At 75.0% G+C, this 44,722-nt stretch carries 45 protein-coding genes and 1 pseudogene; 30 read left to right on the forward strand and 16 right to left on the reverse strand.

All coding sequences use genetic code 11. The features are described from left to right. The first annotated feature begins 94 nt into the window (after nucleotides 1–94). A complete protein-coding gene (locus amrb99_RS40970) occupies nucleotides 95–238 on the forward strand; it encodes a hypothetical protein (RefSeq protein WP_190866751.1) in 144 nt (47 codons plus the stop codon). Here the strand turns inward: amrb99_RS40970 and amrb99_RS40975 are convergent. Then, nucleotides 235–636, reverse strand: a complete 402-nt coding sequence (locus tag amrb99_RS40975) for a BlaI/MecI/CopY family transcriptional regulator (protein ID WP_190866753.1) — start codon at nucleotides 634–636, stop codon at nucleotides 235–237. The genes amrb99_RS40970 and amrb99_RS40975 overlap by 4 nt on opposite strands. A 100-nt stretch (nucleotides 637–736) precedes the next feature. After that, on the reverse strand, nucleotides 737–2,149 hold the full coding sequence (locus amrb99_RS40980) for a PLP-dependent aminotransferase family protein (RefSeq protein ID WP_190866755.1): 1,413 nt from the start codon (nucleotides 2,147–2,149) through the stop codon (nucleotides 737–739). A gap of 47 nt (nucleotides 2,150–2,196) precedes the next feature. On the opposite strand from amrb99_RS40980, the gene amrb99_RS40985 reads away from it, so the two are divergent. Both amrb99_RS40985 and amrb99_RS40990 read left to right on the forward strand, forming a co-directional pair. After that, nucleotides 2,197–3,381 carry an MFS transporter gene (locus amrb99_RS40985; protein ID WP_190866757.1) on the forward strand — a complete coding sequence of 395 codons (1,185 nt, stop codon included), beginning with the start codon at nucleotides 2,197–2,199 and terminating at the stop codon, nucleotides 3,379–3,381. Between the two features lie 128 nt (nucleotides 3,382–3,509). After that, nucleotides 3,510–4,274 carry an enoyl-CoA hydratase/isomerase family protein gene (locus amrb99_RS40990; protein ID WP_190866759.1) on the forward strand — a complete coding sequence of 255 codons (765 nt, stop codon included), beginning with the start codon at nucleotides 3,510–3,512 and terminating at the stop codon, nucleotides 4,272–4,274. A 37-nt stretch (nucleotides 4,275–4,311) separates the two neighbouring features. Here amrb99_RS40990 and amrb99_RS40995 read toward each other — a convergent pair whose 3' ends face one another. Further along, nucleotides 4,312–5,130, reverse strand: a complete 819-nt coding sequence (locus amrb99_RS40995) for an SDR family oxidoreductase (RefSeq protein WP_190866761.1) — start codon at nucleotides 5,128–5,130, stop codon at nucleotides 4,312–4,314. A 12-nt stretch (nucleotides 5,131–5,142) separates the two neighbouring features. Beyond that, on the reverse strand, nucleotides 5,143–5,904 hold the full coding sequence (locus amrb99_RS41000) for an SDR family oxidoreductase (RefSeq protein ID WP_190866763.1): 762 nt from the start codon (nucleotides 5,902–5,904) through the stop codon (nucleotides 5,143–5,145). Nucleotides 5,905–5,930: 26 nt separating this feature from the next. Between amrb99_RS41000 and amrb99_RS41005 the strand changes: the two genes are divergently transcribed. The 5 genes from amrb99_RS41005 (at nucleotide 5,931) to amrb99_RS53515 (ending at nucleotide 10,505) form a co-directional block, all read left to right on the forward strand. After that, complete coding sequence (locus amrb99_RS41005) at nucleotides 5,931–6,848, forward strand: SDR family NAD(P)-dependent oxidoreductase (protein ID WP_190866765.1); 918 nt, start codon at nucleotides 5,931–5,933, stop codon at nucleotides 6,846–6,848. Further along, the gene (locus amrb99_RS41010; RefSeq protein ID WP_347257068.1) at nucleotides 6,845–7,336 is read left to right on the forward strand and encodes a nitroreductase family deazaflavin-dependent oxidoreductase; all 492 of its coding nucleotides are present in this window, start codon (nucleotides 6,845–6,847) and stop codon (nucleotides 7,334–7,336) included. The genes amrb99_RS41005 and amrb99_RS41010 overlap by 4 nt, the downstream gene beginning before the upstream one ends. Before the next feature lie 105 nt (nucleotides 7,337–7,441). Next, entirely contained in the window at nucleotides 7,442–7,975 is a 534-nt protein-coding gene (locus amrb99_RS41015; protein ID WP_190866766.1) for a PadR family transcriptional regulator, read from the forward strand. Continuing rightward, nucleotides 7,972–8,712, forward strand: coding sequence for an ABC transporter ATP-binding protein (locus amrb99_RS41020; RefSeq protein WP_190866767.1), 741 nt, complete (start codon nucleotides 7,972–7,974; stop codon nucleotides 8,710–8,712). The genes amrb99_RS41015 and amrb99_RS41020 overlap by 4 nt, the downstream gene beginning before the upstream one ends. 5 nt (nucleotides 8,713–8,717) lie before the next feature. Then, nucleotides 8,718–10,505: an FtsX-like permease family protein gene (locus amrb99_RS53515; RefSeq protein WP_347257069.1), complete on the forward strand. Its 1,788-nt coding sequence runs from the start codon at nucleotides 8,718–8,720 to the stop codon at nucleotides 10,503–10,505. A gap of 9 nt (nucleotides 10,506–10,514) precedes the next feature. Here the strand turns inward: amrb99_RS53515 and amrb99_RS41030 are convergent, their stop codons facing one another. Genes amrb99_RS41030 through amrb99_RS41040 form a run of 3 tightly spaced genes read right to left on the reverse strand, consistent with a single transcriptional unit; the run spans nucleotide 10,515 to nucleotide 13,826 of the window. Continuing rightward, nucleotides 10,515–11,549 (reverse strand): phosphotransferase, encoded by a 1,035-nt coding sequence (locus tag amrb99_RS41030; protein ID WP_190866768.1) that lies wholly within the window; start codon nucleotides 11,547–11,549, stop codon nucleotides 10,515–10,517. A 5-nt stretch (nucleotides 11,550–11,554) separates the two neighbouring features. Next, a complete protein-coding gene (locus amrb99_RS41035) occupies nucleotides 11,555–12,634 on the reverse strand; it encodes a TIGR03857 family LLM class F420-dependent oxidoreductase (protein ID WP_190866769.1) in 1,080 nt (359 codons plus the stop codon). A 1-nt stretch (nucleotide 12,635) separates the two neighbouring features. Beyond that, the gene (locus tag amrb99_RS41040; protein WP_190866771.1) at nucleotides 12,636–13,826 is read right to left on the reverse strand and encodes a cytochrome P450; all 1,191 of its coding nucleotides are present in this window, start codon (nucleotides 13,824–13,826) and stop codon (nucleotides 12,636–12,638) included. Between the two features lie 157 nt (nucleotides 13,827–13,983). Between amrb99_RS41040 and amrb99_RS41045 the strand changes: the two genes are divergently transcribed. The 3 genes from amrb99_RS41045 (at nucleotide 13,984) to amrb99_RS53520 (ending at nucleotide 17,396) form a co-directional block, all read left to right on the forward strand. Continuing rightward, the gene (locus amrb99_RS41045) at nucleotides 13,984–15,711 is read left to right on the forward strand and encodes a class I adenylate-forming enzyme family protein (RefSeq protein WP_190866772.1); all 1,728 of its coding nucleotides are present in this window, start codon (nucleotides 13,984–13,986) and stop codon (nucleotides 15,709–15,711) included. Nucleotides 15,712–15,863: 152 nt separating this feature from the next. Then, entirely contained in the window at nucleotides 15,864–16,622 is a 759-nt protein-coding gene (locus amrb99_RS41050; protein ID WP_347257070.1) for a GntR family transcriptional regulator, read from the forward strand. A gap of 105 nt (nucleotides 16,623–16,727) precedes the next feature. Next, nucleotides 16,728–17,396 (forward strand): PaaI family thioesterase, encoded by a 669-nt coding sequence (locus amrb99_RS53520; protein ID WP_190866774.1) that lies wholly within the window; start codon nucleotides 16,728–16,730, stop codon nucleotides 17,394–17,396. 19 nt (nucleotides 17,397–17,415) lie between these two features. On the opposite strand, the gene amrb99_RS41060 is transcribed toward amrb99_RS53520, so the two are convergent. After that, on the reverse strand, nucleotides 17,416–18,819 hold the full coding sequence (locus amrb99_RS41060) for an alpha/beta hydrolase domain-containing protein (RefSeq protein ID WP_190866776.1): 1,404 nt from the start codon (nucleotides 18,817–18,819) through the stop codon (nucleotides 17,416–17,418). An 87-nt stretch (nucleotides 18,820–18,906) separates the two neighbouring features. Continuing rightward, the gene (locus amrb99_RS41065; protein WP_190866778.1) at nucleotides 18,907–19,362 is read right to left on the reverse strand and encodes a MarR family winged helix-turn-helix transcriptional regulator; all 456 of its coding nucleotides are present in this window, start codon (nucleotides 19,360–19,362) and stop codon (nucleotides 18,907–18,909) included. 108 nt (nucleotides 19,363–19,470) lie between these two features. Between amrb99_RS41065 and amrb99_RS41070 the strand changes: the two genes are divergently transcribed. Further along, on the forward strand, nucleotides 19,471–20,991 hold the full coding sequence (locus tag amrb99_RS41070; protein ID WP_347257071.1) for an MFS transporter: 1,521 nt from the start codon (nucleotides 19,471–19,473) through the stop codon (nucleotides 20,989–20,991). Nucleotides 20,992–21,080: 89 nt separating this feature from the next. Here amrb99_RS41070 and ctaD read toward each other — a convergent pair whose 3' ends face one another. Next, complete coding sequence (gene ctaD / locus amrb99_RS41075; RefSeq protein WP_190866781.1) at nucleotides 21,081–22,769, reverse strand: cytochrome c oxidase subunit I; 1,689 nt, start codon at nucleotides 22,767–22,769, stop codon at nucleotides 21,081–21,083. 215 nt (nucleotides 22,770–22,984) lie between these two features. Here ctaD and amrb99_RS41080 point away from each other — a divergent pair, with 215 nt between their 5' ends. Both amrb99_RS41080 and amrb99_RS41085 read left to right on the forward strand, forming a co-directional pair. Next, nucleotides 22,985–23,845: a TIGR03620 family F420-dependent LLM class oxidoreductase gene (locus amrb99_RS41080; protein ID WP_190866783.1), complete on the forward strand. Its 861-nt coding sequence runs from the start codon at nucleotides 22,985–22,987 to the stop codon at nucleotides 23,843–23,845. Between the two features lie 52 nt (nucleotides 23,846–23,897). Further along, the gene (locus tag amrb99_RS41085) at nucleotides 23,898–25,028 is read left to right on the forward strand and encodes an FAD-dependent oxidoreductase (protein ID WP_190866785.1); all 1,131 of its coding nucleotides are present in this window, start codon (nucleotides 23,898–23,900) and stop codon (nucleotides 25,026–25,028) included. Between the two features lie 30 nt (nucleotides 25,029–25,058). Here the strand turns inward: amrb99_RS41085 and amrb99_RS41090 are convergent, their stop codons facing one another. From amrb99_RS41090 to pdhA, 3 genes are read right to left on the reverse strand one after another with little or no spacing between them, the layout of a single operon-like run. Further along, nucleotides 25,059–26,420, reverse strand: coding sequence for a 2-oxo acid dehydrogenase subunit E2 (locus tag amrb99_RS41090; protein ID WP_190866787.1), 1,362 nt, complete (start codon nucleotides 26,418–26,420; stop codon nucleotides 25,059–25,061). Beyond that, nucleotides 26,417–27,505: an alpha-ketoacid dehydrogenase subunit beta gene (locus tag amrb99_RS41095; protein ID WP_206700302.1), complete on the reverse strand. Its 1,089-nt coding sequence runs from the start codon at nucleotides 27,503–27,505 to the stop codon at nucleotides 26,417–26,419. Before amrb99_RS41095 ends, amrb99_RS41090 begins: the two co-directional genes overlap by 4 nt. A 1-nt stretch (nucleotide 27,506) precedes the next feature. Further along, nucleotides 27,507–28,775, reverse strand: a complete 1,269-nt coding sequence (pdhA, locus tag amrb99_RS41100; RefSeq protein WP_241756419.1) for a pyruvate dehydrogenase (acetyl-transferring) E1 component subunit alpha — start codon at nucleotides 28,773–28,775, stop codon at nucleotides 27,507–27,509. A 120-nt stretch (nucleotides 28,776–28,895) separates the two neighbouring features. Here pdhA and amrb99_RS41105 point away from each other — a divergent pair, with 120 nt between their 5' ends. Next, complete coding sequence (locus tag amrb99_RS41105) at nucleotides 28,896–29,408, forward strand: Lrp/AsnC family transcriptional regulator (RefSeq protein ID WP_190866790.1); 513 nt, start codon at nucleotides 28,896–28,898, stop codon at nucleotides 29,406–29,408. A gap of 55 nt (nucleotides 29,409–29,463) precedes the next feature. On the opposite strand, the gene amrb99_RS41110 is transcribed toward amrb99_RS41105, so the two are convergent. Next, nucleotides 29,464–29,769 (reverse strand): EthD family reductase, encoded by a 306-nt coding sequence (locus tag amrb99_RS41110; RefSeq protein ID WP_190866792.1) that lies wholly within the window; start codon nucleotides 29,767–29,769, stop codon nucleotides 29,464–29,466. Between the two features lie 203 nt (nucleotides 29,770–29,972). Between amrb99_RS41110 and paaA the strand changes: the two genes are divergently transcribed. The 5 genes from paaA to paaE are packed head-to-tail and all read left to right on the forward strand — an operon-like array spanning nucleotide 29,973 to nucleotide 33,790. After that, entirely contained in the window at nucleotides 29,973–30,944 is a 972-nt protein-coding gene (gene paaA, locus amrb99_RS41115; protein WP_190866794.1) for a 1,2-phenylacetyl-CoA epoxidase subunit PaaA, read from the forward strand. Next, nucleotides 30,934–31,224, forward strand: a complete 291-nt coding sequence (gene paaB / locus amrb99_RS41120; protein WP_151543025.1) for a 1,2-phenylacetyl-CoA epoxidase subunit PaaB — start codon at nucleotides 30,934–30,936, stop codon at nucleotides 31,222–31,224. The genes paaA and paaB overlap by 11 nt, the downstream gene beginning before the upstream one ends. 13 nt (nucleotides 31,225–31,237) lie before the next feature. After that, entirely contained in the window at nucleotides 31,238–32,170 is a 933-nt protein-coding gene (gene paaC, locus amrb99_RS41125; RefSeq protein WP_190866796.1) for a 1,2-phenylacetyl-CoA epoxidase subunit PaaC, read from the forward strand. Next, entirely contained in the window at nucleotides 32,164–32,703 is a 540-nt protein-coding gene (gene paaD, locus amrb99_RS41130; protein WP_190866798.1) for a 1,2-phenylacetyl-CoA epoxidase subunit PaaD, read from the forward strand. Before paaC ends, paaD begins: the two co-directional genes overlap by 7 nt. A 1-nt stretch (nucleotide 32,704) precedes the next feature. Next, nucleotides 32,705–33,790, forward strand: coding sequence for a 1,2-phenylacetyl-CoA epoxidase subunit PaaE (paaE, locus tag amrb99_RS41135; protein WP_190866800.1), 1,086 nt, complete (start codon nucleotides 32,705–32,707; stop codon nucleotides 33,788–33,790). Here the strand turns inward: paaE and amrb99_RS41140 are convergent. Beyond that, the gene (locus tag amrb99_RS41140; RefSeq protein ID WP_190866802.1) at nucleotides 33,778–34,434 is read right to left on the reverse strand and encodes a TetR family transcriptional regulator; all 657 of its coding nucleotides are present in this window, start codon (nucleotides 34,432–34,434) and stop codon (nucleotides 33,778–33,780) included. The two genes, paaE and amrb99_RS41140, sit on opposite strands and share 13 nt — an antisense overlap. Before the next feature lie 451 nt (nucleotides 34,435–34,885). Here amrb99_RS41140 and amrb99_RS41145 point away from each other — a divergent pair, with 451 nt between their 5' ends. From amrb99_RS41145 to amrb99_RS41180, 8 genes and pseudogenes are all read left to right on the forward strand, one after another. Then, nucleotides 34,886–35,734 (forward strand): ABC transporter permease, encoded by an 849-nt coding sequence (locus tag amrb99_RS41145; RefSeq protein ID WP_347257072.1) that lies wholly within the window; start codon nucleotides 34,886–34,888, stop codon nucleotides 35,732–35,734. Next, nucleotides 35,731–36,462: an ABC transporter ATP-binding protein gene (locus amrb99_RS41150; protein WP_190866804.1), complete on the forward strand. Its 732-nt coding sequence runs from the start codon at nucleotides 35,731–35,733 to the stop codon at nucleotides 36,460–36,462. The genes amrb99_RS41145 and amrb99_RS41150 overlap by 4 nt, the downstream gene beginning before the upstream one ends. Beyond that, entirely contained in the window at nucleotides 36,459–38,033 is a 1,575-nt protein-coding gene (locus amrb99_RS41155) for an FAD-binding protein (protein ID WP_190866806.1), read from the forward strand. The genes amrb99_RS41150 and amrb99_RS41155 overlap by 4 nt, the downstream gene beginning before the upstream one ends. Then, entirely contained in the window at nucleotides 38,030–38,374 is a 345-nt protein-coding gene (locus amrb99_RS41160) for a 4Fe-4S binding protein (RefSeq protein ID WP_190866808.1), read from the forward strand. The genes amrb99_RS41155 and amrb99_RS41160 overlap by 4 nt, the downstream gene beginning before the upstream one ends. Before the next feature lie 69 nt (nucleotides 38,375–38,443). Beyond that, a complete protein-coding gene (locus amrb99_RS41165; protein ID WP_190866810.1) occupies nucleotides 38,444–39,400 on the forward strand; it encodes an ABC transporter substrate-binding protein in 957 nt (318 codons plus the stop codon). Further along, complete coding sequence (locus amrb99_RS41170) at nucleotides 39,397–40,947, forward strand: FAD-dependent oxidoreductase (RefSeq protein WP_190866812.1); 1,551 nt, start codon at nucleotides 39,397–39,399, stop codon at nucleotides 40,945–40,947. The genes amrb99_RS41165 and amrb99_RS41170 overlap by 4 nt, the downstream gene beginning before the upstream one ends. A 41-nt stretch (nucleotides 40,948–40,988) precedes the next feature. Further along, nucleotides 40,989–41,297, forward strand: a pseudogene (locus tag amrb99_RS41175) (4Fe-4S ferredoxin); the annotation flags it as partial. A 118-nt stretch (nucleotides 41,298–41,415) separates the two neighbouring features. Next, nucleotides 41,416–42,018 (forward strand): DUF6518 family protein, encoded by a 603-nt coding sequence (locus amrb99_RS41180; RefSeq protein WP_190866814.1) that lies wholly within the window; start codon nucleotides 41,416–41,418, stop codon nucleotides 42,016–42,018. 50 nt (nucleotides 42,019–42,068) lie between these two features. Here amrb99_RS41180 and amrb99_RS41185 read toward each other — a convergent pair whose 3' ends face one another. After that, nucleotides 42,069–42,665 carry a heme-binding protein gene (locus amrb99_RS41185; protein ID WP_190866816.1) on the reverse strand — a complete coding sequence of 199 codons (597 nt, stop codon included), beginning with the start codon at nucleotides 42,663–42,665 and terminating at the stop codon, nucleotides 42,069–42,071. Between the two features lie 201 nt (nucleotides 42,666–42,866). On the opposite strand from amrb99_RS41185, the gene amrb99_RS41190 reads away from it, so the two are divergent. Then, nucleotides 42,867–44,033: a sensor histidine kinase gene (locus tag amrb99_RS41190; RefSeq protein WP_347257073.1), complete on the forward strand. Its 1,167-nt coding sequence runs from the start codon at nucleotides 42,867–42,869 to the stop codon at nucleotides 44,031–44,033. Further along, on the forward strand, nucleotides 44,030–44,665 hold the full coding sequence (locus amrb99_RS41195) for a response regulator transcription factor (RefSeq protein ID WP_190866818.1): 636 nt from the start codon (nucleotides 44,030–44,032) through the stop codon (nucleotides 44,663–44,665). The genes amrb99_RS41190 and amrb99_RS41195 overlap by 4 nt, the downstream gene beginning before the upstream one ends. Nucleotides 44,666–44,722: the final 57 nt, after the last annotated feature.

Genomic DNA, 44,722 nt, shown 5'->3' on the forward strand with positions numbered 1-44,722 from the left:
CCGAGAACGACGAGCGGCTCCTGCGCGACCTGCTGGAACGCCCCCGGACGTCCGAGGCGTCCGAGCCGCCCGGGGCGCCCTAGCGGGTCTGCGCGTGCTCGATCTGCTGGCGCCCCCGCCGCCGCGCCGCCGGTGGCTCGTCGTGGCCACGGCGGCGCTGGTCGTCCTGTCGGTGTGGGCCGCCAACGACGGCGCGATCGACCTGCACCAGCTGATCGAGCACGCGCAGACCCGCTAGGGCGCCCCGGGCGGCTCGGACGCCTCGGACGTCCGGGGGCGTTCCAGCAGGTCGCGCAGGAGCCGCTCGTCGTTCTCGGTCAGCTCGGAGACGAACCGGGCCAGCACGCCGGGCCGCTCGGCGCCGCTGCGGTCGAGCTCGGTGCGCATGCGGCGGGCGGTGAGCGCCGCGGTGTCCTCCACGGCGGCGCTGTAGGCGTAGGTGCGCCCGGCGCGGACCCGGAGCAGCAGCCCCTTGGCGTGCAGCCGGGCGAGGATCGTGGCGATCGTCGTGCGGGCCAGGCCGTCGCCGAGGGCGACGCGGACGTCCCGCGCGGTCAGCGGCCGCTCGGCGGCCCAGATCGTCTCGAGCACCGCCGATTCCAGCTCTCCCGAGGGGCGGCGCGCTGCAGAGGTCACGGGCCCGAGTGTGCCACACGGCCGGCGGCGAACCCATGGACGGAAGATGGACGGCACGCGTCGGCACGGAGCGGCACGAGTCGGCGCGGGCCGGCGCGGGTCAGCGCGGTGCGAGCAGGTCGCCGACGGCGGCGATGCCCGCCCGGACGGCCCGCTCTCCGGTGTTGCCGAACCCGAGCACGAGCTGCACCGGGGTGTCCCCGCCGTCGGCGCGGCACATGCTCATCCCGTGCAGGCCGACCCCCCGCGCGTGGGCCGCCTCGACCAGCGCCGCCTCGCCGCCGGGGGCGTCGAGGTGCGCGACGGCGTGGAATCCGGCGTCCAGGCCCGTCACCCGGACGCCGGGCGCGTGCTCGGCGAGCGCCGCGAGCAGCGCGGCGCGGCGCGCGGCGTACACCGGCCGCATCCGGCGCAGGTGCCGGTCGTAGCGGCCGGACTCGATGAGCCGGGCGAGCGCGAGCTGGTCGAGCGCCGGGGAGCCGCGGTCGTTGAGCAGCTTGTGCTCCAGGACCGCCGCGCCCAGCGAGGGCGGGGCGAGCATCCAGCCGAGGCGCAGCGCGGGCGCCAGCGACTTGCTCACCGTGCCGATCGAGACGACCCGGTCGGCGGCGAGGCCCTGCAGCGCGCCGACCGGCTCGCGGTCGTAGCGGAACTCGGCGTCGTAGTCGTCCTCGATGATCATGGCGTCCCGGTCCGCCGCCCACGCGATCAGCTCCAGGCGCCGGCGCGGGGCCATGACCACGCCGGTCGGCCACTGGTGCGCGGGGGTGACGACCACCGCGCGGGCGCCGGTGGCGGCGAGCGCCCGCACGTCGACGCCGTCTCCGTCGACCGGCACCGGCACCGCGTCCAGCCCCGCCCACGCGGCCGCGGCCTCGGTGGAGCGGGGGCCGCCGGGGTCCTCGTAGGCGACCGTCCGCACGCCCGCCCGGGCCAGCGCGCTGAACGCCAGCACCAGCCCTTGGGCGTGGCCGGAGCAGACGACGATCCGGTCCGGCTCCGCCGCCGCGGCCCGGACGCGCCGCAGGTACCCGGCCAGGACCTCGCGCAGGGCCGTGGCGCCCGCCGGGTCGCCGTAGTCGAGCGCGGCGGTCGGGATCGCCCGCCCCGCCTCGCGGACCGCCCACAGCCAGTCGGCCATCGGAAAGGACCCGAGGTCGGGCACCCCGGGACGGAAGTCGGCGATCAGCCGGGCGGGCGGGGGAGCGGGCCGCGCGGGCGCCGCCGGGACCGGGGGCGCCGCCCCGGCCGCGACGCGGGTGGCCGAGCCGCCCCGCGTGGCGAGGTAGCCCTCCGCCCGCAGCTGGGCGTAGCACTCCTGGATCAGCCCGCGCGAGATCCCCAGCGTCCGGGCCAGCTCCCGGGAGGACGGCAGCCGCTCCCCGACCCGCAGCCGCCCGCCCCGGATCGCGTCCCTGACCTGGCGTTCCAGCTGGCAGCGCAGCGGCTCGGCGGACGCCCGGTCCAGCGCCAGCAACAGTTCGGGGGACGAACCGGACCACTCCAGCGGCATGGAAGTGGAGCTTATCGGCGGTCCGCCCGGTCCGTAGCGTGATCGGCATGACGACGACGCACTGCCCCGAGGCCCCCGCCCCCCCGGCGCGACCGGCCCTCGTGACCCGCCCGCTGCTGCTGCGGTTCGTGTCCATGCTCGGCGCGGCGATCAGCTTCTACCTGCTGCTGTCGGTGGCGCCGCTCTACGCCCAGGGTGCGGGCGGGGGCGGCGGTGCGGCGGGCCTGGCGACCGGCGCGCTGATGTTCGCGACCGTGTGCGGCGAGTTCGGCACCCCGTGGCTCATGAACCGGTACGGGTACCGGGCCGCGCTCGGTGCCGGGCTGGTGCTGCTCGGCGCGCCCGCCCTCGTGCTGACGGCGTCGTCGAGCATGGCGTGGATCGTCCTGGTCTGCCTGCTGCGCGGCCTCGGGTTCGCGGTGACGGTGGTCGCCGGCGGCGCGCTGACCGCCTCGCTGATCCCGGACGAGCGGCGCGGCGAGGGGCTGGCGCTCGTCGGCATCGTCGCGGGCGCCCCGGCGCTCGGCGCGCTGCCGCTCGGCGTGTGGTCGGCGCGGCACTTCGGGTTCACGCCCGTCGCCGTCGCCGCGGGGCTCGCCGCCCTCGTCGCGGTCGCCTCCGTGCCCGGGCTGCCGGACGGCGAGCGCGGCGGCGGGCGGGCCGCCGGGATGCTCGCCGGGCTGCGCACGCCGGCGCTGTCGCGTCCCGCGTTCGTGTTCGGCGCGTCCGCGCTGGTCGCCGGCATCATCGTCACGTTCCTGCCGCTCGCCGTCGCGTCCGCGTCCGCCGGGGTCGTCGCGGCGGCGCTGTTCCTGCAGCCGCTCGCCTCGACCGTCGCCCGCGTCGCGGCGGGCCGGATCGGCGACCGGCGCGGGGCGGCCGGGCTGGTCCCGCCCGGCCTGCTCCTGTCGGCGGCCGGCGTCCTGCTCACCGCGCTCACCCGGCACGATCTCGCCGTGATCGCCGGGGTGACGGTGTTCGGCGTCGGGTTCGGGCTGCTGCAGAACGCGACGCTGGCCCTGATGTACGAGCGGGTGCAGCGGTCCGGGTACGGGACGGTCAGCGCGCTGTGGAACGTCGCCTACGACGCGGGGATGGGCGTGGGCGCGCTCGGTTTCGGGCTCGTCGCCGGGTGGACCGGCTACCCGTGGGCGTTCGTCCTCACCGCGGCGCTGCTGGTGGCGGCGCTGCCGGTCGCGCTGCGCGACGTCCGGGCCGTCCGCGAGGGGTGACCGTCCGCGAGGGGTGACCGTCCGCGACCGGTGGGCGGGCGTCCCGCTCACCGGGCCCGGTGCCCGCGCCGGAGCGGCAAATATTGTATCAAGTATCTCCAGGTAGAGATCTTGAGGAGGAGCGGGCGATGACGGAGACGCTGCGGATCGAGGACGACGGCGCGGTGCGGACGCTGGTCTTCGCCCGCCCCGAGGCGGCCAACGCCTTCAACGAGGAGCTGTACCATGCCGCCGCGCGGGCGCTGCGGGACGCCGCGTCCGACGACGCCGTCTCGGTCGTGCTGCTGACGGGGGAGGGCCGCGCCTTCACCGCCGGGACCGACATCAAGGAGATGGCCGAGATCGCCCGCGACCACGCCGCCGGGCGCTCGGACCAGGAGATGGGCAGCGGGTTCATCGCGCTCGTGGACGCGCTCGCCGAGTTCCCCAAGCCGCTGATGGCGGCGGTGAACGGCTCCGGCGTCGGCCTCGGCATCACCATGCTGGGCCACTGCGACGTGGTGCTCATCGCCGAGCACGCGCGGCTGATGGCGCCGTTCGCCGCGATGGGCGTCGTCCCCGAGGCGGCGGGCAGCTACCTGCTGCCCGCGCGCATGGGCCACCAGCACGCCGCGCTCGCGCTGTTCACCGGGAACTGGATCACCGCCGAGGAGGCCGTGCGCTGCGGCCTCGCGCTGCGCGCCTGCCCGGCGGAGACGCTGCTGGAGACCGCGCGCGGCATCGCCCGCGAGATCGCGGCCAAGCCGCTGGCGTCGCTGGTGGCCACCAAGGAGCTGATCCTCGCGCCGCGGCGCGCGGAGGTGCGGCGCGCCCGCGAGCGCGAGGACGCCGCGTTCGCCCGCCTGCTGGGGGAGGCGGGCGCCGACGGCCGCATCGCCGCGCGGCTCGGCTGACCCGCCGGACGCGCCCCTTCCGCCGATCGGGCCCGGGTCACTCCTCCGCGGGCAGGCCGCGCAGCGCCGCCTCGCCGAACAGCGGCTCGAAGACCGAGGAGTAGTCGGGGCCCCGGCGCAGGTGGTGGCCGCCGTCCACGTTGAGGATCTGCCCGGTGATCCACGACGCGTCCGGGCCCGCCAGGAACCCGACGGCCGCGGCGATGTCCTCCGGCTCCCCGACCCGGGCGAGCGGCATGCAGGCCAGGTAGTCCTCCAGCACGGGGCCGGTGTCGGCGATGCCCGCCACGAGCTCGGTGCGGGTCAGCCCGGGGCGGATCCCGTTCACCCGGATCCCCGCGCCGCCGAGCTCGTCGGCCGCCAGCCGGACGAGGTGGTCCACGGCCGCCTTCGACACCCCGTACGCGCCGAACCAGCGGTGGGTGTTCGACGAGGCGATGGACGAGATCGCGATGATCGAGCCGCCGCCCGCGCCCGCCATCGCCCGGGAGGCGTGCCGGATCGTCAGCATGGTGCCGGTGGCGTTCAGCTCCATCGTCGCGCGCCAGGCGTCGAGATCGAGGTGCCCGATCGGCCCGATCGAGCTGGACCCGCCCGCGCACGCCACGGCCGTCCGCAGCGGCCCGCGCTCCGCCGCCGTCCGGACGGCGTTCGCGACCTGCGCGTCGTCGGTGACGTCCGCGACGACGTACCCGATGCCCCTGCCCGCCTTCGCGGCGGCCTCTCGCAGCCGGTCCTCGGTGCGCCCGCAGATGGTGACCGCGGCGCCCTGCTCGGCGAGCCGGACGGCGCATCCCAGCCCGATCCCGCTGCCGCCGCCCGTGACCAGCGCCGCCGTTCCGTCCAGGTTTCCCATGTCGTCTCCTCTTCAGCGGTCGACGGCGGTGGTGCCGCCGTCGACCGTCAGGTGCGTGCCGGTGATGAAGGACGCCTCGTCGCTCATGAGGAACCGGACCGCCGCGGCGACCTCCTCCGGTCGGCCGAGCCGGCCGACCGGAGCCTTGGCCTCGAAGAGGGGGCGCATCTCGGCCGGCACGTCCGTGCTGAGCATCGGGGTGTCGATGTAGCCGGGGCAGACGGCGTTGACGCGGACGCCGTCGCCGGCGAGCAGGTGCGCCATCGAGCGGGTGAGGCCGAGCATCCCCGCCTTGGACGCGCAGTACGACGGGATGAACAGGCTCCCGACGAACGCCTCGATCGAGGCGATCCCGACGATCGCCGAGCCCTCCTGCGCGCGCAGGTCGTCCAGCAGCGCCTGGGAGAGCAGCGCGTGCGCCCGCAGGTTGACGTGCTGGACCGCGTCCCAGCGGGCCTCGTCGAGGTCGCCGACCGCGGCCGGTCCGGAGATCCCGGCGGCGTGGACGAGTCCGCCGATCGGGCCGAGCGCGGCGCGGCTGCGCTCGATCGCGTCCGGGAACGCGGCGGCGTCGGTCACGTCGATGCCGACGGCGAGGGTCGCCGTCCCGGTGTCGGCGGTCACGGCCGCGGCGACGCCGGCGGGGTCGGTGCGGTCCCACAGGGCGACCGGGCGGCCCACCTCGGCGAGGGCGCGGGCGCAGGCGGCCCCGATGCCCGAGGCGCCGCCGGTGACGACGACCGCGGTGCCGGGGGACGCGCTGCGGACCGCCATGGCGACTCCTTGATACTTGATACTTGATGCAAGTTCGGATCGAGATTAGCGTGCTCGCGACCCCGCCGACAGGGGCGGGACGGTGGACGCTGGAGGGTGCCGTGCGGGACCTGCGCGGAAGGGCGGCGGCCGTGACCGGCGCCGGAAGCGGTATCGGACGCGCGCTCGCGGTCCGGCTGGCGCGCGAGGGGGTGCGCCTGGCCCTCGCCGACATCGACGAGGAGGCCCTCGCGGAGACCGAACGCGCCTTGAGCCCCGGCACCACGGTCGTCACGCAGGTCACCGACGTCGGCGACGAGGAGTCCGTGCGGACGTTCGCCGACCGCGCGTTCGCCGCGTTCGGCGAGGTGCGCCTGCTGTTCAACAACGCGGGCGTCTACATGGGCGGGCGCATGTGGACGCGTCCCGCCGCCGACTTCGAATGGACGCTGCGGGTCAACCTCTGGGGCGTCCTGCACGGCGTCCGCGCCTTCGTGCCCCGGATGATCGAGCAGGGCGGCGAGGGGCACATCGTCAACACCTGCTCGGTCGCCGGGCTGTTCGCCGGTCCCGGCGCCGCGCCCTACACCGTCTCCAAGTGGGCGGCTTTCGCGGCGACGCTCAGCCTGGCCCAGGAACTGGCGCTGGAGAACTCGCCGCTGGGGGTCTCGGCGCTGTGCCCGGGCGGCGTGCGGACGCGCATCCACGAGTCGGAGCGGGGGCGTCCCGCCGGGCTGGCGACCGAGCCGGGCGAGGACTCCGCTTTCATGGAGGAGGTGATCGCCGCCACCGTGGCCGGCGGCATCTCCGTAGAGGACGCGGTGGAGGCGACGCTGAGCGCCGTCCGCGAGGGCCGCTTCCTCGTCCTCACCCACCCCGAGTACGAACCGGGCCTCGCCGAGCAGGCCGAGGCGCTCGCCGCCGGGCGGCTGCCGCGCCTGCCCGACTACGAAGGAAAGGGATGACGATGCCGCCGAAGGGGACCGCCGCGCCCAAGGGCCTGGACTCGCCGATCGTGCCGAAGATCCTCAAGGTCATGTCGCGCGTCAACATCGCGGCCTACCGCGCGACCGGCGGGCGCGTCGGCGGGACGTGGCGGCTCGGCAGCGCCTTCCGCAAGGGCGTGCCGATCTGCCTGCTCACCACCAAGGGGCGCAAGACCGGCCGCCCGCGCACGCAGCCGCTGCTCTACATGCCGGACGGCGACCGCGTCGTCATCGTGGCGTCCCAGGGCGGGCTGCCCAAGGATCCCCTCTGGTACCTCAACCTGCGCGCCGACCCGCGCGTGACCGTCCAGGTGCGGCGCGACGTCCGCCGCATGCGCGCCCGCACCGCCTCGCCGGAAGAGCGGGCGGCGCTGTGGCCCCGCCTGGTCGCCGTCTACGCCGACTTCGACAAGTACCAGTCCTGGACGGACCGCGAGATCCCCGTCGTCATCTGCGAACCCGCCTGACACCGGCCGCGGCGGCGGCGGCGAGGCGGGCGCTCGCCGGGCGGCCTCCGGTTGACGCCCCTGTTGGCTAACCGCTATTCATTAGCTAGCCGTTAGGGGTGGTGCATGCAGGACGCGGTGCTGGCGATGCTCGCGAAGGAACCGTCGCACGGTTACCGCCTGCGCGAGCGGCTCCGGCGGGCCCTCGGGCCGCTCGGGGAGTCGATGAACGCGGGCCAGGTCTACGTGACCCTGGCCCGGCTGGAGAAGCAGGGGCTCGTCGCGTCCGAACACGCCGACGGCCTGCCCGACCGGCCGGACCGCAAGGTGTACGCGCTGACACCGGCCGGGCAGCGGCGGGTCGCCGCCTGGCTGAGCGAGGTGAACTGGCCGAAGCCGAACCTGGCGGAGTTCCACCTGAAGCTCGCCGCCGCGGCCGCGGGCCGGCTCGCCGATCCGGTGGAGCTGGTGGACGCGCAGCGCCGCGAGCTGCTGCGCCGCCTGAACGAGGTGCAGCGCGCCGTGCTGGCCGAGCCGGACGGGTCGACCGCCGGCCTGCTGCTGGAGGGCGTCGCGCTGCGGCTGCAAGCGGACCTGCGGTGGCTGGAGTCCTGTGAGCGCGTCTGGTCGACGCTTCGAGACGGAACCGGGGACGCATGAACGAGGCGGGCGCCGTGCTGCAGAGCCGCGGCCTGTGCAAGGAGCACGGCCAGGGGCAGGGGCTGGTCCGGGCGGTCGACGAGGTCGACCTGGACGTCCCGGCGGGGCAGATGCTGGCGGTGACCGGCCCCAGCGGGTGCGGGAAGTCCACGCTCCTGCACCTGCTGGGCGGCCTGGAAAGGCCCAGCCGCGGGGAGGTGCGGCTGGCCGGCCGGCGCATCGACACGCTGAGCGAGCGGGCCCTGGCCCGGTTGCGGCGCCGGTCGGTCGGGTTCGTCTTCCAGGCGTTCCACCTCGTGGAGGAGCTGTCGGCGAGGGAGAACGTGGAGCTGCCCGTGCTGCTGGCCGGCCGTTCGCCGCGCGCGGCCAGGCGCCGGGCGGCCCTGCTGCTCGAGCGGGTCGGGCTCGCCGACCGCGCCCGGCACCTGCCGTGGGAGCTGTCGGGCGGGCAGCGGCAGCGGGTGGCCATCGCCCGCGCCATGGCCAACGAGCCGCTGGTGCTGCTGGCGGACGAGCCGACCGGGAACCTCGACACCGCGGCGACGCTCGACGTGCTGCGGCTCTTCGAGGGGCTGCGCGCCGCCGGGCAGACCCTCGTCATCGTCACGCACGACGAGCGGGTCGCGGCGACCGCGGACCGGGTGGTCTCGATGCGCGACGGGACGTTCGTCGACGACACCCGGCTGGCGGGCCGGGCCGCCGGGGGGCTCGGGGACATGCTCGGGCTGGGAGAGTGAGCCCCGTGGGCCGCGTCCTCGTGGTGCTCCGCCTCGTCGTGGCGGACGTGCGCCGCCATCCCGCCCAGGCCGCGATGATGCTGCTGGCGATCACCGCGGCCACCGCCACCCTGTCCCTGGGCATGTCGCTGCGCGGTGCGACCGACGCGCTCTACCTGCACACCCGCGCCGCCACGGCCGGGCCGGACGTGGTCGCGCTCGCCCCCGGCGGCGACCGGGCCACGTCCTCGGCCCTGGCGTCGCTGGCACGGGAGCCCGGAGTCGTCGCTCATGGCGGGCCGTACCGCCAGTACTACACGACCGCGACGGCGCACGGCGCGACCTCGGCCGCGGTGGTGCAGGGCGCCGGCGCGGCTCCTGGGCCGGTCGATCGCCCGCTGGTCACCTCGGGCACCTGGGTGCGTCCCGGCGGTGCGGTGGTCGAGCGCGGCTTCGCGTCCGCCCTGGGAGTCGGGGTCGGCGACCGCGTGACCGTCGCCGGCCGATCGCTTCCCGTCACCGGGATCGCCGTGACGACGGCGCACCCCATCTACCCCGGGGCGCAGATGATGGGCCCCGGCGGCGGCCCGAGCGACTACAGCGGCCTGGTCTGGATGACCGTGGCGGACACCCGGGCGCTCGCCGCCGCCGACCTCCCGGCGACCTCCCTGCTCTACCTGAGACTGCGGGACCCCGCCGCCGCTCAGGACTTCGTCGCCGCTCGCCGTCACGTCAGGGAAGAGCACCCGACGAACTTCTTCACCTGGCAGTTCATGGCGGAGCAGGACGCGGACATGCTCCGCCAGAGCCGGTCGGTGCTGGTCATCGGAAGCTGGCTGCTCGCCCTCCTGGCCGTCGGCGGGGTGGCCACGCTGGCGGCGGGACGCGCCACCGGTCAGACCCGGCGGGTCGGGCTGCTCAAGGCCGTCGGCGCCGCCCCCGGGTTCATCGCCGCCGTCCTGCTCGCCGAGTACCTCGCGCTGGCGCTAGTCGCCGACGTGCTGGGGCTGGTGATCGCCCGGCTGGCCGCGCCCGGCCTCGCCAACCCCACCGCGAGCCTGCTGCCCGCCGCCGCGGGCCCGACCGGTGACACCATCGCCGCCACGACCGTCCTCGCCCTGGCCGCGGCGGTCCTCACCACCCTCGGCCCGGCGCGGCGCGCCCTGCGCACCGAGACCGTCACCGCGCTGGCCGACGGCGCCCGCCGGCCCGCCCACCGGGCCCGGCTGAACGGGCTGTCGGCGCTCCTGCCGACCCCGCTGCTGCTCGGGCTCCGCCTGATCGCCCGCCGGCCCGGCCGCGCCGTCCTGCACGCGTGGAGCATCGCGGTCATGATGATCGGCGCCACGGCCCTGCTGATGGCCCGCGTCCAGCCCGACTACGACTACGGCCTGGGCTCCTCCGCCCTGGGCAACGTGCAGGCAGAGCAGGGCCACCGCGTGATGCTGGCCGTCACCGTCGCCCTGGCCGTGCTCGCCGCGGTGAACATCGTCACGATCACCTGGACGACCGCGCTGGAGGCCAGACCCGTCATGGCGATCGCGCGGACGCTCGGCGCGACCCCCGGGCAGATCACGGCCGGGCTGTCCGCCGCGCAGCTCCTCCCGACCCTGCCCGGCGCCCTCGCCGGCGTCCCCTTGGGGATGTTCCTGGTGCTGCTCTTCTCTCCTCCGAACGTCGCCGTTCCTCCCGTGTGGTCGCTGTTCCTGCCGGCGCTCGCCGCCCCCCTGGCGACGGCGGCGCTGACCGCCGTGCCCGCGCGCCTCGCGGCCCGCCGGTCCGTCGCGCGGACCCTCGGCACCGAGGCGGCCTGAGCGGCGGGGTCAGACCAGGCCGAGCGAGCCCAGGTCCCGGATCGCGGCGCAGGACCGGGTCGCCATGGCGAGGAACATCCGGTCGCCGCGCTCGGTCCGCGTACCGTACGCGCAGCCGAGCACCGTGATCAGCGGGCCCTGGAGGGCGGCGAACCGGTAGTCGTCGAAGCACTCGTCCAGGCCGTAGCCCTCCACCCCGTACCCGGTGAGCGCCGCGTGGTAGGCCGCCACCAGGGACCGCTCGTGCTCCGCGCGGGCGCCGGGGTCGAGGCTCGTGCCCAGGAAGAAGGCGAGGTCGCGCAGGGGGTGGCCGATGCTGAGCGTCTGCCAGTCCACCGCCGTCGCGCCGCGCTCCGGCGCCGGCGGGAAGAGCAGGTTGTCGAGCCGGTAGTCGCCGTGGACGAGGCCGAAGCGCTCGGGACGCGCCGTCACCCACGCGGCGACCGCGCCGGCGGTCTCGCGCAGCGTCCGGACGTCCCCGTCGCCGAGGTCGGCGGCGAACCGGTCCGCGAAGGTCTCGACGGCGGGCGCGAACACCTCGGCCAGCGTCGCGGCGTCGTCCGCGCCGACCGCGCTCAGCCACGGCAGGTCCGCGAGCGTCGGATCGCACCAGCGGGGCCCGTGCAGGCCCGCGAGGTTCGTCACGGCGTCGGCGGCCTGCTCCGGCGTGCAGCCGGCGAGCTGGTCGCCCTGCGCTGCCGGATGCAGGTCGTCGAGCAGCAGGACGAACGCCGTGCCGTCCTCGGACAGGGCGCTGTAGTGGCAGCGCGGTGTCCGCACGTCGACGGTGGGGGCGATGTCCTGGTAGAAGGACACCTCGGCGCGGTAGGCGGGGCCGAGGAACGCGCGGGTCGCCTCGTCCTCCGCCGCCATCTTCGCGACCAGGCGGCGCGGCACGCCGGCGGCGCCCTCCAGCCGGAGGCGGTAGCACGCGCCGATCTGCCCGGAGCCGACCTTCTCCCAGGCGACGGAGGTCACCGGGGCCTCGAAGATCTCGCTGAGCGCGGCGGGCGTCAGCCCGGACGGGCCGTCGATGACGGGCACGGGGGTCAGCTCCGTCCGGGGTTGTGCCGGGCCGTGCGCGCGGGGCCCTCCGGCCTGACGTCCCGGTAGGCGGCCACGACCGGTTCGGCCTCGGACGGCGTCACCCCGTGCAGGATCACGCCGTCGGCGCCGGCGCCGAACTGGTCGAGGACGCGCCGCGCGCACGCCTCGGCGGTGCCGGTCGCGGAGGCGGCGAGCCACTCGTCCGGGATGAGCGTCGCGACGTGCTCCAGCTGCTCCGCCGTGCCGACCGCGTCGAACGCGCCGGGGAAGCCGCTCACGAGGTCGTCCGCGCGGAACCGGGCGAGCGGCGCCGGGTCCCAGCCGTTCACGCGGACGAGCAGGTCGCCGTACCCCTGGAGGTAGGTGGCGAACCGGCCGACGAGCTTGCGCAGCCGCTGCTCCTCGTCCAGGTGGTCGCCCACGGTGGCGAGGACCGACCAGACGCGGACGCTCGCGGGGTCGCGCCCGGCGCGCTCGGCGCCGCGCCGCACGGCCCGCACCGAGCGGTCCAGCGTCTCGTCGGTGAAGAAGGTGTGCAGGACGACCCCGTCCGCGACCCGCCCGGCGAATTCGAGCGTCCTCTCGCCCATCGCGGTGAGCAGGATCGGGATGTCCTCGTCGAAGGCGGCGTCCTGGTTCAGGTACGGGAAGTCGCCGGCGGGCCCGTGGTGGCCGACGACCGCCTCGCCGCGCCACAGCCGCCGCATGATCCCGATGAAGTCCTCGAGCTGCGCGGACGTCACCCGCGGCAGGCCCATCACGTCGAACAGCAGGTCGAACCCGCGGCCGAGGCCGAGCGCGAAGCGCCCGCCGGTGAGCCGGTGCATCGTCGCGGCGAACGTCGCGGTGACGAGCGGGTGCCGGGTGTTGTGGTTGGTGGCCGCGGTGGCGATGCCGAGCCGCTCGCTCACCGCGCCCGCCGCGCCCGACAGGGTCGCGGCGTCCTTGGTGGCGAAGCGCTCGGACAGGAACACCGAGCCGAGGCCGAGCCGCTCGCCGTCGCGCACCTGGCCGAGCAGGTCGCGGGGCGAGGACGCGTGCCCGGCCAGCCCGTAGAAGCCGAGTTCCGGCAGGTCGTCCACGTCAGGCGCCCAGCGGCGCGGACGGGGTGAACCTGACCTTGAACGACTCGTAGCCGGAGACGAAGTTCGCGGCCCGGTGGGCGGGCTCGCCGTCCTCGATCGGCTCGATGTCGGGCAGCCGGGCGAGCAGCCGCTCGAACATCACCTTCAGCTCCAGCCGGGCGAGGCTGTTGCCGAGGCAGAAGTGCGGGCCGTTGCCGAACGCGATGTGGTCGTTGGGGGTGCGCTCCACGTCGAAGCGGAACGGGTCGTCGAACACGTCCGCGTCCCGGTTGGCCGACGGGTACAGCAGCAGCACCTTGTCGCCCTCGCGGATCGTCCGCCCGCCGAGCTCGACGTCGCGGGTCGCGGTCCGGTTCATGTTCTTGATGGGGGAGACCCAGCGCAGCATCTCCTCGACCGCCGTCGGGATCTTCCCGGGGTCGTCGATGAGCGTGCGGCGCTGGCCGGGGTGGAGGCACAGCTGGTACATGCCGCCGGAGATGACGTGCCGGGTGGTCTCGTCGCCGCCGATGAGGATCAGCAGCGACTCCTGGAGCAGCGAGTCGTGGTCGAGGTGGTCGCCGTCGATCTCGGCGTGCACCAGGATGCTGAGCAGGTCGTCGCGCGGTTCGGCGCGGCGCAGCTCGACGGCCCGGGTGGCGTACTCGTTGAACCCGTTGAACGCCTCGCCGGCCTTGACCATCAGCTCCAGGTCGTCGCCGCCGGTCAGGGCGCGGAGCATGTCGTCCGACCATTCCAGCAGCTTCTGCCGGTCCTCGGGGGCGAAGCCGAGCGCGTCGCCGATCACGATCAGCGGGAGCTGGGCGGCGATGTCGTGGACGAAGTCGCACTCGCCCTGCTCGCAGACGCCGTCGAGGATCTCGTCGCAGATGCGGCGCAGGTAGGCCTCCTGCGCGGCGACCCGGCGCGGGGTGAAGCCGGCGCTGACCAGCTTGCGGCGCAGCTTGTGCTCCGGGTCGTCCATGTCGATCATCATCGGCATCGCGGCGTTGTCGGGCCGGATGCCGTGCGCGCTGGAGAACGCCTCCGGGTTCCGGGACACCGCCTTGACGTCGGCGTGCTTGGAGATCCCCCAGACGCCGCCGTTCTCGTCCCGGTACACCGGCTCGTTCTCGCGGATCCAGCGCAGTTCCTCGTGCGGGTCGCGGCCCCAGAACTCGCCGCTGACCAGGTTGATCGACTCGTGCATCGTGCCATCTCCACCAGTAGCGGGGGCCGGTCGGCCCGGCCCGGCGTGTGCGGTTCGCGCCCGACGGATCGAAATGAGACTGCCGTCTCATCCTTTCGTAGACTTGATGTTATATACAAGAGGTGACTCGACCCGGCGGCCCGACGGGAAGTGATCGATGCCCACCCCCCTCACCCTGGCGTGGCGCGGCGACGAGCTGCTCGACGACGGCATGCGCGAGCTGCTGTGCGGGCCCGGCGCGATGTTCGAGCGCCGCGTCGAGGACGTGCTCGGCGTCCCGACCGAGGTGTTCGCCCAGCGGGCGCCGCACGTCCCCGCCATGCTCGCCGGCGCCGCGTCCGGCACCCCCGGCCTGACCTACCTGGCCTTCGCCGGCGCGCCGGACCGCGCCGTGACGTTCGCCGAGGCGCACCGGCTGGCCGCCGCGTACGCCCGGGTGCTGTCGGCCCGGTACGGGATCGGCAAGGGCGACCGGGTGGCGGTGGCGGCGCCGAACGGGCTGGAGCACATCCTGCTGTGGTGGGGGACGCTGTCGCTCGGCGCGATCATGGTCGGGCTGAACGGCTGGTGGACGCCGCGCGAGCTCGACCACGGCATCGGCCTCGCCGGGCCGTCCGTGCTGTTCGGCGCGGGGAAGCCGCTGGTGCGCCTCACCGAGACCCGCGCCGCCGCCGACGGTGTTCCGGTCGCGTCCCTCGACGAACTGCACGCCGCCGCACTCGCGCTGGAGGATCCGCCGGCCGCGCTACCCGACGCCGGGATCCGCGAGGACGACCCCGCGGCGATCATGTTCACCAGCGGGACGACCGGACGCCCGAAGGGCGCGACCATGTCGCACCGCAACTTCGTGCACTTCGGGCTGTTCGGCGGGCTCGGCGGCGCCGTCGCCGCCCTCACCGGCCCGCCCGGCCGGAGGCAGGTGCCGGACGGCGTCCAGCGCGCCTCGGTGTTCGCCAACCCGCTGTTCCACGTCTCCGGCGCCTGCCTCGCGCTGGCGAACGCGCCGCTGTTCGGGCTCAAGCTCGTGCTCCCGCCGCCCGGCCGCTGGGACGCGGAGGCCGCGCTGAAGCTCACCCACGACCACGGGCTGACGCAGTGGACCGGCGTCCCGACCCACTTCTGGCAGATGCTGACCCATCCGCGGTTCGCCGAGTACGACACCTCGCGGGTCACGACGATCGGCAGCGGCGGCGCCACCTTCGCGCCCGAGCTGGTGCGGCTGTTCGAGGAGAAGCTGCCCGGCGCCGGCATCACCAACGGCTACGGGGCGACCGAGACGACCGGGACCGGCACCTTCCTCAACGGCAGGGAGCTGGACGGGCACCCCGCCTCGGTCGGCGCCGCCGCCCCCACCATCCGCGTGCAGGTCCGCGACGAGGGCGGGAACCCGCTGCCCGAGGGCGAGGTCGGGCGCGTCCACATCGGCGGCGCGGGCGTGTTCCTCGGCTACTGGGGCGACGAGGAGGCGACGGCGGAGGCGCTCACGCCGGACCGCTGGTACCGCTCCAGCGACTTCGGCCGGATCGTCGACGGTGTGCTCTACCTGGAGAGCCGGATGCGCGACCTCATCATCCGGGGCGGCGAGAACGTCTATCCGATCGAGATCGAGTACCGGCTCGTCGAGCACCCCGGCATCGCCGACGCCTGCGTGATCGGCGTCCCGCACACCGTCCTCGGCCAGGAGGTCAAGGCCGTCGTCGTCCCCCGGGAGGGAGCCCGCCTCACCGAGCGGGAGGTGCGGGACTGGGTGGCCGCGGCGCTCGCGCCCTTCAAGGTGCCCGCGCACGTGGAGTTCCGCGACGCGCTGCCCTACAACGAGACCGGCAAGGTCATGAAGCGGCTCCTGGAAGAGGCGCCGGCCCCCGTGCGCGACCATGCGATCTGATAACGGCTACAATATATTCTTTGTGCGCCGGGCGCGGGGGTGCGCGGCCCCGGCGGACGCGCCGGACCCGCGGGCCGCCGGACGCGGGGAGTGCGCGCTGCTAGCTTTGCGTTGCGTGCCGGGCGGTGTCGGACCGCCCACCGGACCTAGGGGTGAGGACGATCCCGCGGAGCCAGGAACCCGAGCTGCGGGGCGCCGGCATGACGGACGGGGCCGACGTGCTGCCGGGCCAGAACCTGTCCCGGCTGACGAGCGGCGAGCAGGTCCGGCTCTACCTGCGCCGGCTGATCTTCGACGGCGTGCTGCGGCAGGGCCAGCGGGTCCCGCAGGACGCGGTCGCCCGCGCGCTCGGGGTGTCGCGGATCCCCGTCCGCGAGGCGCTGATCGCGCTGGAGCGGGAGGGCTGGATCACGATCATCGCCCACCGCGGGGCGTTCGTGAACGCGCTCGACGAGCCGTCGGTCCGCGACCACTACGAGCTGTACGGGCTGTTCTACGGCTTCGGGGCCCGGCGCGCGGTGGAGCGGCAGGGCGCCGAGCTGGGCGAGCGGCTCGCGCCGCTGCAGAAGGAGATCGCCGCGTCCGGCGACGCCGAGGTCCTGCAGGACCTCACGGCGCGCTTCCACGGCCTCGTCGTGGAGGCCGCGCAGTCGCCCCGGCTGCGCAACATGCTCAAGCAGATGACCGGCATCGTCCCCGGCAACGTCTTCGAGCTGGTGCCCGGCGTGGCGGCCGCGGAGAAGCGCGGCACCGCCGCGATCGTCCGCGCGATGAAGAAGGCCGACGCGCAGGCCGCGGAGCGGGAGTACGTCGAGATGCTGCGCGCCCAGGGCGACCTGGTCGTCCGGCTGTTCCGCGGCCGGGGCATGTTCGACCGGCCGGACGACGGCGCGGCGCCCGCCTCGCCCTGAGAACGTCCCGGCCTCAGAACGTCCCGGCGCCTCCCGCCGGGAGGGCCGGCCCGTGCCGGGCGCGGCCCGGCCGCCTGCCCGGCGGCCCGAGCGACGATGGTTGAGGTGCCTGTGACGAACACGTCCGAATCCCCGCATCCCGCGCTGGAGGGCCGCGAAGACGAGTCCGCGGCGCTCATGGCCGCCGTCCGGCGCCTCATCGCGGCCGCCACGGCGACGACCGCGCCCGCGGACGCGACGCTGGCGGCGGCGCGCGAGCTGGAGTCCGTCGCGGACGCCCTGGAGCGGCACGTCCCCGACCCGCCGCTGCCGAAGACGCTGCTGCACCTCGCCGACGACGGCCGCACCGACTTCGCCGGGCGCCTGTCCTACGACGTCGTCATCGGCCGGCACAACCCGATGGCGCTCCCGCTGGAGGTGGCGTTCGAGCCGCCGAAGGCGCTGCTGCGCGGCACGTTCACCCGCCCGTACGAGGGGCCGCCCGGCTGCGTGCACGGCGCGGTGATCGCGGGCGCGTTCGACATCCTGTGCGCGGCGGCGAACTTCGTCGCGGGGGCCACCGGCCCGACGGCCCGGCTGGAGATCGTCTACCGGCGCCCGACCCTGCTCGGCGAGCCGTGCCTGTTCGAGGGCGAGGTCGAGGCGCGCGAGGGCAGGCGGGTGCGGACGGTCGGGCGGCTCCTGCAGCGCGGCCGGGTGACGGTCGAGGCGACGGGCGACTTCGTCCACCTGGACCGCGAGACCATCGCCCGAATGGCCGCCCAGATGGAGTGACGCGGCGGCGCGGCCGGGGTCAGGACGGGAAGGACGCGGCGGCGACCGCGACGATCTCGTCCAGGTCGGCGGCGAGCAGGAACCCCGCCGCGACGGCCCGCTCCGCCGCCGCCCGGAACGCGGGCAGGTAGTCGCCGGCGCCGCGCGGGTACAGCCGCCGAAGCGTCGCGCCGTCGAACGGGCGCGTCGAGCCGAACAGCAGCGCGGCGCCCGGCGCCGCCTCCTGGCCGAGGCCGGAGAGCACCGCGACGGGGACGTCCACCCACGGCGTCCGCACGCCGCCGGCCGCGATGCCGTGCCCGTCCGTCCTCAGCCGCACCGGTTCGCCCGGCTCCAGTTCGAGGCGGCCGGCGGACGCCGGGGGAGCGCCCGTGCGCACCCAGCGGTCCAGCGCGGCGATCGCCGCCTGCGCGACGTAGTGCTGCTGCGGGCCGGAGTTGATCGGCAGCGGGAACGCGGCGCCGAGCGGTGCGGAGCGCGGCGCCATCATCGCCGCGAGCTCGTCCGGGCGGCGCCGCCCGGAGTCGCGGAACGCGGCGTCGATCGTGTAGGTGTCGGCGTGCGCGGCGCCCGCGACCTCCCAGAGCCGGAACCGCTCGCCGTCCGGCTGCCGCGATCCCGCCGACCGCAGCAGCCCCGCCACGTCCGTCTCGCTCTGCACCGTGATGACGGGCGCGTCGGCGTCGGTGCGGATCCGGACCCGCCCCGCGCGCGTCTCCCAGCGGGCCCCGTCCAAGAGCGCCGGGCCTCCCGCGCGGCCGTGGATCAGGTAGCCGTCGTAACCGCCCGCGACGGGCGCGACCGCGTTGACGAACGTGACGAGATGCGCGGCCGACTGCGACTGGCCCGCGGCGAGCACGCGGGACGCGCGGAGCGGCCCGAGCAGGCCGCCCTCCTCCCGCGCGAGCCGTCCCGCCTGCGCGAAGACGTCGAACGAGAACGCGTTGCCCGGATGGTCGAGGGACGCGTACCGCTCCGGGTCGGTCCTCTTCAGCGGCGGAAGCGTGATGGAGGAGAAGTCGCCCTCCGCGGCGCTCAGGCGCGAGAACAGCGACTCGCCGTCGATGGAGTCCCGCTGCGCGGAGACGCCGATCCAGGCGGCGCCGTCCCGGACGAGCTGCCGGTGCGTCGTCAGCCAGCACGCCGGGGCGTCCGCACCGGACGAGACGTTGAGCCATTCGACGACGACCGTCCCGCCGAACGCCGCCGGATCGGCCGGGCGGTGCACGACCAGGCGCGTCGTGAAGGGCGCGCGGCGGCCCGGACGGACGGGCCACACGCCGTCGTCGCCGGTCGCGCCGGCGGGCTCGTAGGCGGTGGCTTCGCCGGAGGCGAAGAACTCCGCCGTCGTGTACCCGTGCTCGCCGAGGTCGAAGAACGTGGAGATCAGGGACGGGGGGCCGTCCACGAGCCGGACGTCCATTCCTTCGGTGTCCTTTCTCGCCCCGGGAGGCGCGGGCCGGCGACGGGGGAGCGTCAGGGGGCGGGAGAGGGGCAAGGGCGGGGAGCGTCAGGGGCGGGGCCAGGGACGTCCGCTCAGCCGCTCGATGTCGGTGTTGAACCGCTTGAGGCAGTCGGCGAAGGTCCGCACGTCCTCCGGCGGCCAGTCGGCCATGATCTTGTCCAGGCTCGCGACGATCCGGGCGCGCTCCTCCTCCAGCCGGCGCTCGCCCTCGGCGGTGATGCGGAACTTGCGGGCGATGCCGCCCTCGGGGTCGGGGATGCGCTCGGCCAGCCCGGAGCGCACCATGGCGGAGGTCTGCCGGTTCAGCGTGGACTGGTCCAGGCCGAACGCCTCGCTCAGCTGGCGGATCGACATCGGCCCCTCGACCCGGATGCGGCTGAGCAGGATGTAGGCGCTGCGCTCCAGGTGCCCGGCCACGCGGGCGGAGCCGCCCGCGAACTCCAGGCTGTGCCGCCCGAGCAGCATGGTCTCGTACTCGACCCGGTGCGTCGGTTCGTCCATGGTGCCTCCGATCCGTGCCCCCGGGATCGGCCCTCCGGGTGCGTCTCCTGCTTATCACAGCGGATATGCGCGATACACACTTTGTGCATCCACCACATCGTATGTATCGTGCATACGGCTGATCCGTTCCCCGAAGCCGATCCGTTCCCCGAAGCCGATCCGTTCCCCGAAGAGGAGACCCACGTGGACGACTCCGGTCCCGCCGTCCGCCCGAACGGCATCGTCGCGGTGCTGGCCGTCGCGGGCATCGTCGCCGCGTTCATGCAGACGCTGGTGGTGCCGCTGATCGCCGATCTGCCGAAGCTGCTGCACACGACGGCGTCCAACGCGACCTGGGTGATCACCGGCACCCTGCTGGCCTCCGCGGTCGCGATGCCGATGATCGGCCGGCTCGGCGACCTGTACGGCAAGCGCAGGCTGATGCTGGCCTGCATGGTGCCGCTGATCGCCGGCTCGGTGCTCTGCGCGCTGTCGGGCTCGCTCTGGCCGATGATCGTCGGCCGCGGGATGCAGGGCCTCGGCATGGGCATGATCCCGCTCGGCATCAGCGCGCTGCGCGACCTGCTGCCGCCCGAGCGGCTCGGCTCGTCCATCGCGCTGATGAGCTCCTCGATGGGCATCGGCGGCGCCTTCGGGCTGCCGATCGCCGCGCTGGTCGCCGAGAACACCAACTGGCGCGTACTGTTCTGGGGGGCGGCCGCGCTGAGCGTCCTCGTCGCCGTGCTGATCTGGCTGCTCGTGCCCGCCGTGCCCGCGCAGGCCGAGGGCCGCTTCGACGCCCCCGGCGCGGTCGGGCTCGGCGCCGGGCTGGTGTGCCTCCTGCTGGCCGTGTCCAAGGGCGCCGACTGGGGCTGGGCGAGCGGCACCACCGTCGGCCTCTTCGCCGCCGCCGTGGTCGTCCTGCTCGCCTGGGGCTGGTGGGAACTGCGCAGCCGCGACCCCCTCGTCGACCTGCGCGTGACGGCGCGGCCGCAGGTGCTGCTCACCAACGCCGCGTCGGTCGTGGTCGGCTTCTCCATGTACGCCCAGTCGCTGATCGCGCCGCAGCTCCTCCAGCTGCCCGAGCGGACCGGGTACGGGCTCGGCCAGTCGATGGTGGCCGCGGGACTGTGGATGGTCCCGTCCGGCCTGGTGATGATGGCGGTGTCCCCGCTCGGCGCGCGGCTGTCGGCCGCCCGCGGCCCCAAGGTCACCCTGATCTGCGGGGCACTGGTGGTCGCGGCCGGGTACGGGTCGTCGCAGGTCCTGCTGGGGCACGCCTGGGGCCTGATGATCTTCACCGCGATCTGCGGCGGCGGCGTCGGGCTGGCCTACGGCGCGATGCCCGCGCTCATCATGAGCGCGGTGCCGCGGTCGGAGACCGGCTCGGCGAACAGCTTCAACACGCTGATGCGCTCGATCGGCACGTCGGTGTCCGCCGCCGTCGTCGGGGCCGTGCTGTCGCAGATGACGATCAGCCTCGGCGGGCACGCGCTGCCCTCGGAGAACGGCTTCCGCACCGGCCTCGCGATCGGCTGCGGCGTCGCGGTCCTCGCCGCGCTGATCGCCATGACGATCCCGGGCCGCCGCGCGGCCGCCGCCGCCAAGGACGCCGCGCACGCCGAGCCGTCCACCGAGCCGGTGGCCTGACCGGCCCCTCCACGGGAACGCCTCGGGGCGGGCGCGCATCGTCGCGCCCGCCCCGAGGCCGTTCCGTCTCGGGCGCGCCGCCGGGGCCGCTACGAGCGGCCGGACGGCGGGGGCGTGGCGATCTCCGCCTCCTCCGGCGGCTCCAGGGGCGGGTAGCGCAGGTCGAACGCCGGCCGCATCGAGCGGATCCGCGGCATCGCCACGAAGTTGTGGCGGGGCGGCGGGCACGAGGTCGCCCACTCCAGCGAATTGCCGAAGCCCCACGGATCGTCCACGCCGACGGGTTCGCCGCGCCGGTGCGTCCGGTAGATGTTCCACAGGAACGCGAAGGTGGACGCGCCGAGGATGAACGCGCCGATCGACGAGACGAGGTTCAGGGTCGCGAACTGCCTCGGGTAGTCGGCGTAGCGGCGCGGCATGCCTTCGGCGCCGAGCCAGTGCTGGACGAGGAAGGTGGTGTGGAAGCCGACGAACAGCGTCCAGAAATGGATCTTGCCCCAGGTCTCGTCGAGCATCTTGCCGGTCATCTTCGGCCACCAGAAGTAGAACCCGCCGAACATCGCGAACACCACGGTGCCGAACAGCACGTAGTGCATGTGGGCGACGACGAAGAACGAGTCGGTGAGGTGGAAGTCCATGGCCGGCGACGCCAGGATCACCCCGGTGAGGCCGCCGAACAGGAACGTCACGAGGAACCCGATCGCCCACAGCATCGGCGTCCGCAGGGAGATCTCGCCCTTCCACATCGTGCCGACCCAGTTGAAGAACTTGATGCCGGTCGGTACCGCGATCATGAACGAGGTGATCGAGAAGAACGGCAGCAGCACCTGCCCGGTGGCGAACATGTGGTGCGCCCAGACGGTCATCGACAGCCCGGTGATGCTGATGGTGGCGGCGACCATGCCGAGGTAGCCGAAGATCGGCTTGCGGGCGAACACCGGGATGATCTCGGTGACGATGCCGAAGAACGGCAGCGCCACGATGTACACCTCGGGATGGCCGAAGAACCAGAACAGGTGCTGCCACAGCAGCGCGCCCCCGTTCGCGCCGTCGTAGACGTGCGCGCCGAGCTTGCGGTCGGCCTCCAGCGCGAACAGCGCGGCGGCGAGCACCGGGAACGCGATGATGACCATCAGGCTGGTCAGCAGGATGTTCCAGGTGAAGATCGGCATCCGGAACATCAGCATGCCGGGGGCCCGCATCGTGATGACGGTGGTGATCAGGTTGACCCCCGTCAGGGTCGTCCCGACGCCCGACAGGATCAGCCCCATGGCCCACATGTCCTTGCCCAGGCCGGGCGAGAACGTCGGCGAGGTCAGCGGCGAGTAGGCGAACCACCCGTAGTCGGCCGCGCCGCCCGGCATCAGGAAGCCCGCCAGCACGATGATCGCGCCGAACAGGAAGAAGTAGTAGGTCAGCGCGTTCAGCCGCGGGAACGCCACGTCCGGCGCGCCGATCTGCAGCGGCATGATCACGTTGGCGAACCCGAGGAACAGCGGCGTCGCGAACAGCAGCAGCATGATCGTGCCGTGCATCGTGAAGAGCTCGTTGTACTGCAGGGCGTCCATCACCTGCAGGCCCGGCCGCAGCAGCTCCGCCCGCATCAGCATCGCCATCAGCCCGGCGATCAGGAACATCGCGAACGACGTCGACAGGTACAGGTAGCCCACCGTCTTGTGGTCGGTCGTCGCCAGGACGTTCCCGATCCTCGTCCCGAGGCTGTGCCGTTCCAGCGCCTCCTCGGCGCTGGTGTCGGCCGCCTCCTCGACCGCCGTCATCCGGGTCCCCCTCCCGCTGGCCTGCCTACACCGGGCACTAGCCGGAGAAAGCCCACGTCAAACGCCCCTCGCGCCCTGATCATCGTCATGCCGCGGTCGCGTCCGGCCACCGTCCGCCGCGTGCCCCGATACGCTCTCCTTGAAGATCAAGGACGACCGGCCGGACGGCGGGCGGCCCCGCCCGACCGTGCGGCACGACCGGGAGGGAGGGCGCCGTGGATCTGTCCGGTGTCGGTGTGTGGAGCCAGCAGCTGCGCTACGGGGACGCCGCCGAGGCGGCGGAGGCCGCCGCCGAGCTGGAGGAGCTGGGGTACAGCGCGATGTGGGTCCCCGACATCGGGGGACCGGTGTTCGACGCCGTCGGGAACCTCCTCGGGGCGACCCGCCGCGCGGTCGTCGCGACCGGCATCCTGAACCTGTGGATGCACGCGCCCGAGCACGCCGCCGCCTCGTTCGCGTCGCTGTCGGCCGAGCACGGCGACCGCTTCCTGATGGGCATCGGCGTCAGCCACGCCCCGCTGGTGGACTCCGCGGAGCCCGGCCGCTACCGCCGGCCGCTCGCGGCGATGTCCGCCTTCCTCGACGGCCTCGACGCGGCCGAGCGGCCCGTCCCTCGGGACAGCCGGGTGCTCGCCGCGCTCGGGCCCCGCATGCTGGAGACGGCGGCGAAGCGGGCCCGGGGCGCCCACCCGTACCTCGTCCCGCCCGAGCACACCCGGATCGCCCGCGAGGCCGTGGGCGACGGCCCGCTCGTGCTCCCGGAGCAGACGGTGATCCTCTGCTCGACGCGGGACGAGGCGCGCGAGATCGGGACGGACTGGCTGCGCTCCTACCTCGGCCTGCCGAACTACGCGGGCAACCTGCTGCGGATCGGGTTCACGCAGGAGGACGTCGACACGGTGAGCGACCGGCTGTTCGACGCCGTGATCGCCTGGGGCGACGAGGAGGCGGTCCGGCGCCGGGTCGACGAGCACCGCGCGGCCGGCGCCGACCACGTCTGCGTGCAGGTGCTCACGGCGGACGGCAACGCGTTCCCGCGCGAGGAGTGGCGGCGCCTGGCCCCCGCGCTGCGCTAGCGCGGTCCGGTCCGTCCTTGGCGCCGGGCGGGCGGGCTGTCAGGCTGGAGTGATGCGGATACTCGTGATCGGCGCGGGGATCGTCGGGGCCGCGCTGGCCGACCGGCTCGCCCGCCCGGCGGACGGCGGGCGGGGCGCGCACGCGGGCGACGCGGTCACGGTCGTCGAGGAGCTGCGGCCCGGCGCGGGGACGTCCGGCACCAGCTACGCGTGGCTCAACGCCAACGATCCCGCCGACCCCGCGTACCACCGGTTCCGGACGGCCGCGCTGCGCGCCTGGCGCGACCTGGCCGCCGGGTTCGGCGGGCCGTCCTGGTACCGGCCGGCGGGCAACACCGCGTGGGCGGCGTCCGAGGACGCCAAGGCGCGGCTGGCCGCGCGCGTCGACGACCTGGCCCGTCTCGGCTACGCCGCCCGCCTGATCGGCCTCGACCGGCTGCGCGAGCTGGAACCCTCCGTCCGCGTGCCGGGCGACGCGCTCATCGCGCACTACCCCGACGAGGGCTTCGTGCACGGCGGCCCGGCGGCGCGGGCCCTCGCCGGGCGGGCGGAGGAGGCGGGCGCGCGGATCGTCACCGGGCGCCGCGCGGTCCGCCTCAACCTCGACGGCGGCCGCGTCACCGGAGTGCGCCTCGACGACGGCCGGGACCTGGACGCCGACCTCACGATCTGCGCCGCCGGACGGCACGCTCCCGCGCTGCTGGCCACTGCCGGGATCACGCTGCCGCTGGTCGACCCGGCACGGCCCGGTTCGGCCGCGCCCTGCCTGGTCGCCACGACGACCCCGGCTCCCGGCGCGGTCAACGGGCTCGTGCACGGCCCCGCGCTGTCGGCCCGGCCGGCGGAGGACGGGGGCCTCGTCCTCGAAGCCGACGACATCGACGCCGGCATCGACGACGCGGTCCCGGCGGAGCGGATCGAGGCCGCCGGCGCCGAACTCCTCGCCCGGGGCCGGGCCCTGATCCCCGGCCTGAGCGCGGACGTCGCCCGAGTGCGCCGGTGCGTGCGGCCGCTGCCCGTCGACGGCTACCCGCTCGTCGGCCCGCAGCTCCCCGGCCTGTACACGGTCGTGACGCACAGCGGCATCACGCTCGCCCCGCACCTCGCGGGACTGGTCGCCCAGGAGGTCCACGGCCGTCCCGCCGAGGCGCTGGAGCCGTACCGGCCGGGATCGCGGGGCTAGCGAGGCGTCCGCGATCCCGGCCGGTCCGGATCAGGTGTGCGCGATGAGGATGGCCGGGTCCTCCACGCAGTCGGCCACGTAGCGCAGGAAACCGCCCGCGGCGCCGCCGTCGCAGACCCGGTGGTCGAAGGTGAGGGACAGCTGGGCGACCTTGCGCGGGACGACGGCGCCGCCGTGCACCCAGGGCCGGTCGACGATCCGGCCGACGCCGAGCAGCGCCGCCTCGGGATGGTTGATGATGGGCGTCGAGCCGTCCACGCCGAACACCCCGTAGTTGTTGAGCGTGAACGTGCCGCCGGTCAGCGCCTCGGGCGGCAGCTTCCCGGCGCGGGCGAGTCCGGTGAGCCGGGCCAGCTCGGCGGCGAGGTCCCCGGTCGTCATCAGGTGCGCGTCCTTCACGACCGGGACGACCAGCCCCCGGTCGGTCTGCGCGGCGAAGCCGAGGTTCACCCGCCCGTGCCGGACGATCTCGGCGCGGCCGGTGTCGACCGAGGAGTTCAGCTCGGGGAACCGGCGCAGCCCGGACACGCAGATCCGGGCGAGCAGCGCGAGCACCCCGATGCCGAGGTCCGGGCGGGTGCGGCGCAGCGCGTCCTTCACCTCGAGCAGGGCGGTGGCGTCGACGTCCACCCAGGTGGTGGCGTCGGGGATCTCGGCGCGGCTGCGGGTGAGCTTGTCGGCCACCGCCCGGCGCAGGCCGCGCAGCGGGATGCGCTCGTCCACGAGTCCGGGCGCCGCCGTGGCCGCCCGCTCTGGGGCCGCCCGCTCCGTCTCCACCGGCTCTGTGGCCACCGGCTCCCTGGGGGCCGCGGCGGCGATGGCCTGCTCGACATCGCGGCGCAGGATGACGCCGCGCGGGCCGGTCGGGACGACGGCGGCGATGTCCACGCCGTGCTCGCGCGCGATCCTGCGGACCAGCGGCGAGATCACGCGCGGCGCGAGCGGCGGCCGCGCCGCCGGCGCGGCGGCCTCCGTCCGGACCTCCCCGGCGGGTGCCTCGGCGGCGGGGCGCGCCCTGCCGCGCCGCCGCCTGCGCGTCCCGGACGCACCGCCGGTGCCGTAGCCGATCAGCACGTTGCCCGAGCCCGCCTGCTCCTCCTCGCGGTAGCGGGCGGCGGCCGGGTCCTCGGCCGCGGCCCCGGCCTCCCCGACCTCGATGAGCGGCTCGCCGACGCCGAGGACGGCGCCCGGCCCGGCGTGCAGCCTCAGCACCGTCCCGGCGAACGGGACCGGGACCTCGACAGCGGCCTTGGCGGTCTCCACCTCCACCACGACCTGGTCGACCTCGACGGTGTCGCCGACCGCGACCTTCCACTCCAGGACCTCGGCCTCCGTCAGGCCCTCGCCGAGGTCGGGCAGGCGGAACACCCGCGCCGCGACGGCGGTCGTCACGACGCCTCCCGCATGGCGCCGCCCGGCAGGAGGCGGGCCTCCGCCACCGGCGGCTCCGCCTGCGCGAGGTAGCGGGTGTCGGGCGCGTCGTCGAACTGGAGCCGGTCCACCGCGTCGAGCACCCGGTCGGCGTCCGGCAGGTGCAAGCGCTCCAGCTTCGGCGGCGGGTACGGGATGTCGAAGCCGCTGACGCGCAGCACCGGGGCCGCCAGCGAGTGGAAGCAGCGCTCCTGGACGCGCGCCGCGATCTCCGCGCCGACGCCCGCGAACCCCTGCGCCTCCTGGATCACCACGCACCGGCCCGTCTTGCGGACCGACGCCATGACGGTCTCGTCGTCGAACGGCACGATCGACCGCAGATCGACGACCTCCAGCGACCGACCCTCCCGTTCCGCGGCCTCGGCCGCCTCCAGGGCCACGGAGACGCTGGGTCCATAGGCGACGAGCGTCGCGTCCGTCCCGGCGCGCCGCACGGCGGCCCGCCCGATCCCGGCCGTGCGGCGGTCCGCCGGCGACACCTCGCCCGAGGACCAGTACAGCCGCTTCGGCTCCATGAAGACCACGGGGTCGGGATCGGCGACGGCGTCGCGCAGCAGCCAGTACGCGTCGTCCGGCGTGGCGGGGGTGACCACCTTCAGGCCGGGAGTGTGCGCGTAGTACGCCTCGCTGGAGTCGCTGTGGTGCTCGACGCCGCCGACGCCGCCCGCGTACGGGATCCGGATCACCATCGGCAGCGGCAGCAGGCCGCGGGTGCGGTTGCGCATCTTCGCGACGTGCGAGGCGATCTGCTCGAACGCCGGATAGGCGAACGCGTCGAACTGCATCTCCACGACCGGGCGGAACCCGCCCATCGCCATGCCGACGGCGAGCCCGACGATGCCGGCCTCCGCGAGCGGGGTGTCGAAGCACCGGTCCTCGCCGAACTCGGCGGTGAGCCCGTCGGTGATGCGGAAGACGCCGCCCAGCGGGCCGACGTCCTCACCGAAGACCAGGACCCGCTCGTCCTCGCGGAGCGCGTCCCGCAGCGCGGCGTTCAGCGCCTGCGCCATCGTCATCCCCGTCTTGCGGGTCGTCGTTTCCGTCATGTCAGTCCTCCAGGGCGGCCAGCTCGGACGCCAGCTGGGCCCGCTGCTCGCGCAGCTGCGGGGTGGGCTCGGCGAACACGTGCTCGAACAGCTCCAGCGGCGCGGGCGCGGTCTCGTCGTCGGCGTTCAGCGCGTCGCGGACCCGGGCGGCGAACTCCTCGGCGGCCCTGTCCGCCGAGGCCACCCCCTCGTCGTCGAGCACGCCCCGGCCGCGCAGGTAGGTCTCCAGGCGCGCGATGGGGTCGGCGGCCTCCCAGCGCGCGACCTCGTCGTCCTTCCGGTAGCGGGTGGCGTCGTCGGCGTTGGTGTGGGCGTCCATGCGGTAGGTGTGCGCCTCCACCAGCGACGGGCCACCGCCTGCGCGCGCGTGCTCCACGGCCGAGGCCAGCACGGACAGCACCGCGACGAGGTCGTTGCCGTCCACCTGCTCGGAGCGGACGCCGTACCCGACGCCCTTGTAGGCGAGCGCGGGCGCGGCGGTCTGCTTGGCCAGCGGCACCGAGATCGCGTACTGGTTGTTCTGCACGAAGAACACCACGGGCGCGCGCCGGACCGCCGCGTAGTTGAGCGCCTCGTGGAAGTCGCCCTCGCTGGTGCCGCCGTCGCCGACGAAGGCCATCACGACGCCGTCCTCGCCCTTGCGGCGCAGGGCCTCGGCCATGCCCACCGCGTGGAGGGTCTGGGTGGCCAGCGGGGTGCACTGCGGCGCGACGCGCATGGCGGCCGGGTCGTACCCGCAGTGCCAGCCGCCCTGCAGCAGCGTGAGCACCTCGGCGGGGTCGAGGCCGCGGGCGACCAGCGCCACCGAGTCCCGGTAGGTGGGGAAGAGCCAGTCGCCGTCGCGCAGCGCGAGCACGCCGCCGATCTGGCACGCCTCCTGGCCGCGGCTCGACGGGTACACCGCGAGCCTGCCCTGCCTGGTCAGCGCCGTCGCCTGCCGGTCGAAGCGGCGGCCGAGCACCATCCGGCGGTACGCCTCCAGCAGCTCGCCGTCGGCGGGCGCCGTCCGGCCCGCCGGGGGCTCGACGGCCGTGCCGTCCTCGGCGACGAAGCGCACGGGGCCGGGGGACGGGAGCAGCCCGTCGACCTCCGGCCGGTGATCGCGCACGGCCTCCCGGACGGCACCGGCCTCCCGGACGGCTCCGGCCTCCCGCGCCGCCTCGGATTTCCGCGCCGCCCCGGATTTCCGCGCGGCACCGGCCTTCCGGACGGGCACGGCTTTCCGCGCGGGCTCGGGCTTGCGCACCGGCATGGGTTTCCGCACTGGCATGGCGCGCCTCGCTTTCCTTGGACGCTTGACGACCAAAGCGTCCGTCCCGGCGACCATCTGTTCAAGACATGCCGGATAATGAGCGACAAGTTGGTCTCAATGAGGCGTGAGGGTGGCCAAATGTCGAACGATGACGCCGCGGACGGCGCCTGGCCGGGACGTTCTGCCGGACGGCTGGACGCGGTGGACCGGGCGATCATCGCCGAGCTGCTGCGCGACGGCCGGATCTCGGTGCGGGCCCTCGCCGAGAACGTGCACGTCTCCCGCGCCAACGCCTACGCGCGCCTCACCCGCCTGATGGACGACGGCGTCATCACCGGTTTCACGGCGGAGCTGGCGCCGCACCGGGCGGGGCTCGGCACCAGCGCGTACGTCTCGATCACGATCGAGCAGAACTCCTGGCGGGCGGTGTCGGCCCGGCTGAAGGAGATCACCTACGTCGAGCACTTCGCGATGGTCGGCGGGGACTACGACGTGCTCGCCCTCGTCAGGGCCCCGGACAACGCGGCGCTCCGGCACGTGGTGCTGGAGCGCGTCCAGGACATCCCCGGGGTCCGCGCCACCCGCACCTGGCTGGTGTTCGACGAGGCCCGCGGCCGGGGAGCGGCGTGGGGGGCCGTCCCGGGCGCGTGAACGCGGCCGCCGCCCGCCTCGTCCGCGACGAGGGGGCGGCGGCCGGACTCCGTGATCAGCCGAGGGTCTCGCGCACCTCGCCGGAGAACATGGTCGTGGAGGCGACGTCGTACTTCGCCGCGTCCTCGGCGGCCGCGGCCATCTCCGGGCTGCCCAGCGCCGCCGCGAGGGCGTCGCCGTCCTCGAACCACAGCTCGGCGACGAGGTAGGGCGCGCCGGCGCCGAGCGCCTGCGGGCGCGTCAGGGTGAACGACTTCAGGCCGGGCAGGGCGTGCACGAGCGGGACGTGCGTGCTCTCGTAGCGCTCGTCGAACGCCGCGGGGTCGGCGGGCGAGAAGTACTGGACGGTGAGGCGGTGCATGCGGTCCTCCAGGGTGGATGCGGCCGGCCAGGTCCGGGCACCTCACCGTAGCCCGCGGGCCCGCTCCGCGGAGGAGCCGGTCCCGGCCTTCGCGCCGGCCCGCGGGGCGGATGCGCGGGGAACCGTTGCGTTCGGGCGGCCGCCCGTGCGACCGTATTACTGACCGAACGATAAGTAATTCGTTCGACCGGTGAGGAGGGGACATGACGACGACCCCCGTGGATCCCGCGCCGCGCGAGGCGGCGGCGCAGGAGCGGTTCGACGCGACCATCGCGCGGGGCGACCGGATCGAGCCCCGGGACTGGATGCCGGACGGCTACCGCCGCACCCTGATCCGCCAGATCGCCCAGCACGCGCACTCGGAGATCATCGGGATGCAGCCGGAGGGCAACTGGATCGGCCGCGCCCCGTCCCTGCGCCGCAAGGCGATCCTGCTGGCGAAGGTGCAGGACGAGGCCGGGCACGGGCTGTACCTGTACTCGGCGTGCGAGACCCTCGGCGTGTCCCGGGCCGAGCTGACGGAGATGCTGCTGTCGGGCCGGCAGAAGTACTCCTCGATCTTCAACTACCCGACGCTGTCGTACGCCGACGTCGGCACGATCGGCTGGCTCGTCGACGGCGCCGCGATCTGCAACCAGGTGCCGCTGTGCCGCACGTCCTACGGGCCGTACGGCCGCGCGATGATCCGGATCTGCAAGGAGGAGTCCTTCCACCAGCGGCAGGGCTACGAGCTGCTGATGACGATGATGCGCGGGACGGACGCCCAGCGCGCGATGGTGCAGGAGTCGGTCGACCGGTTCTGGTGGCCGTCGCTGATGATGTTCGGCCCGCCGGACGCCGAGTCCCCGAACAGCGCGCGGTCGATGGCGTGGGGCGTCAAGCGCAACTCCAACGACGAGCTGCGGCAGAAGTTCGTCGACATGACCGTCCCGCAGGCCGAGGCCCTCGGGGTGACGCTCCCCGACCCGGACCTGCGCTGGAACGCCGAGCGCGGCCACTACGACTTCGGCGAGCCGGACTGGGAGGAGTTCGCCCAGGTCGTCGGCGGTAACGGGCCGTGCAACGCGCAGCGGCTGGCGCACCGCCGCGCCGCCCACGAGGACGGCGCGTGGGTGCGCGAGGCCGCGACGGCGTTCGCCGAGCGATCCGCGAGGGAGGCCGGTAATGACCGATAGGCGGGAATGGCCGCTCTACGAGGTGTTCGTGCGCGGCAAGCGCGGCCTCAACCACGTGCACGTCGGGTCGCTGCACGCCCCCGACGACGTGATGGCGCTGCGCCACGCGCGCGACGTCTACACGCGCCGCAACGAGGGCGTGAGCATCTGGGTCGTGCGGGCCGACGCCATCACCGCGTCCAGCCCGGACGAGAAGGACCCGCTGTTCGCGCCGAGCGGCGACAAGGTCTACCGGCACCCGACCTTCTACGACATCCCCGACGACGTCCCGCACATGTGAGGGCGGACCACCGATGAGCGACGACCTTCTGAACAGCGACCTCGGCGGCGTGTTCGACGGGCTGGCCGGCGGCGAGTCCTCGCAGTGGGCGTTCGGCACCGGCTTCGAGGACCCCCTCGCCGGCGTCGACACCACCGTGCCGGACGGCGTCGACCGCGCCGACCTCGCCGCGTACTGCCTGATGCTCGGCGACGACGCGCTGATCATGTCCCAGCGCCTGGCGGAGTGGTGCAGCCGCGCCCCCGACCTCGAAGAGGACATCGCGCTCGCGAACATCGCCCTCGACCTGCTCGGCCAGGCGCGGCTGCTGCTCTCGCGGGCGGCCGCCGCCGACCCCGCCGCCGTGCCCGCCCTCCCCGAGGGCTCGCCGGTGCCGGGCGAGGACGCGCTCGCCTTCTTCCGCGAGGCGGGGGAGTTCCGCAACGTCCGCCTCGCCGAGGTGGCCAACGGCGACTTCGCGCACGTGGTCGTCCGGCTGCTGCTGTTCTCGGCGGCGCGGCTCGCGCTGCTGGAACGGCTCCGGGCGAGCGCCGACCGGGTGCTGGCGGCGGTGGCGGCCAAGGGCGCCAAGGAGGTCACCTACCACCGCGACTGGGCGGGCCGCTGGTTCCTGACGCTGGCGCAGGGCACCGAGGAGTCGCGCCGCAGGCTCGTCGCCGCGCTGGACGAGCTGTGGCCGCTCCAGCCGGAACTGGTCGCCGCGCACCCGGTCGAGGCGTCCCTCGCCGAGGCCGGCGTGGGCGTCGACCCCACCGCCGTGCGCGACGAGGTCGACGCGGTCCTCGACCAGGTGCTGGCCGTCAGCGGCGTCGACCGCCCGGACCGCCCGCCCCTCGCCGGGGTCGGCGGGCGGACGGGCCGCGACGGCATGCACACCGAGGCGTTCGGCCGGCTGCTCGCCGAGATGCAGGTGGTTGCGCGCGCACACCCGAGCGGGCAATGGTGAACGCCCGCGCGGCGGCCCGCGCGACGGCCCGCGAGCGCGCCCTCGACGCGGCCGGGCAGGTCCGCGACCCGGAGATGCCGATGCTCACCCTCGCCGACCTCGGCGTCCTGCGCGGCGTCGACGTCGAGCGCGACGCCGACGGCGCGGAGGCCGTCGTCGCCTCGATCACGCCGACCTACACCGGCTGCCCGGCCCTCGCGACGATGCGCGACGACCTCGTCCACCGGCTGAACGGCGCGGGGTTCCCGCGCGTGCGGGTCCGGATCGTGCTGGACCCGCCGTGGTCGAGCGACTGGATCTCCGAGCGCGGGCGGGCCGCGCTGCGGGAGGCGGGCCTGTCGCCGCCGGGGCCGGTCCGGCGCCCGTCCGGGCCGCTCGGGCTCACGCTCGGGCCGACCCGCCGCGCCCCCGCCTGCCCGCGCTGCGGCTCCGCGTCCACCCGCCTGACCTCCGAGTTCGGCGCGACCGCGTGCAAGGCCCTGTACCGCTGCACCGACTGCCTCGAGCCGTTCGAGCACGTCAAGGAGATCTGACATGACCACCCTCGCGCCCGGCGCCGCGCCCGCCCGGTCGGCGGTGTTCCACGAGCTGACCGTGGCGGCGGTGGACCGCCTCTGCGAGGACGCCGCCGCGATCACCTTCGCCGTCCCGGACGGCCTGCGCGACGCCTACGCGTTCCGGGCCGGCCAGTCCCTCACCCTGCGCCGCTTCGTCGACGGGCGGGAGGAGCGCCGCTCGTACTCGATCTGCGCGCCCGCCGGCGCCGCGCCCCGGATCGGCGTCCGGGAGATCCCCGGCGGGCTGTTCTCGTCCTGGCTGGTGAACGAGGTCGCGCCGGGCACGCGCATCGAGGTGCGGACCCCGACCGGCTCCTGGCGGGCGGACCCGGCGACCGGCGAGCGGCACCTGTGCATCGCCGCCGGCTCCGGCATCACCCCGATGCTGTCGGTCGCCTCGACGGTGCTCGCCCACCCCGGCGCGCAGGTGTCGCTGCTGTACGGCAACCGCACCAGCCGCACCGTGATGTTCACCGAGGAGCTCGGCGACCTGAAGAACCGGTACGGGCCGCGGTTCCAGCTGGTCCACGTGCTGTCCCGCGAGCCGCGCGACGCCGAGCTGTTCTCCGGCCGCCTCGACGGCGACCGCCTCGCCCGGCTGCTCACCGGCCTGGTGCCCGCGGAGGTGTTCGACCACGTCTGGATCTGCGGGCCGCTCCAGATGGTCGAGGACGCGCGGAAGGTCCTCGCCGACCTCGCCGTCCCCGCACCGGTGCACGTCGAGCTGTTCTACGTCGACGCTCCTCCGCCGCAGCCCAGGCGTGCCGACGACGCCGTGGCCGGTGCCACGACCGAGCTGACCGTCGTGCTCGACGGCCTGCGCACCACGTCGCGGGTGTCCCGCGAGACGACGATCCTGGAGGGCGCCCAGCGGACCCGCGGGGACCTGCCGTTCGCCTGCAAGGGCGGCGTCTGCGGGACGTGCCGCGCCCGCGTCCGCGAGGGGGAGGCGGACATGCGCCGCAACTACGCCCTAGAACCGTCCGAGGTCGACGCCGGGTTCGTCCTGACCTGCCAGTCGTTCCCGGCGGGCGACACCGTCACCGTCGACTACGACGCCTGATCTCCCTGGTCCGGCGGGGTCTCGTGGCGGGCGAGGCCGTCGAAGGCCAGGGAGGTGATGGCGTCGGCGACGGTCGCGGTGTCGTAGGCGCCGCCCGGCCGGTACCACTCGACCAGCGAGTTCACCATGCCGAACAGCAGCCGGCTCACCAGCGCCGGCGGCACGTCCCCGCGCAGTGCCCCCTCGGCGACGGCGTCCGCGACGAGCTCGGCGAGGCGGTCGTCGAGCCACCGGCGCCGCTCCAGCGCGGCCAGCTCGACCTCGCTGTTGCCCCTGACTCGGAGCAGGAGCGTGACGGACGGCTGGTGCGCGACGAGGACCTCGACGCTGCGCCGCACCACCGCGCGCAGGCGGCCGTAGGCGGTCGTCCCCTCCCGCTCGCGGGACGCCTCCGCGACGGCGGCGGTGAGCTCGTCGAGGGCGTCGTCCAGCGCCTGGCCGAGCAGCTGCTCCTTGCCCGCGACGTGGTGGTAGATGGCGGGCTTGGTGAGCCCGAGCTCGCGGGCCAGGTCGCCCATGCTGGTGGCGTCGTAGCCCTTGCGGTTGAACAGCTCCACGGCGGCGCGCAGGATCGCCGCCTGGTCGTGGCCGGGACGGCCGCGCCGGCGGCGCGGAGAGGATGCTTGCGGACCGGTCGTCGCCACGACCGCAGCATCTCACGCGGGCACGGGCGCCCGGCCGGACCGGGGGCCGGGCGGGGCGCACCTGGCCGGACGGTGTGATCTACGTAACCATGGCGCCGAGGGAGGGCGCGGGCGCCGCCCGGCATATTCCCTGGTAAATCGGTATGTTTTATGGGTTTTTCTGGTCGGACGGGGCGTCCGTGCAGGTAGAGCGGGCTTTCGGCGGGCTTCACAAGCGCCGGTTCCGTGTGCATCCTTGGGGACATGAACGCGACGGAGGTACTGGTGGCGAGGCGCCACATCGACCTCCTCCGCGTGTGCAGCGCGTCCTGTTGAACCGCTGATCCGCACATCCACGGCCCGAGATCGGCCGCCTCTCCTCTCTCTCCTCCGCCCGGCAGTGTCGCCGACGCCGGATCACTCCCTCCTGCCTGCCTGCCTTCCCACCGTCCCCCTGTTCCGGAGGTGCCGCGTGTCCACCGACCTGCTCGATCCGCCCCGCTCCGCCCTACCCGGACCCGCCGCGCCCACGGCCGCGGGGCGCTCCGGCGCCGTAGCGCTGTCGCTGCTGCGCCGCGCCCGCAAGGCCGGCGGGCTCGTCGCCGTCCTCGTCCTCTGGGAGGCCGGCGCCCGCGCGGGCTGGCTCGGCAGCACGACGCCGCCGGTCAGCGACGTCGCCGCGCGCGGCTGGGAGATGGCCTCGTCGGGCGAGCTGTTCACCAACCTCGGCGTCTCGCTGCTGCGGGTGCTGAAGGGCCTCGCGATCGGGCTGCCGCTCGGCCTCGTGCTCGGCCTGCTGTCCGGGCTGTTCCGGATCAGCGAGGACGTCATCGACGCGCCCGTCCAGGCCGTCCGGATGCTGCCGCACCTGGCGCTCGTGCCGCTGTTCATCATCTGGTTCGGGATCGGCGAGACGTCCAAGGTCGGCCTCATCGCGGTCGGCGTGGTGTTCCCGCTCTACATCAACGTGTTCCACGGCATCCGCGGGGTGGACGAGCGGCTGGTGGAGTCGGCGCGGACCTGCGGCCTCGGCCGGCTCGGGCTCGTCCGGAAGGTCGTGCTGCCCGGCGCGCTCCCGCAGATCCTCGTCGGGCTGCGGCTGTCGCTCGGCGTCGCGTGGCTGACGCTCGTCGTCGTCGAGCAGTCGGCGACCGCCAGCGGCATCGGGTTCCTCATCAGCCAGGCCACCCAGTTCATGCAGATGGACACGGTCTTCGTGGTCCTCGTGCTGTACGCGCTGCTCGGCGTCTCGACGGACCTGCTGGTCCGGCTCATCGAGCGGCGCGCGCTGGCCTGGCGCAAGGGACTGGTGGCGCGATGACCGCCGCCCTGCGCGACGGGGTCCGCGTCCGCGGCCTCAGGCGCGTGTTCGGCGACCGGACCGTCCTGGACGGCGTCGACCTCGACATCGCGCCCGGCGAGTTCGTGGCGCTGCTCGGCGCGAGCGGGTCCGGCAAGAGCACGCTGCTGCGCGCCCTCGCCGGGCTGGACGGCCACGGCGGCGGCGAGGTCGACGTCCCCGGCGCGCGCGCCGTCGTCTACCAGGAGCACCGGCTGCTCCCGTGGAGCCGGGTGTGGTCCAACGTCGTGCTCGGCCTGCGCGGCCGGGACCTGCGCGCACGGGCCGAGGCCGCGCTGGCCGAGGTCGGGCTCGCGGCGCGCGCCGACGCGTGGCCGCTCACCCTGTCCGGCGGCGAGTCGCAGCGCGTCGCGCTGGCCCGCGCCCTCGTCCGGACGCCCGACCTGCTGCTGCTCGACGAGCCCTTCGGCGCGCTGGACGCGCTGACCCGGCTGAACGCGCAGGCGCTCGTCGCCGACCTGTGGGCCGAGCACCGGCCCGCCGTCCTGCTCGTCACCCACGACGTGGAGGAGGCGCTGCTGCTCGCCGACCGCGCGCTGCTGCTCGCCGGCGGCCGGATCGCGCGCGAGTACACCGTCGGCCTGCCGAGGCCGCGGTCCCTGGACGACCCGGAATTCATCGCGCTGCGGCGCGACCTGCTCGACGGGCTCGGGGTACGGGCCGTCGCCACCGCCAAGGAGACCCGATGAACGAACTGACCGCCGACGTCCTCGTCGCGGGCGGCGGCCCCGCCGGCGCCTGGGCCGCCGTGAAGGCGGCGGAGGCCGGCGCGAGCGTCGTCCTCGCCGACAAGGGCTACCTCGGGACGAGCGGCGCGACGGCGTCCGCCGGCACCGGGGTCTGGTACGTCGAGCCCGACCCGGAGGCGCGGGAGGCCGCGATGGCGAGCCGGGAGGGCCTCGGCGGCCATCTCGCCGACCGGGAGTGGATGGCCCGCGTCCTCGACCAGACGTACGCGAACATGAACGAGCTGGCCGAGGTCTCGAAGTACCCGTTCCCCGTGGACGAGCACGGCCGGCAGATCCGGCGCGGCCTGCAGGGCCCGGAGTACATGCGCCGCATGCGCGTGCGGGTCCGCCGCGCCGGGGTCCGGGTCCTCGACCACAGCCCGGTCACCGAGCTGCTGGCGGACGGGTCCGGGGCCGTCGCGGGCGCCGCCGGGTACCACCTGCGGGACGACCGGCCGTTCCGCGTCCGGGCCGGCGCGGTCGTGCTCGCGACCGGCGGGTGCGCGTTCCTGAGCAGGGCGCTCGGCTGCGACGTCGACACCGGGGACGGCGCGCTGTTCGCGGCGGAGGCGGGCGCGGAGCTGTCCGGCATGGAGTTCTCCAACGCCTACGCGATCGCCCCGGCGTTCACCTCCGTGACCAAGACGGCGTTCTACTCGTTCGCCACCTTCTACCGCGCGGACGGCAGCGTCCTGGAAGGCGCGGGCAGCCGGCGCGGCCGCTCCGTCATCGCCCGGACCCTGCTCAGCGAGCCCGTCCTGTGCCGCATCGACCGGGCCACCCCCGAGGAGCAGCGGGCGATGCGGCTCGCGCAGGCGAACTTCTTCCTGCCGTTCGACCGGCAGGGCATCGACCCGTTCACCGACCTGTTCCCCGTGACGCTGCTGGCGGAGGGGACGGTCCGCGGCACCGGCGGCATCCGCATCACCGGCGCCGACTGCTCGACGACGGTGCCGGGCCTGTTCGCGGCCGGCGACGCCGCCACCCGGGAGCTGATCTGCGGCGGCTTCACCGGCGGCGGCAGCCACAACGCGGCGTGGGCGATGTCGTCCGGCACCTGGGCCGGGCTGGGCGCCGCGCGCCACGCCGCCGGGCTGGGCGGACGGGCGGCCGCGCGTCCCGTCCGGGCGCTGGGCGAGGCGGGCGTGCGGCCGTCCGGCCCCTCGGCCCCCGGCCACGCCGAGCATGTCGCGGCCGTCCAGGCGGAGGTGCTGCCCTACGACAAGAACCTGCTGCGCCGCGGCGACCGCCTCGCCGCCGCGCTGGCGTCCCTCGACGGGACGTGGCGCGAGCTGCGCGGCACGCTCCGCGAAGACGGCGCCGGGATCGTCCGCGCGCGGTCGGCCGCCGCGATGGCCGCGCACGCCCGCTGGATGTACACCGCCGCGCTCGCCCGGACCGAGACGCGCGGCATGCACAAGCGGCTGGACCTGCCCGAGCAGGACCCGGCCCAGCGTCACCGGCTCGTCACCGGCGGCCTCGACGAGGTGTGGACGCGGCCGGAGACCGGCGCCCTGGCGGTGGCGTCGTGATCGAGGTCGTCTCGCGGGACCGGTGCATCGCCTGCGACAAGTGCGTCGAGGTCTGCCCCACCAACGTGTTCGACCGCGGCGCGGACGGCGTCCCGGTGCTCGCCCGGCGGTCCGACTGCCAGACCTGCTTCATGTGCGAGGCGTACTGCCCGGTGGACGCGCTGTTCGTCGACCCGCGCTCGCACCCGCTGCCCGAGCCGCCGGACGAGGCGGCGCTCGCCGCCGGCGGGCTCCTTGGCAGCTACCGCGAGCAGATCGGCTGGGGACGGGGGCGCACCCCCGGCGCCCGGCTCGCGGTGGGGCCCTCGCTGGACCGCGCGGGCGCTCCCCTCACCTCCTGACACCACCCTCCCCGAGACCACGCAGAACCCTGCGAACCCCCGAAAGGCATCACCGTGAGAATTCCCCGGATGCTGGCCGCCGTCCTGCTCGTCCTCGCCGCGGCGGCGTGCGGTTCGTCCGCGGCCGCCGGCGGCTCCGGGACGCTCCGCGTCGGAGTGATCGGATCGGCCGTCGGCAACAAGCTGACCCGCGCCGTCGGGTTCCTCGACGAGCGCGGCGAGCTGCTGCCCGCGCTGAAGGCCGCCGGCGTCACCAGGATCAAGGTCGCGACGTTCCAGAACGGGCCGGACCTGAACCAGGCGCTCGCGGGCGGCTCCCTCGACATCGGCATGTACGGCGACACGCCCGCGCTGGTCGGGCGCGGCCAGGGCCTGCCGACCCGGCTGCTGTCGCTCAACTCGGTCCGGCTGGACGCCGCCGTCGTCGCCAAGAAGGACGGCGGGCCGGCGTCCCTCAAGGACCTGCAAGGCAAGGTGATCGGAGTGCAGACCGGTTCCTACATCCACCGCTACCTGCTCGGCGCGCTGCAGCAGGCGGGGGTGAAGCCGAAGCAGATCATCCACATGTACACACCCGCGATCATCGCGGCGCTGGAGAAGGGGTCGATCGACGCGGGCGGCCTGGTCTCCGCCGACCAGGCCGCCGAGGAGGCGAAGGGCTACAGGTCGATCGACGTCGCCTCCCGCGACCACCCCGACCTGCTCGGCACGTCCGTCACGGTCGTCACGGAGAAGTACCTGTCCGGGCACAAGGACATCGTCAAGGTGTGGCAGCAGGCCGAGACCAAGGCGTCGCAGGTCGCCAAGGCGAACTGGGCGGGCTACACCGCGTACGTCGCGAAGACCGGCGGGTACGCGCCGCAGGTCACGCTCAAGACGACGCTGAAGGACCAGCTGCCCGACGAGCCGTTCCCCGCGGACGGGCTGAAGCTGCTCGACGGCACCAAGACCTTCCTCGTGCGGCAGAACCTCGTCAAGAAGGACTACACGCTCGACTCCTGGCTCGCCCCCGGAGCGAAGGCGTGATCGAGCTGGACGCCGACGTCCTCGTCCTCGGCGGCGGCCCCGCCGGGGCGTGGGCGGCCCTCGCCGCGGCCGGCGAGGGGGCGCGCGTCGTCCTCGCCGACAAGGGCTACTGCGGCACCAGCGGGCCGACCGCGTCCGGCGGCAACAACCTCTGGTACGTCCCGCCTGACCAGGCCGCGCGCGAGCGCGCCGTCGATGAGCGGTTCGAGCAGAGCGCCCGGCTCGCCGACCGCCGCTGGATGGCCCGCGTCGTCGACGAGACGTACCGGCGCGTCGGCGACCTCGCCGCGTTCGGCTACCCGTTCGCCATCGACGACGACGGCGCGGAACGGCGCGGGAGCCTCCAGGGCCCGGAGTACATGAAGCGGATGCGGCGCCGCGTGCACAGGTCGGGTGTGACGATCCTCGACCACCATCCGGCGCTGCGCCTGCTCGTGGACGGCTCGGGCACCGCGTCGGGCGCGTCGGGCCTCGCCCGCCAGAAGGACGGGGAGGCGTGGACCGTCCGCGCGGGCGCGGTGGTCCTCGCGACCGGCGGCTGCGCGTTCCTGTCCGGGGCGTTCGGGACCAACGTCGACACCGGCGACGGCCACCTGATGGCCGCCGAGCTCGGCGCGGAGCTGTCGGGCATGGAGTTCTCCGCCGCGTACGCGCTGTCCCCGGCGCACGGCGCGCACACCAAGGGCCTGATGATGCAGTTCGCGACGTACTCCACCGAGGACGGCGACCGGATCGACGTTCCGGACCCGCTCGGCGCGAGGACCCGCGTCGCCGAGCTGCTCGCCGCCGGCCGGAAGGTGTTCGCGCGGCTGGACCGGGCGCCCGCGGAGCTGCGCGGGGCGATGCGGGCCGCGCAGCCGAACTACTTCCTGCCGCTGGACAAGGCCGGCATCGACCCGTTCCGCGACCGCTACGAGGTGCGGATGGTGCTGGAGGGCACCGTCCGGGGAACGGGCGGCCTGCGGATCACCGGCGACGACTGCGCGACCGCGGTCCCGGGCCTCTACGCCGCCGGGGACGTCGCGACTCGGGAGCCGGTGTCGGGGGCCGTCAGCGGAGGCGGCGCCTACAACGGCGCGTGGGCCATCTCGTCGGGCACATGGGCCGGGCGCGGCGCCGCCCGGTTCGGGACCGGCCGCCGTCGTCCGCGCGCCGCCCCCGCCGGCCGGGCCGGTCTCCGGCCCGGCCGGCTCGACGCGGCGGAGGTCGTCCGGGCGGTGCAGGCGGAGATGCTGCCGCTCGACCGCAACCTCTTCCGGACGCGCGCCGGGCTCCGCCGCTCCCTGGCCTCGCTGGACGCGCTGTGGGACCGCGTCACGTCCGAGGGCGTCGCCGGGACGGGCCGCGAGCGCCTCCGGGCGCGGTCGGCGGCGGCGATGGCCGCGCACGCCCGCTGGTGCTACCGCGCCGCGCTGGCGCGCGAGGAGTCCCGGGGCCTGCACCGGCTGGAGGGCCTCCCCACCCTGCCGCGGTTCGAGCACCGCCTGCTGACCGGCGGCCTCGACGATCCGTGGACGGCCGCGGAGCCCCTGGAGGTGCCGGCGTGATCGAGGTCGTGAGCGCGGCGCGCTGAGTCAAGTGCGACGTCTGTGTCAAGGTCTGCCCGACGGACGTGTTCGACCGCGGTCCCGACGGCCTGCCGGTGATCGCCAGGCAGGGCGACTGCCAGACCTGCTTCATGTGCGAGGCCCACTGCCCGGCCGACGCGCTGTACGTCGCGCCGTTCAGCGGACCGGCCCCGGCGGGCTCACCGCACACCGACGAGGCGGCCCTGGCCGGGGCGTTCGGCGAGTACCGCCGCGTCGTCGGCTGGGGGCGCGGCCGCACGCCCGGCAGCCGCGCCGACCGCAACCACATCTTCACCGAACGGCTCCGGTCCGCCCAGCGGGACCCCTGAGACGCCGGTCCGGGGACGGGCGGCGCCGCCGTCGAGGGTGCGGGACGGCGACCGGGCGCCGCCCGACATCACTCTGCGCGGTGATGCCCCGGGCCGGCCGGGGGCCGAGACTGGGCGCATGATCCGACGAGCAGGCGTCCTTCTGGCCCTCGGAGCGCTGTCCGGCGCGACGACGGAGCTCGCGATCTTCCATCGCCCCTTCCACCTCCTCGCGATCTTCGCCGGGGTGTGGGTGGTGGGCGCCGGGTGGATCGGCCGCCGGGCGGACGCGCCCGAGGCCGCCGCCGTCCACGCCGCCGCCTTCCTGACGGGCATGGTCTGCGCGTTCTACCTCACCGTCCTCGGCCTGACCTCGGACCTGCGCGGGACCCTCTGGGTCTTCTGGCTCGCGGTGGCGCTGACCGGCGGGCCGCTGCTCGGCCTGGCGGGGCATCTGACCAGGCGCGCGGACGCGTGGGCGGGGCTCGCGGCGGCCGGGCTCGCCGGGCTGCTCGTCGCCGAGGCGGTCCGGCTGCTGCTCGGCTACAGCACCCAGTACCGGCTGGGCTACGCCCTCTTCAACCTCGCCGGAGCGGTGCTCGTGCTCGGGTGGCTGCCGCGCGGCGCCCGCCGGACGGCCGTCGCCGCGTTCCTTCCCGCGCTCGCGGTGGGAGTGGTCCTCTTCATCACGATCCCGGTCCTCGTCTACGGCGGCTCGCACCTGCCGTTCCAGGTCCGCTGACGCCGTTCCGCCGGGGGCGGGCGCGCGACCGCCCGCCCCCGGCGGAACGCTCAGCCGAGCTGGCCCTGCACGGCGCTCAGGCCCGCCTGGGCGATGCTCTCGTCGATGGCGCCCTGCGGCGCGCCGCCGACGCCGATCCCCGCGATCGGGGACCCGCCGGAGGCGACCGGGACGCCGCCGGCGAGGAACAGCGTGCCGGGGATGTCGCGGACGGTGGGCCCGTCGCCGGTCGCGTTCCCGGTCAGCTTCGAGGTCGGCTGCCCGAACGACACGGCGGTGAACGCCTTGCGCTTCGCCGAGTCCACGGTCTGCGGGCCCGCGCCGTCGCCCTTCACGACCAGGCGCACGTCCCCGGACCGGTCGACGATAGCGACCGCGACGCGCTGCTTCTGCTTGGCCGCCTCCTTCTGCACGGCCGTCGCGATCCGCAGGGCGGCGTCGGTGTTCAGCGTCCGGACGTCCTGCACCGCCTGCGGCGCGGGCGGAGCCTTCACCGGCGCGGCGGCGGCCGCAGACGCCCCGGCGGCGGACACGCCGACGGCGCCGGCGACGATGGCGAGCCCGGCGGCGGCCCCCGCCAGGGTCCGGACGCGGACGCGCCGCCTCCCGGACTCCGGCGCGGTCTCGGTGGTCTGCGGCTCCCGCATGGTGGTGCTCCTTCGTGGTGGTCGTCGATACGTCTTCGAGCCTCGCCGGGAACGGGCGCCGGGCCATCGCGGGCACGGTCGATCGCGCGGATCGGATCGGTGGACGGCCGGATCAACCGATCGGACGATGCCGCAGGCCGGCGGGCCGTGAAGGCTGCTCGTGGAAGCTTGCGCGGCGGTTCGCGGGGGGAGACAGCAGACGTGACGGGCACCGAGCACCGGATCCACCTCGCGATGCACGCGGGGTTCTTCCTGCTGCTCGCGGCGTCGGCGTCCCGGCTGGTCGTCCGGCACGGCCTGGGCGGCATGACCACCGTGTGGCTCGTGCTGTGCGGTGTGACGGCCGTGGCCTACGCGGCCGGCGTCGCCGGATGGGACGCGCTCGGCCGCCGGGGACGCCTCGCCTGGCTCGCCGTCGTCGTGCTGTTCTGGCTGGTGCTCGTCATCGCGGCGCCGAGCTTCGCCTGGTGCGCGATCCCGCTGTTCTTCCTCGCGCTGCGGCTGCTGACGCCGCGCGCCGCGATCGTCACGGTCGTCGTGCTCACCGGCGCGGTGATCTTCGCGGAGATCTACCTGGCGGACCGGCTGGACCCGAGCCTGGTGCTCGCGCCGGTCGCGGTCGCCGCGATGGCCGCGGTCATCTTCCTGGAGCTCCAGCGGCTCATCGACGAGCTGGTCCGCACCCGCGGCGAGCTGGCCGCCACGCAGCGCGCGGCGGGGGTCCTGGAGGAGCGCGAGCGGCTGTCCCGGGAGATCCACGACACCCTCACGCAGGGGCTGACCAGCATGGGGATCCTGCTCCAGGCGGCCGACCGGCAGTGGGACACCGCCCCGGACGCCGCCCGCCGCCACCTGCGGGACGCGACCGAGGCCGCCGCCGCGAACCTGGAGGAGGCCCGCCACTTCGTCCGCGCGCTGGCACCGCCCGGCCTGAGCGCCGGGTCCCTGCCCCGCGCGCTCGCCGACCTGGTCGGCGCGGAGTCGCGGGCGGCGGGCCCGAGGGTGCGGTTCCGGACGGAGGGGGAAGAATATCCCCTGGACGTCGGCGTGCAGACGGCGATGCTCCGCGTCGCGCAGGGCGCCGTCGCCAACGCCCGCGACCACGCGGGCGGGTCCACGGTGGTGGTGACGCTGACCTACCTGGACGACGCGGTGTCGCTGGACGTCGCCGACGACGGGTCGGGCTTCGACCCGTCCCGCACGGCGTCCGCGCCGGGCCGCGGCTACGGGATCCCCGCGATGCGGGACAGGATCGCCGAGGTCGGCGGCGAGCTGACCGTCGAGAGCGCGCCCGGCGCGGGGACCGTCGTCGCGGCCGCCGTCCCGCGGCGGGGCACGGCGGCGCCGGGGGAGAGGAGGACCGGATGAGCGCGGTTCGCGTGACGATCGTCGACGACCACCCCGTGGTCCGGGCCGGGCTGCGCGCCCTGCTGGGCGGCGAGCCGGACATCGAGGTCGTCGCGGAGGCCGCGGACGGCGAGGAGGCCGTCCGGCAGGCCGGGCTCGTCCCCACCGACCTCGTCCTCATGGACCTGCAGCTCGGCGAGGGCATCGACGGCGTCGAGGCCACCCGGCGGATCCTCGCGCTGCCGGACCCGCCGCGCGTGCTGGTGCTGACCACCTACGACACCGACGCCGACATCGCCCGCGCCATCGACGTCGGCGCGGACGGGTACCTGCTCAAGGCCGGCCCGCCGGACGAGCTGTTCCGCGGCATCCGCACGGCGGCGCGGGGCGAGACGGCGCTGTCGCCGCGGGTCGCGACCCGGCTGATGAACCGGGTCCGGGAACCGGCCCCGGCGCTCAGCCCGCGCGAGATCGAGATCCTCGAACTGCTGGCCAAGGGACTGTCCAACCAGCGGATCGCGCGCAGCCTGTTCATCAGCGAGGCCACCGTCAAGACGCACCTCGTGCACATCTTCGGCAAGCTCGGCGTCGACACCCGGACGGCCGCGGTGACCGCGGCCGTCGAGCGGCGCCTCATCCGGCTGCCCGGCTGACCCCGGCCGCCCGGCCGCGCCGCCGCATCCGGCCGCCGGGCCGGGCGGCGGGCGGGG

Source organism: Actinomadura sp. RB99 (assembly GCF_014706005.1).
In the GTDB taxonomy this organism is placed as follows: Bacteria; Actinomycetota; Actinomycetes; order Streptosporangiales; family Streptosporangiaceae; genus Spirillospora.

Bases quoted from the DNA above. Each gene is read 5' to 3' on its own strand.
- amrb99_RS40980 (WP_190866755.1), bottom strand. From the start codon at position 2,149: ATGCCGCTGGAGTGGTCCGGTTCGTCCCCCGAACTGTTGCTGGCGCTG.
- amrb99_RS40985 (WP_190866757.1), top strand. From the start codon at position 2,197: ATGACGACGACGCACTGCCCCGAGGCCCCCGCCCCCCCGGCGCGACCG.
- amrb99_RS40990 (WP_190866759.1), top strand. From the start codon at position 3,510: ATGACGGAGACGCTGCGGATCGAGGACGACGGCGCGGTGCGGACGCTG.
- amrb99_RS40995 (WP_190866761.1), bottom strand. From the start codon at position 5,130: ATGGGAAACCTGGACGGAACGGCGGCGCTGGTCACGGGCGGCGGCAGC.
- amrb99_RS41000 (WP_190866763.1), bottom strand. From the start codon at position 5,904: ATGGCGGTCCGCAGCGCGTCCCCCGGCACCGCGGTCGTCGTCACCGGC.
- amrb99_RS41005 (WP_190866765.1), top strand. From the start codon at position 5,931: ATGCAAGTTCGGATCGAGATTAGCGTGCTCGCGACCCCGCCGACAGGG.
- amrb99_RS41010 (WP_347257068.1), top strand. From the start codon at position 6,845: ATGACGATGCCGCCGAAGGGGACCGCCGCGCCCAAGGGCCTGGACTCG.
- amrb99_RS41015 (WP_190866766.1), top strand. From the start codon at position 7,442: ATGCAGGACGCGGTGCTGGCGATGCTCGCGAAGGAACCGTCGCACGGT.
- amrb99_RS41020 (WP_190866767.1), top strand. From the start codon at position 7,972: ATGAACGAGGCGGGCGCCGTGCTGCAGAGCCGCGGCCTGTGCAAGGAG.
- amrb99_RS41040 (WP_190866771.1), bottom strand. From the start codon at position 13,826: ATGCACGAGTCGATCAACCTGGTCAGCGGCGAGTTCTGGGGCCGCGAC.
- amrb99_RS41045 (WP_190866772.1), top strand. From the start codon at position 13,984: ATGCCCACCCCCCTCACCCTGGCGTGGCGCGGCGACGAGCTGCTCGAC.
- amrb99_RS41060 (WP_190866776.1), bottom strand. From the start codon at position 18,819: ATGGACGTCCGGCTCGTGGACGGCCCCCCGTCCCTGATCTCCACGTTC.
- amrb99_RS41065 (WP_190866778.1), bottom strand. From the start codon at position 19,362: ATGGACGAACCGACGCACCGGGTCGAGTACGAGACCATGCTGCTCGGG.
- ctaD (WP_190866781.1), bottom strand. From the start codon at position 22,769: ATGACGGCGGTCGAGGAGGCGGCCGACACCAGCGCCGAGGAGGCGCTG.
- amrb99_RS41085 (WP_190866785.1), top strand. From the start codon at position 23,898: ATGCGGATACTCGTGATCGGCGCGGGGATCGTCGGGGCCGCGCTGGCC.
- amrb99_RS41095 (WP_206700302.1), bottom strand. From the start codon at position 27,505: ATGACGGAAACGACGACCCGCAAGACGGGGATGACGATGGCGCAGGCG.
- pdhA (WP_241756419.1), bottom strand. From the start codon at position 28,775: ATGCCAGTGCGGAAACCCATGCCGGTGCGCAAGCCCGAGCCCGCGCGG.
- amrb99_RS41105 (WP_190866790.1), top strand. From the start codon at position 28,896: ATGTCGAACGATGACGCCGCGGACGGCGCCTGGCCGGGACGTTCTGCC.
- amrb99_RS41110 (WP_190866792.1), bottom strand. From the start codon at position 29,769: ATGCACCGCCTCACCGTCCAGTACTTCTCGCCCGCCGACCCCGCGGCG.
- paaA (WP_190866794.1), top strand. From the start codon at position 29,973: ATGACGACGACCCCCGTGGATCCCGCGCCGCGCGAGGCGGCGGCGCAG.
- paaB (WP_151543025.1), top strand. From the start codon at position 30,934: ATGACCGATAGGCGGGAATGGCCGCTCTACGAGGTGTTCGTGCGCGGC.
- paaC (WP_190866796.1), top strand. From the start codon at position 31,238: ATGAGCGACGACCTTCTGAACAGCGACCTCGGCGGCGTGTTCGACGGG.
- paaD (WP_190866798.1), top strand. From the start codon at position 32,164: ATGGTGAACGCCCGCGCGGCGGCCCGCGCGACGGCCCGCGAGCGCGCC.
- paaE (WP_190866800.1), top strand. From the start codon at position 32,705: ATGACCACCCTCGCGCCCGGCGCCGCGCCCGCCCGGTCGGCGGTGTTC.
- amrb99_RS41150 (WP_190866804.1), top strand. From the start codon at position 35,731: ATGACCGCCGCCCTGCGCGACGGGGTCCGCGTCCGCGGCCTCAGGCGC.
- amrb99_RS41155 (WP_190866806.1), top strand. From the start codon at position 36,459: ATGAACGAACTGACCGCCGACGTCCTCGTCGCGGGCGGCGGCCCCGCC.
- amrb99_RS41165 (WP_190866810.1), top strand. From the start codon at position 38,444: ATGCTGGCCGCCGTCCTGCTCGTCCTCGCCGCGGCGGCGTGCGGTTCG.
- amrb99_RS41180 (WP_190866814.1), top strand. From the start codon at position 41,416: ATGATCCGACGAGCAGGCGTCCTTCTGGCCCTCGGAGCGCTGTCCGGC.
- amrb99_RS41185 (WP_190866816.1), bottom strand. From the start codon at position 42,665: ATGCGGGAGCCGCAGACCACCGAGACCGCGCCGGAGTCCGGGAGGCGG.
- amrb99_RS41195 (WP_190866818.1), top strand. From the start codon at position 44,030: ATGAGCGCGGTTCGCGTGACGATCGTCGACGACCACCCCGTGGTCCGG.